Source organism: Paenibacillus selenitireducens, from assembly GCF_002021565.1.
In the GTDB taxonomy this organism is placed as follows: Bacteria; Bacillota; Bacilli; order Paenibacillales; family Paenibacillaceae; genus Paenibacillus_K; species Paenibacillus_K selenitireducens.
Genome location: NZ_MSZX01000021.1, coordinates 1 through 57,671, shown reverse-complemented (window position 1 = coordinate 57,671; position 57,671 = coordinate 1). Strand labels below are relative to the sequence as shown.

56 protein-coding genes, 1 rRNA gene and 1 riboswitch (1 of these 58 running past the window's edge) are annotated in these 57,671 nt (G+C 46.5%); all 57 genes read left to right on the top strand.

Going from position 1 to position 57,671, the window contains the following annotated elements; all coding sequences use genetic code 11:
• Positions 1–704 carry the 3' portion of a TatD family hydrolase gene (locus BVG16_RS30110; RefSeq protein ID WP_078502900.1) on the top strand. The gene continues 64 nt to the left of window position 1, outside the view, so only the last 704 of its 768 coding nucleotides appear in the window; its start codon lies off the left edge, out of view; it ends in the stop codon at positions 702–704.
• Between the two features lie 182 nt (positions 705–886).
• Positions 887–1,070: riboswitch (cyclic di-AMP (ydaO/yuaA leader) on the top strand.
• A gap of 263 nt (positions 1,071–1,333) precedes the next feature.
• Entirely contained in the window at positions 1,334–2,461 is a 1,128-nt protein-coding gene (locus BVG16_RS30105) for a 3D domain-containing protein (RefSeq protein WP_078502899.1), read from the top strand.
• Positions 2,462–2,603: 142 nt separating this feature from the next.
• Positions 2,604–3,149 (top strand): ribonuclease M5, encoded by a 546-nt coding sequence (rnmV, locus tag BVG16_RS30100; protein ID WP_078502920.1) that lies wholly within the window; start codon positions 2,604–2,606, stop codon positions 3,147–3,149.
• 7 nt (positions 3,150–3,156) lie between these two features.
• Positions 3,157–4,059, top strand: coding sequence for a 16S rRNA (adenine(1518)-N(6)/adenine(1519)-N(6))-dimethyltransferase RsmA (gene rsmA / locus BVG16_RS30095; RefSeq protein ID WP_078502898.1), 903 nt, complete (start codon positions 3,157–3,159; stop codon positions 4,057–4,059).
• A 100-nt stretch (positions 4,060–4,159) separates the two neighbouring features.
• Complete coding sequence (gene yabG / locus BVG16_RS30090; protein ID WP_078502897.1) at positions 4,160–5,053, top strand: sporulation peptidase YabG; 894 nt, start codon at positions 4,160–4,162, stop codon at positions 5,051–5,053.
• Positions 5,054–5,182: 129 nt separating this feature from the next.
• Positions 5,183–5,458 (top strand): biofilm formation stimulator Veg, encoded by a 276-nt coding sequence (veg, locus tag BVG16_RS30085; RefSeq protein ID WP_078502896.1) that lies wholly within the window; start codon positions 5,183–5,185, stop codon positions 5,456–5,458.
• Between the two features lie 169 nt (positions 5,459–5,627).
• Positions 5,628–5,801, top strand: coding sequence for a small, acid-soluble spore protein, alpha/beta type (locus tag BVG16_RS30080; RefSeq protein WP_078502895.1), 174 nt, complete (start codon positions 5,628–5,630; stop codon positions 5,799–5,801).
• Positions 5,802–5,962: 161 nt separating this feature from the next.
• Positions 5,963–6,817 (top strand): 4-(cytidine 5'-diphospho)-2-C-methyl-D-erythritol kinase, encoded by an 855-nt coding sequence (gene ispE, locus BVG16_RS30075; protein ID WP_078502894.1) that lies wholly within the window; start codon positions 5,963–5,965, stop codon positions 6,815–6,817.
• A gap of 81 nt (positions 6,818–6,898) precedes the next feature.
• Positions 6,899–7,741, top strand: coding sequence for a pur operon repressor (gene purR / locus BVG16_RS30070; RefSeq protein ID WP_078502893.1), 843 nt, complete (start codon positions 6,899–6,901; stop codon positions 7,739–7,741).
• A 1-nt stretch (position 7,742) separates the two neighbouring features.
• Positions 7,743–8,120 carry a RidA family protein gene (locus BVG16_RS30065; protein WP_078502892.1) on the top strand — a complete coding sequence of 126 codons (378 nt, stop codon included), beginning with the start codon at positions 7,743–7,745 and terminating at the stop codon, positions 8,118–8,120.
• Between the two features lie 140 nt (positions 8,121–8,260).
• On the top strand, positions 8,261–8,545 hold the full coding sequence (spoVG, locus tag BVG16_RS30060) for a septation regulator SpoVG (protein WP_018759486.1): 285 nt from the start codon (positions 8,261–8,263) through the stop codon (positions 8,543–8,545).
• A 170-nt stretch (positions 8,546–8,715) separates the two neighbouring features.
• Positions 8,716–10,110: a bifunctional UDP-N-acetylglucosamine diphosphorylase/glucosamine-1-phosphate N-acetyltransferase GlmU gene (gene glmU / locus BVG16_RS30055; RefSeq protein ID WP_078502891.1), complete on the top strand. Its 1,395-nt coding sequence runs from the start codon at positions 8,716–8,718 to the stop codon at positions 10,108–10,110.
• Positions 10,111–10,196: 86 nt separating this feature from the next.
• Positions 10,197–11,150, top strand: coding sequence for a ribose-phosphate diphosphokinase (locus tag BVG16_RS30050; protein WP_078502919.1), 954 nt, complete (start codon positions 10,197–10,199; stop codon positions 11,148–11,150).
• A 117-nt stretch (positions 11,151–11,267) separates the two neighbouring features.
• Positions 11,268–11,828 (top strand): aminoacyl-tRNA hydrolase, encoded by a 561-nt coding sequence (gene pth / locus BVG16_RS30045; protein WP_078502890.1) that lies wholly within the window; start codon positions 11,268–11,270, stop codon positions 11,826–11,828.
• 80 nt (positions 11,829–11,908) lie between these two features.
• Complete coding sequence (locus BVG16_RS30040; protein WP_078502889.1) at positions 11,909–12,139, top strand: anti-sigma-F factor Fin family protein; 231 nt, start codon at positions 11,909–11,911, stop codon at positions 12,137–12,139.
• 155 nt (positions 12,140–12,294) lie between these two features.
• The gene (gene mfd, locus BVG16_RS30035; protein ID WP_078502888.1) at positions 12,295–15,822 is read left to right on the top strand and encodes a transcription-repair coupling factor; all 3,528 of its coding nucleotides are present in this window, start codon (positions 12,295–12,297) and stop codon (positions 15,820–15,822) included.
• A complete protein-coding gene (locus BVG16_RS30030) occupies positions 15,809–16,855 on the top strand; it encodes a peptidylprolyl isomerase (RefSeq protein WP_078502887.1) in 1,047 nt (348 codons plus the stop codon). The genes mfd and BVG16_RS30030 overlap by 14 nt, the downstream gene beginning before the upstream one ends.
• Positions 16,856–17,126: 271 nt before the next feature.
• Positions 17,127–17,669 carry a stage V sporulation protein T gene (spoVT, locus tag BVG16_RS30025; protein WP_078502886.1) on the top strand — a complete coding sequence of 181 codons (543 nt, stop codon included), beginning with the start codon at positions 17,127–17,129 and terminating at the stop codon, positions 17,667–17,669.
• Positions 17,670–17,834: 165 nt separating this feature from the next.
• Positions 17,835–19,505, top strand: a complete 1,671-nt coding sequence (locus tag BVG16_RS30020; protein WP_158081841.1) for a putative polysaccharide biosynthesis protein — start codon at positions 17,835–17,837, stop codon at positions 19,503–19,505.
• A 16-nt stretch (positions 19,506–19,521) separates the two neighbouring features.
• Positions 19,522–21,000, top strand: a complete 1,479-nt coding sequence (gene yabN, locus BVG16_RS30015; RefSeq protein ID WP_078502884.1) for a bifunctional methyltransferase/pyrophosphohydrolase YabN — start codon at positions 19,522–19,524, stop codon at positions 20,998–21,000.
• A 260-nt stretch (positions 21,001–21,260) separates the two neighbouring features.
• Entirely contained in the window at positions 21,261–21,533 is a 273-nt protein-coding gene (locus tag BVG16_RS30010; RefSeq protein ID WP_078502883.1) for an HU family DNA-binding protein, read from the top strand.
• Position 21,534: 1 nt separating this feature from the next.
• Positions 21,535–21,810, top strand: a complete 276-nt coding sequence (locus BVG16_RS30005) for an RNA-binding S4 domain-containing protein (protein WP_078502882.1) — start codon at positions 21,535–21,537, stop codon at positions 21,808–21,810.
• Between the two features lie 139 nt (positions 21,811–21,949).
• Entirely contained in the window at positions 21,950–22,231 is a 282-nt protein-coding gene (yabP, locus tag BVG16_RS30000) for a sporulation protein YabP (RefSeq protein ID WP_078502881.1), read from the top strand.
• On the top strand, positions 22,228–22,809 hold the full coding sequence (gene yabQ, locus BVG16_RS29995) for a spore cortex biosynthesis protein YabQ (RefSeq protein WP_078502880.1): 582 nt from the start codon (positions 22,228–22,230) through the stop codon (positions 22,807–22,809). Before yabP ends, yabQ begins: the two co-directional genes overlap by 4 nt.
• A gap of 40 nt (positions 22,810–22,849) precedes the next feature.
• A complete protein-coding gene (locus BVG16_RS29990) occupies positions 22,850–23,161 on the top strand; it encodes an FtsB family cell division protein (RefSeq protein WP_078502879.1) in 312 nt (103 codons plus the stop codon).
• 147 nt (positions 23,162–23,308) lie between these two features.
• Positions 23,309–23,794 (top strand): S1 domain-containing RNA-binding protein, encoded by a 486-nt coding sequence (locus BVG16_RS29985; RefSeq protein ID WP_078502878.1) that lies wholly within the window; start codon positions 23,309–23,311, stop codon positions 23,792–23,794.
• A 461-nt stretch (positions 23,795–24,255) separates the two neighbouring features.
• Positions 24,256–26,685: a stage II sporulation protein E gene (spoIIE, locus tag BVG16_RS29975; protein WP_078502876.1), complete on the top strand. Its 2,430-nt coding sequence runs from the start codon at positions 24,256–24,258 to the stop codon at positions 26,683–26,685.
• Between the two features lie 158 nt (positions 26,686–26,843).
• Positions 26,844–26,984: a hypothetical protein gene (locus tag BVG16_RS33000; protein ID WP_158081840.1), complete on the top strand. Its 141-nt coding sequence runs from the start codon at positions 26,844–26,846 to the stop codon at positions 26,982–26,984.
• 112 nt (positions 26,985–27,096) lie between these two features.
• Entirely contained in the window at positions 27,097–27,765 is a 669-nt protein-coding gene (locus tag BVG16_RS29970) for a tetratricopeptide repeat protein (RefSeq protein ID WP_078502875.1), read from the top strand.
• 78 nt (positions 27,766–27,843) lie between these two features.
• Positions 27,844–28,587 carry a vWA domain-containing protein gene (locus BVG16_RS29965; protein ID WP_078502874.1) on the top strand — a complete coding sequence of 248 codons (744 nt, stop codon included), beginning with the start codon at positions 27,844–27,846 and terminating at the stop codon, positions 28,585–28,587.
• Positions 28,571–29,536 carry a serine/threonine protein kinase gene (locus tag BVG16_RS29960; protein ID WP_078502873.1) on the top strand — a complete coding sequence of 322 codons (966 nt, stop codon included), beginning with the start codon at positions 28,571–28,573 and terminating at the stop codon, positions 29,534–29,536. The genes BVG16_RS29965 and BVG16_RS29960 overlap by 17 nt, the downstream gene beginning before the upstream one ends.
• Before the next feature lie 40 nt (positions 29,537–29,576).
• Positions 29,577–31,052 (top strand): tRNA lysidine(34) synthetase TilS, encoded by a 1,476-nt coding sequence (gene tilS / locus BVG16_RS29955; protein ID WP_233147212.1) that lies wholly within the window; start codon positions 29,577–29,579, stop codon positions 31,050–31,052.
• A 52-nt stretch (positions 31,053–31,104) separates the two neighbouring features.
• Positions 31,105–31,644 carry a hypoxanthine phosphoribosyltransferase gene (hpt, locus tag BVG16_RS29950; protein WP_078502872.1) on the top strand — a complete coding sequence of 180 codons (540 nt, stop codon included), beginning with the start codon at positions 31,105–31,107 and terminating at the stop codon, positions 31,642–31,644.
• A gap of 89 nt (positions 31,645–31,733) precedes the next feature.
• On the top strand, positions 31,734–33,788 hold the full coding sequence (gene ftsH / locus BVG16_RS29945) for an ATP-dependent zinc metalloprotease FtsH (protein ID WP_078502871.1): 2,055 nt from the start codon (positions 31,734–31,736) through the stop codon (positions 33,786–33,788).
• A gap of 163 nt (positions 33,789–33,951) precedes the next feature.
• Entirely contained in the window at positions 33,952–34,890 is a 939-nt protein-coding gene (gene nadA, locus BVG16_RS29940) for a quinolinate synthase NadA (protein WP_078502870.1), read from the top strand.
• 212 nt (positions 34,891–35,102) lie between these two features.
• The gene (locus BVG16_RS29935; protein ID WP_078502869.1) at positions 35,103–36,470 is read left to right on the top strand and encodes an extracellular solute-binding protein; all 1,368 of its coding nucleotides are present in this window, start codon (positions 35,103–35,105) and stop codon (positions 36,468–36,470) included.
• An 87-nt stretch (positions 36,471–36,557) separates the two neighbouring features.
• The gene (locus tag BVG16_RS29930; protein ID WP_078502868.1) at positions 36,558–37,451 is read left to right on the top strand and encodes a carbohydrate ABC transporter permease; all 894 of its coding nucleotides are present in this window, start codon (positions 36,558–36,560) and stop codon (positions 37,449–37,451) included.
• A gap of 16 nt (positions 37,452–37,467) precedes the next feature.
• A complete protein-coding gene (locus tag BVG16_RS29925) occupies positions 37,468–38,349 on the top strand; it encodes a carbohydrate ABC transporter permease (protein WP_198957558.1) in 882 nt (293 codons plus the stop codon).
• Between the two features lie 9 nt (positions 38,350–38,358).
• Positions 38,359–40,155 carry a sensor histidine kinase gene (locus BVG16_RS29920; RefSeq protein ID WP_078502867.1) on the top strand — a complete coding sequence of 599 codons (1,797 nt, stop codon included), beginning with the start codon at positions 38,359–38,361 and terminating at the stop codon, positions 40,153–40,155.
• Positions 40,152–41,342, top strand: a complete 1,191-nt coding sequence (locus BVG16_RS29915) for a response regulator (protein ID WP_078502866.1) — start codon at positions 40,152–40,154, stop codon at positions 41,340–41,342. The genes BVG16_RS29920 and BVG16_RS29915 overlap by 4 nt, the downstream gene beginning before the upstream one ends.
• Positions 41,343–41,662: 320 nt before the next feature.
• The gene (nadB, locus tag BVG16_RS29910; protein ID WP_078502916.1) at positions 41,663–43,279 is read left to right on the top strand and encodes an L-aspartate oxidase; all 1,617 of its coding nucleotides are present in this window, start codon (positions 41,663–41,665) and stop codon (positions 43,277–43,279) included.
• Positions 43,272–44,138 (top strand): carboxylating nicotinate-nucleotide diphosphorylase, encoded by an 867-nt coding sequence (gene nadC / locus BVG16_RS29905; protein ID WP_078502865.1) that lies wholly within the window; start codon positions 43,272–43,274, stop codon positions 44,136–44,138. Before nadB ends, nadC begins: the two co-directional genes overlap by 8 nt.
• 5 nt (positions 44,139–44,143) lie before the next feature.
• The gene (locus BVG16_RS29900) at positions 44,144–44,911 is read left to right on the top strand and encodes a type III pantothenate kinase (protein WP_078502864.1); all 768 of its coding nucleotides are present in this window, start codon (positions 44,144–44,146) and stop codon (positions 44,909–44,911) included.
• A 30-nt stretch (positions 44,912–44,941) separates the two neighbouring features.
• A complete protein-coding gene (hslO, locus tag BVG16_RS29895) occupies positions 44,942–45,838 on the top strand; it encodes an Hsp33 family molecular chaperone HslO (protein ID WP_078502863.1) in 897 nt (298 codons plus the stop codon).
• A gap of 58 nt (positions 45,839–45,896) precedes the next feature.
• Complete coding sequence (locus tag BVG16_RS29890) at positions 45,897–46,877, top strand: peptidylprolyl isomerase (protein WP_158081839.1); 981 nt, start codon at positions 45,897–45,899, stop codon at positions 46,875–46,877.
• Between the two features lie 253 nt (positions 46,878–47,130).
• On the top strand, positions 47,131–48,069 hold the full coding sequence (gene cysK / locus BVG16_RS29885; RefSeq protein WP_078502861.1) for a cysteine synthase A: 939 nt from the start codon (positions 47,131–47,133) through the stop codon (positions 48,067–48,069).
• 130 nt (positions 48,070–48,199) lie between these two features.
• Positions 48,200–49,768 carry an anthranilate synthase component I family protein gene (locus BVG16_RS29880; RefSeq protein ID WP_078502860.1) on the top strand — a complete coding sequence of 523 codons (1,569 nt, stop codon included), beginning with the start codon at positions 48,200–48,202 and terminating at the stop codon, positions 49,766–49,768.
• 39 nt (positions 49,769–49,807) lie between these two features.
• The gene (gene pabA, locus BVG16_RS29875; protein ID WP_078502859.1) at positions 49,808–50,398 is read left to right on the top strand and encodes an aminodeoxychorismate/anthranilate synthase component II; all 591 of its coding nucleotides are present in this window, start codon (positions 49,808–49,810) and stop codon (positions 50,396–50,398) included.
• A 3-nt stretch (positions 50,399–50,401) separates the two neighbouring features.
• The gene (locus BVG16_RS29870; RefSeq protein ID WP_078502858.1) at positions 50,402–51,325 is read left to right on the top strand and encodes an aminotransferase class IV; all 924 of its coding nucleotides are present in this window, start codon (positions 50,402–50,404) and stop codon (positions 51,323–51,325) included.
• 2 nt (positions 51,326–51,327) lie between these two features.
• Positions 51,328–52,182, top strand: coding sequence for a dihydropteroate synthase (gene folP / locus BVG16_RS29865; RefSeq protein WP_078502857.1), 855 nt, complete (start codon positions 51,328–51,330; stop codon positions 52,180–52,182).
• A 37-nt stretch (positions 52,183–52,219) separates the two neighbouring features.
• Positions 52,220–52,582 carry a dihydroneopterin aldolase gene (gene folB, locus BVG16_RS29860; protein WP_078502856.1) on the top strand — a complete coding sequence of 121 codons (363 nt, stop codon included), beginning with the start codon at positions 52,220–52,222 and terminating at the stop codon, positions 52,580–52,582.
• A gap of 23 nt (positions 52,583–52,605) precedes the next feature.
• Positions 52,606–53,151 carry a 2-amino-4-hydroxy-6-hydroxymethyldihydropteridine diphosphokinase gene (gene folK, locus BVG16_RS29855; protein WP_078502855.1) on the top strand — a complete coding sequence of 182 codons (546 nt, stop codon included), beginning with the start codon at positions 52,606–52,608 and terminating at the stop codon, positions 53,149–53,151.
• A complete protein-coding gene (locus BVG16_RS29850) occupies positions 53,103–53,312 on the top strand; it encodes a helix-turn-helix domain-containing protein (RefSeq protein ID WP_078502854.1) in 210 nt (69 codons plus the stop codon). The genes folK and BVG16_RS29850 overlap by 49 nt, the downstream gene beginning before the upstream one ends.
• Positions 53,313–53,358: 46 nt before the next feature.
• Positions 53,359–54,354 (top strand): tRNA dihydrouridine synthase DusB, encoded by a 996-nt coding sequence (gene dusB, locus BVG16_RS29845; RefSeq protein WP_078502915.1) that lies wholly within the window; start codon positions 53,359–53,361, stop codon positions 54,352–54,354.
• A 237-nt stretch (positions 54,355–54,591) separates the two neighbouring features.
• Positions 54,592–55,068: a transcription elongation factor GreA gene (gene greA, locus BVG16_RS29840; protein ID WP_078502914.1), complete on the top strand. Its 477-nt coding sequence runs from the start codon at positions 54,592–54,594 to the stop codon at positions 55,066–55,068.
• Between the two features lie 99 nt (positions 55,069–55,167).
• Positions 55,168–56,676, top strand: a complete 1,509-nt coding sequence (gene lysS / locus BVG16_RS29835) for a lysine--tRNA ligase (RefSeq protein WP_078502853.1) — start codon at positions 55,168–55,170, stop codon at positions 56,674–56,676.
• A gap of 710 nt (positions 56,677–57,386) precedes the next feature.
• Positions 57,387–57,671 (top strand): 16S ribosomal RNA (locus tag BVG16_RS33225); the annotation flags it as partial.

The window sequence follows — 57,671 nt, the reverse complement described above, 5'->3', positions numbered from 1 at the left end:
TTGCCCGTGCTTTGGAGCAAGGGGTTAGCAAGATGATTAACATCGGATTTAACCGGGAGACCATTCCGAGTACGATGAAGTTAGCTGAGACCTATGATTTTATTTACGCAGCGGTAGGCTGGCATCCACAGGATGCGATTACGATGCAGCCAGGCGACTTGGAATGGATTGAGCAGCTATGCGCTCATGAGAAGGTGGTTGCGATTGGGGAGATCGGATTAGATTATTATTGGGATACCTCACCTAAGGAGGTACAGCATCGCGTATTCCGTGAGCAAATTCAATTGGCCAAGCATCTCAATATGCCGATCTCCATCCATAACCGAGATGCACATGAGGATGTTGTACGAATTTTGCGGGAAGAACATGCAGAACAAATCGGCGGGGTCATGCATTGCTTCTCGGGAAGTTGGGAAATTGCGAAAGAATGTCTTGATTTAGGGTTCTACATCTCATTCGGAGGTCCTATTACGTTCAAGAATGCAAGAGTTCCAAAAGAGGTGTTGGCGAAAGTCCCAAATGACCGTTTTTTGATCGAGACAGACTCCCCATATTTGACACCCCACCCATATCGTGGGAAGCGAAACGAGAGCGGATACGTACGCTTGGTCGCAGAGGCTGCAGCGGAAATAAAAGGCATGGAATTGGAACAAATTGCAAAAATAACGATGGAAAATGCGCATGAATGTTTTCGTCTAGGATGAAAAACAGAGCAAACGAGATTAAAAAGTAGTAAAACAGATAAAATAAGTGGATTAGTTACGAAAAATTAACGAATATTACAAAATTTTAACCAATAATGTTCAAAAATGAGTTTGATGTCTTCTTTACAAGCATGGAGCATTCAGAGTATGATTCAAATCAGAAGTTTGAATATTGTTCCATCCATTTTGTATCGCTGAGTCTCCAAATTGGAGAGCGGGGGAACCGATATGGACCTCATGAAGGTTCATAATTGATTTCTTAATGGGGTGAATAGGATGCTTCTCGCCATGAGCGAGAGTGAATCCTTAGGGCGACTCTCACGTCCGAATCCGACAGCTAACCTCGTAAGCGTGCAGGGAGAGGTACCCTCGTGCGGCCATCAACTTATTGTTTCCAACAGGAAGCCACGAAAGAGACCCTCTTACGATAGGCTTCTTTTCTTTTGAATAAAGTTGAGCAGGTCGTCATACTGTTACAAACAGGAGGTGGGGGACGTACCTTACAAAGGATGGTGTAGAATTCCCAAGAGCAAGACAAAGAGGGGTTCTGCAAAAATACAGTATATAGTCACGTCAATTTTTATCATGCGTAACACCTGACGGCGGGACTATGAAGGAGGTCTGAAGACGTGGGCGCTTTCCAGAACGAGGAATCCCCTAGTACACGATCATCCAGCATGTCTTTCGCATTGCGATGGATGCATGACAACTTGCGTCTGATATCACTCGTGGCACTTGTGTCACTCGCGATGACTTTCATGTTAATGGTGGTGCTGAACGTTTATGCCAAGAAGGAAATTTCCTTGGTTGTGGACGGACAACATATCCAGGTCGAAACGACGAACTCATTATTACAGCACCTACTGGATGAACAAGCTATACAAGTCGGAGCATACGACAAGCTGTCGATGCCGCTTCAATCGAAGCTAAAGGATGGTGACAGCGTAGAAATCTGGCGAGCAATACCTGTGCTTGTAACTGCAGATGGTCAGACAAAAACGATGTTCACGACCGAAAAGACAGTCGACAAAGTAATCGCAGCTGCTAACATAAAACTTTCTGATCAAGATAAAGTAACTCCAGCGCTCGATGCAACGATCTCGAACAATATGGATATTAAGATTACCCGTGTCGAGACCAAAACAGAAAGCCGCGAAGTAACTGTACCGTTTAACCTCGTGAAGAAGCCGGATGCAACGTTACTCGTCGGTAAACAGAAGCTCGTGCAAGAAGGGAAATCAGGCGTCGTTGTACAGAAGATCCAAAAGGTCTTCGAAGACGGACAATTGGTTTCAAGTCAAATGGTCGATAAGTCCTATAGTGTGACGACCAAACACAAAATTGTTGCCTATGGCACCAAGAAACCTGAGGCTAAAGTCCGTACTTTATCGCTTTCAGACGGACCGGGCGTTAAGACCTTTAAAGGTCTAGGTAAGAATATCAAATATTCCAAAAAATTAAGTAATGTGACACTAACTGCTTATTCTTCTGAAGAGGAAGGCATTGGAACGCGGACGGCTTCAGGAACGACCGTATCCGAAGGGCGCACCATTGCTGTCGATAAGAATGTTATTCCCATAGGTTGGTGGGTATACATCGAAGGAGTAGGCTTCCGCCGTGCGGAGGATACAGGCAGCGCCATTAAGGGCAATAAGATTGACGTGTACATTGATTCTCTTCGCGATGCGAATAAGTTCGGTCGTAAGAGAGGGCATACGGTATATGTTATTGGACCGGTCAAACCGTCGGCGAGCTAATGAGATGCACAAGCTAAGTGCGTGCATCATTTGCCAATCGTGTATTAATCATATAGTATTAACAACATAATTATGCCATGATAAGAAGAGGGAAACCTCTTCTTTTTGCGTGGAAAAAGGTTTGAAAGGAAGCGGAAGTGGGATGATTAAAGAAGTCATTGTCGTAGAAGGCAAAGACGATACTGCCGCCATTCACAGGGCCGTAGAGGCCGATACGATTGAGACAGGCGGTTCGGCCATTAATAATGCGATTCTGAAGCGAATTGCGCTGGCACAGGAGCGCAGGGGAGTTATCATCCTGACGGATCCAGATCATGCAGGAGAACGTATACGTAAAATTATTGCGGCACGTGTTCCAGGATGTAAGCATGCCTTCCTGAAAGAAGCCGATGCTACATATAAAGGCGATATCGGGGTAGAGAATGCATCGCCAGATATCATTCGCCAAGCGCTTGCTAATTTGCGTACAGATTACCAGAGAGCAGAGCAGCTGATTGATTGGGAAGATCTTATCAATGCAGGACTAATTACCCATCCACAGGCTGCCAAACGCCGAAGGGCGATTGGGAACATTCTAGGTATAGGTTACTGTAATGGGAAGCAGTTCTATAAGCGCTGTGGGATGTTTCAAATCAGCCGTGAGGAGTTTCTAGCGGCATTAGAGCAAATTGAAAATGAAGGGCTGTAGAGAACCAATGAACGACATGCACAAATCGCAAAGTCGAGTAGATATTGCAACACCAAAGCGGACCAAAGATATTATTGGGAAGCATGGGTTTTCATTTAAGAAAAGTTTGGGACAGAATTTCCTCATTGATATGAATATATTGAGCAAAATCGTAGATGCAGCCGATCTGGATGAAACGATGGGTGCCTTAGAGATCGGACCGGGCATCGGAGCTCTTACGGAACGCTTGGCACAGACTGCGAAACAGGTGACTGCCGTGGAAATTGATCCGCGTCTGATTCCGATCCTACAAGACGTGCTGGCACCGTATCCAAATGTGCAAGTGGTTCACGGCGATGTGTTGAAGGTGGATTTACAGGAGATATTCAAGCAGAATTTCACGGACGTGCGTAAGGTTAGCGTTGTCGCTAATCTCCCTTATTATGTAACAACACCTATCCTGATGAAACTGCTTGAAGAACGGCTGCCGCTTCAGAATATCGTCGTCATGATTCAGAAGGAAGTCGCTGATCGAATGGCTGCGCGTCCAGGCGGCAAAGAGTATGGCAGCTTAAGCGTTGCCGTGCAATACTATTGTGAACCGGAATTAGTCTGTACCGTAACGCATACCGTGTTCATCCCGCAGCCGAATGTGGAATCCGCCGTGATTAAACTAAAGGTTCGTGAAGTGCCTCCGGTTAAGGTAGCGGACGAGGCCCACTTTTTCCAAGTGGTACAAGCTTCATTTGCGCAACGTCGGAAGACGATCGCGAATAACCTGAAGGCGCGTTACTTCAACGAAGGTGGCCGAGAAGCATTGGAAGCCGTCTTGAGTGAAGCGGGTATCGAACCATCACGTCGTGGCGAGACGCTAAGCATCGAAGAATTTGCACGTCTTAGCGATGTGCTATTAGCAGCGAACCGGACCTAGAAGGGGATAACGGTTAGCCACGATCTTTAAATCCAATAAAAGACGCTGGCACCATTCCGTGCGTTCGCCCATACGATAGACAGAAGAGGTGATTTGGCCCATGAAGCAAGGAGACCTTGTCGTTCGAAAATCGTATGGTGGAGACGTAACCTTCCGCGTTGAAACGATAATTAAGGATTTCGCCGTAATTAAGGGCACAGACTTCCGCTTGTTAGCGGATGCCCCTGCAAATGATCTAATTAGCGTAGTTGACGGGGAGCCTGTGCGGAATAAAGAGAAGCAAGCATTTATTCGTGCGAAGGAATCAACGCGACTCTTAGAGCAGCATCGCCGTGTACAGACGGAAAGAAACCAAGCGGATTTAAATCAGAAGATGATGAACCATCAGCCTTTTTTTGAGGTGCCGGGAAAGGTGCTTCATCTTGATGGTGACCCGAACTATTTGAAGAAAAGTCTTGACCTGTATAATCAACTGCGTGTTCCAGCTGAAGGTCATTATGTGACGGAAGCTAACATGGCGGATGTACTTTATCGGTTACTTCCTCGGTCGAAGCCTGATATTGTCGTGATAACAGGGCATGACGGTGTCTACAAGAACTTGAAGAGCCGTGATCTGTATAGCTTGTCGAGTTACAAAAACTCGCAGCACTTCGTTAATGCTGTGAAAACTGCCAGACAATATGAGAAAAATTTCGATACGCTGAATATTGTTGCCGGTGCATGTCAGTCCCACTTTGAGGCGTTATTGCAAGCAGGCGCCAACTTCGCTAGTTCGCCAGGGCGAATACTCATCCATGCATTGGATCCGGTCTATGTTGCCGCAAAAGCATCATTTACGCCAATTCGAGAAACCATAAACGTGCTGGAAGTTTTGCATCATACGATTACAGGCACGGATGGCGTAGGCGGCATCGAAACACGTGGAAGTTATCGCATTGGTCTGCCAAAACTTAGGGATTTATCCACATTACAGGTAACTCCTTCGGTACTTTAGCATAAAAAATTTAAAAATTCGCAAAAATGCCGTTGACAAATTTTAATGTTGCTTGATATAATAATTCGTTTGTTTGACATCACCTCCTAAATTGGTTATAATGGACAAGGAAAGAGGTGGTAGTTGACAATGGCTAAAAATGCGCTGTTGGAAATTAAACGTAGCTTAGAAGCCCACGTCGGGCAGAAGATTTTGCTGCGAGCAAACGGTGGTCGCCGAAAGACCATTGAACGTACCGGTGTTCTTGAAGAAATCTACCCATCTGTTTTCATTGTTAAACTTGATCAAGAACAGAACGCCTTTAAGCGGGTTTCATACAGTTACGCCGATATATTGACGGAATCTGTGGAAGTGACCGTGTGCGATGACGATGGTCAGGTACGCATCACGTATATCCAGAATTAAAGTTTGTTTTTACAAGCATCACGGCAGTCCTTCGGGGCTGCCTTTTTTCTTGCCAATACACGTGTTACACAAGGTATGATTTGAACCGAGAACAGCCATACTAACTGTAGGCAACAAATCAACTCCAGCACAGATTATTTTATTACATTCCCGTTAAGGAGGACTTGAGATGGGCCGCAGAAGAAGTGTCATGTCAGAAGAATTAAAAACGGAGTTAGCCAAAGATCTAGGATTTTACGAAACGGTCGAAAAAGAAGGCTGGAGCTCCATTCGAGCAAAAGACGCAGGCAACATGGTAAAACGCGCCATTCAGCTAGCTGAGCAAGCTGCTTCCAAAAAATAAACATCATGAGCGAAGAATCCGTTACAGGCGTTCTTCGCTTTTCTATATCTAAGCGAAAGGCTTCATATGACTTCAATATATGATTCTGATATAATATGTTAAGTTGTTCCTTGATTCATGCAAAGATGGGAACTTTCGAAACGATAAAGTAGGTGAAGGCCGTGAAAGTATATGAGAAAGCGCCTGCAAAAATAAACTTGATGCTGGACGTGTTACATAAAAGGCAAGACGGATATCATGAAGTGGAAATGGTCATGACGATGGTGGATTTGGCCGATCGACTAGAGATGGAGGAATTGCCACGGGATACGATCATTATATCGAGCCAAGCAGGGTATATTCCGTTAGATGAGAAGAATCTGGCATTCCAAGCCGCAAAGCTCATTAAAGACCGTTATGACGTGAAGCAGGGCGTCTATATCCACTTAGATAAGAAAATACCGGTTGCTGCTGGCCTTGCCGGAGGAAGTAGTGATGCCGCTGCAACGCTGCGCGGATTAAACCGACTCTGGAAGTTAAATATCCCGGAGACCGAATTGCAGGAGCTTGGAGCCGAGTTAGGATCGGATGTGCCTTTCTGTGTAACAGGGGGAACGGCGATTGCACGAGGGCGTGGAGAGAAGCTTGAGGCGATTGCAAACCCACCGCAATGTTGGGTCGTGCTAGCGAAGCCGCCCATTAACGTATCCACCGCAGACGTGTACGGTCGGTTCAGAGCAGACAAGTTGCAGAGCCACCCTTCCATGACTCAGATGGTGCAAGCCATTGAGCAGCAGAACTTCCACGAGGTATGCGGTCAGCTAGGGAACGTCTTGGAGGATGTCACCCTGTCGTTATATCCGGAGGTCTATCAGTTAAAAGATGCCATGATCAAACTTGGTGCGGACGGTGTATTAATGTCAGGCAGCGGTCCTACCGTTTTTGGATTGGTATCGAAAGAATCCAAAGTGTCTAGAATCTATAATGGACTCCGCGGCTTCTGTAAGGAAGTATACGCGGTACGCATGCTCACATAATTTCACGGAATTCTTGATAGAATCCGTACAAAAGTGTTATATTCTGAATATAATATTCGGATTTAGCGGAGGGGGAGTAGAATGAAAAAATTAAAGAGAAGCGCCCGTCTGGTGGAAATGACACAATTTCTGTTACACCGACCCCACACATTGATTCCGTTAACCACGTTCGCTGAACGTTATTCTGCGGCCAAATCCTCGATTAGCGAGGATCTCGTTATCATTAAAGAGGTCTTCGAAGAGGAAGGTATGGGCGATCTATTAACACTTGCAGGGGCTGCCGGAGGCGTGAAATATATTCCACGTATGCCAAAGTCCATTTCATTACCTATCATTGAGCAATTATCGCGTAAATTGGAAGAACCCGATCGCATCTTACCTGGTGGTTATTTGTATATGACCGACCTATTGGGGCAGCCCGCACTGATGAATGAAGTAGGGAAGATGATTGCTGCTGCGTTTGCGGATGCGCATATTGACGTGGTCATGACAGTAGAGACCAAGGGGATTCCGTTAGCTTATGCCACAGCAGCACAGTTGAATTTGCCTGTCGTACTCGTACGCCGTGATCATCAGGTGACTGAAGGCTCTGCTGTAAGCATTAACTATGTTTCAGGATCGAATAAGAGCATACATACGATGACATTAGCGCGTCGGGCGCTGAAAGAGAAGTCTCGGGTACTCATTGTCGATGACTTCATGAAGGCAGGCGGAACAATTCAAGGCATGATCGACTTGCTCCATGAATTCGAAGCAGTTGTCGCAGGTGTCGGCGTACTTGTAGAAGCCGGTGACATTGAGAGTGATGAACGGTTACTAAGTGACAATGATTACATTTCATTAGCGAAATTAACGCATATCGATTTCAAAACAAAACAAATTTCGGTTGAACCGGGGAACTATTTTGAAGGGATGAAGAAATAATATGAAACTAGAAGCTGTAGCGACTACACAAGCACCTGCTGCGATCGGACCCTACTCACAAGCTATGAAATTTGGCAACTTATTATTTACCTCCGGCCAAATCCCTCTCAATTTAGAAGGACAAGTCGTCGAAGGCGGAATTGCAGAGCAAACACACCAAGTATTTCGTAATTTGCAGGCTGTATTAGCTGAAGCGGGTGCGACGTTCAATGACGTCATTAAAGCAACTGTATTTATTAAAGATATGAATCAATTCGCAGAATTGAACGGTATTTATGCCACGTACTTCGGCGATCATAAACCAGCCCGTTCAACTGTTGAAGTGGCGCGGTTACCAAAGGATGTACTTGTCGAAATTGAATTGATCGCGTCGATCTAAATCGACAAATGTCGAATCTCCTAAATTTTAAAATTAAATTCGAAATTTATTCATAACATTGGCAAATAAAAGAAGGAATTAGCATGAAGATGTGGAATTATACACCAAGTCTCTGATGGAAAAAGGTGGTGAACACACACATGCAAATTACTGATGTAAGGCTCCGCCGCGTCAACTCCGAAGGGAGAATGAAGGCGATTGCTTCCATCACTATTGACAATGAATTCGTTGTACACGATATTCGTGTCATCGACGGAAACAACGGAATGTTCGTCGCAATGCCGAGTAAGCGGACGCCAGACGGCGAATTCCGCGATATAGCTCACCCGATCTCTTCCACAACTCGCGAGAAGATTCAAGCAGCAGTTCTCGCTGAATATGAGCGCGCAGCTACGGAAGAAGAAGTCATCGAAGAGGGAGCTTAAATTTTTGCGAAAGCGCTTAGAGGAAGAGAGCCGGAAGTCGGCTCTCTTTTCTTTTTGGCGAGAATACGATATATTCAGTAGTGAACTGATTAACATGTGCTTCATATGCAACTTTAGTCTTACTAGATCCTATAGCATATAGTTGAGAAGCGTGTGGGAGGTAGGAACCTTTGAAAAGAATGGCAGTAGTGCTTGCCGCAGGTCAAGGTAAACGCATGAAGTCTAAATTGTACAAAGTATTGCATCCAGTGTGCGGGAAGCCGATGGTAGGACATGCCGTAGATACGGTTCAACGCGCATCCTGCGAACGGACAGTTGTTATTGTCGGTCATGGTGCGGATGCTGTAAAATCTTATTTAGGCGATCGTGCGGAATACGTGCTGCAAGAAGAGCAACTAGGAACAGGACATGCGGTCAAGCAAGCCAAGGCGTTGCTCGGTCACGAAGAAGGACTAACGTTAATTGTTTGCGGAGATACTCCGCTTGTTACAGAAGCAACATTAGAGCGTTTAATTGCGTTGCATGAAGAGAAAGGTGCAGCGGCTACCATTCTATCAGCGAACATGGCGGATCCTACGGGATACGGTAGAGTTATTCGTGGTGTCGATGGCTCTGTTCAGAAGATTGTGGAGCAGAAAGATTGCACGGCAGAAGAGCAAGCTGTACAAGAGATTAATACAGGTACCTATTGCTTCGATAATGCGAAGCTTTTTGCTGCGCTTGAGCAAGTTACCAATACCAATGCCCAACAAGAATATTATTTGACAGATGTTATCGGTATTTTACGCGCAGCAGGAGATGTCGTTGATGCGTATTGCACGGCCGATGAAGCGGAAGCTATTGGCGTGAACGATCGTGTAGCGCTTGCTGAAGCAGAAGCGTTCATGCGCGCACGAATTAATCGTAATCATATGATTAACGGTGTGACGATTATTGATCCAGCTTCAACTTATATTGGGGCTGATGTGACGATCGGCCAAGACAGCGTTATTTATCCGGGAACAATGCTTCGCGGCAAGACGGTGATTGGCAGTGATTGCGTGATTGGTCCGCAAACAGATATCGAAGATTCTGAGATCGGAGACGGGGTTATCATTAAACATTCCGTTCTTTCCGAGGCTGTCGTGGGCAATGAATCCGGCGTGGGTCCTTTCGCATATTTGCGTCCAGGCGCACGTGTAGGTCAACACGTCAAAATCGGCGATTTCGTAGAAATAAAAAATGCAACGCTAGATGATGGTGCCAAAGTAAGTCATTTAAGTTATATTGGTGATGCGACCGTTGGCAAAAACGTAAATATTGGCTGTGGTGCGATTACGGTCAACTATGACGGGTATAATAAATCTATTACTGAGATTGAAGACGATGCGTTTGTCGGCAGTAATGTCAATTTGATCGCACCCGTTAAGGTAGGCAAAGGCGCATATGTTGTGGCAGGCTCCACGATAACGCATAATGTAGCAGAGAACGAGCTGGCGATTGCCAGAGAACGTCAAGTGAATAAACCGGGATATGCAGAGAAATTGCGTGCCCGTGCGAAAGCAAAGAAAGAGCGAAATTCATAAGTATGAATATTCATGAGAACAAGACTAACATAGGTTACGATCACATCAATGACTATACAACGACCGGCACGGAGGGTTTTTATTCTATGGCTTATTGCGATTCAAAGTTAAAGATTTTTACATGTAACTCGAATACAACCTTGGCACATCGAATTGCTGAGCATATTGGTGTTCCAATGGGGGATTCGGAGACGCTCGCTTTTAGTGATGGCGAAATTCATATTAAGCTGACTGAAAGTGTCCGCGGATGTGACGTATATGTCGTACAATCGACTTGTGCGCCTGTTAACGATAACTTGATGCAACTTCTCGTAATGGTAGATGCATTGAAACGTGCTTCCGCAAAAAGCATCAACGTCGTCATCCCTTATTACGGGTATGCGCGTCAGGACCGTAAAGCTCGCTCACGTGATCCAATCACAGCGAAGCTGGTTGCGAACCTCATTGAAACAGCTGGGGCGCATCGTGTAATCACGATGGATCTGCATGCAACGCAAATTCAAGGTTTCTTCGATATCCCAGTGGATCATATGCTAGGTGTGCCGATCTTGGCGCAATATTTCCGCTCGAAACAATTCGAAGATGTCGTTGTCGTATCACCTGACCATGGTGGGGTAGTACGTGCTCGTAAACTTGCTGATTTCCTAAAGGCGCCGCTTGCGATTATCGACAAACGTCGTCCAGAGCCGAATGTGAGTGAAGTTATGAACATTATCGGTGAAGTAAAAGGCAAAACAGCGATTATCATTGACGATATTATTGATACAGCGGGTACAATCGTACTAGGAGCTAATGCGCTTCGCGATGCGGGTGCAAAAGACATCTATGTATGTTGTACTCACCCTGTACTATCCGGTCCTGCTATGGAGCGTCTTGAGAATGCTCCGATCAAAGAAGTTATCGTAACCGATACGATTCCGATTACACATCCGAATCCAACAAGCAAGTTGAAAGTATTGTCTGTTGCACCGTTAATGGGTGAAGCAATCATCCGTGTGCATGAAGAATTGTCGATTAGTAAATTGTTCGAAATTGAATAATACAAGATGTAGGGTATAGATGATGAAGGGTTACAGCTCCCCCGGGGGAGAAGTAACCCTTGTCGTTCAACCGCAGCAGGTTTAAGCGCAGATTGCATAGAGAGGAAATTATTAGCTATGAAATGGATTGTCGGACTTGGAAATCCGGGCACATCTTATCACAAGACGCGTCATAATGTAGGTTTTATGGCAGTGGATGAATTGGCACGACGCTGGAATATTGCGGTCACGCAGAATAAATGCAAAGCACTCGTTGGGGAAGGACAAGTCAACGGTGTGAAGGTAGCACTGATCAAGCCCATGACGTATATGAACCTATCAGGGGAATCGGTTCGCGCATTTATGGATTACTATAAAGTTAGTCTAGAAGACTTAATTGTCGTATACGATGATCTGGATACAGAGGTCGGTAGAATCCGATTGCGGTATCAAGGCAGCGCAGGCGGTCATAATGGGATCAAATCCATTATTCAGCATACAGGGACACAAATCTTTAACCGAGTTCGAATGGGCATATCCCGTCCGCAGCAAGGCTTCAATATTGCCGATTATGTACTGAATAACTTCCCGAAGGCTGAAGCTGAACCTTTACAGCAAATGATTGACCGCACTTGCGATGCGCTAGAATTTGCCGTGAAGAATCCGTTTGAGCAGACGATGGCGAAGTTTAATGTCTAATGAATTTGGAATTGGAAAAGACGGCTAATTTTGTGATCATTGGGCATACTGGGGGTATATCCTACTCTCAGGAGGCATATATGTCAGTAAACTATATTTGCAGACATTGCGGGACTTCGCTTGGCCGCATTGATCATGCGCATGTGAATGAAATGCAGCTGGGTTTCCATTCCTTGACCCCCGAAGAACGCAGCGATATAATATCGTATAACTCAAACGGGGATGTCACCGTTCGTGTCACTTGCGATTATTGCAAGGAGGCATTAGACACCCATCCAGAATTAACGCTACTGTCGAACCCATTGCAGTAATAGAGGGTAGCTGTCATGATGAAGCCTTGGCTTGTTCGCCGAGGCTTATTTGTAACAAGATATAATACTTATGAATGCTTCCCGTCATGAAGGACGGCGAAGCCGTTTCTACTTGGTTATGAAAGAGTGAGCTATTAAGAGAGAGGTGCCAGCGTTTGTTACACGCACTTATTCAAGCATTATCAGAGGACCGCGACTTTAAATCGATCGTAGCAGGTCTTGAATCCGGCATGAAGGAACAGCTAATTTCCGGATTAGCAGGTTCCTCGCGGCAGGTTGTTATTGCAGCGTTATTCGAGCAATTGCAACGGCCTATTTTGATTGTTACGCATAATATGTTCTCAGCTCAGAAAATAACAGAAGATTTGCAGGAGTGCATATCTCCGGAACACGTGATGCTCTATCCAGCCAACGAGCTTGTCGCAGCGGAATCGGCGGTTTCGAGCCCTGAAACGTTAGCGCAGCGCATCGATGTCTTAATGAAGTGTTCACGCGGATTCCGGGGCATAATCGTCGCGCCTTATTCCGGCGTGCGCAGATTTATTCCTACCAAAGAGATCATGAAGCATGCCCATATGGATATTAAAGTGGGCCAGACCATTGAAATCGACGCTTTTATGAAGCGAATGAATGAGCTCGGATACGAGCGTGTGGAGCAGGTTCAATCCCGAGGTGAGATGAGCGTACGCGGAGGCATCGTGGACTTATATCCGCTGACTGCGCCCCTTGCGTGCCGTGTGGAATGGTTCGGAGATGAGGTCGATTCGATTCGTACCTTCGATCCTACAGACCAGCGCTCCGTAGATAAACTGCAGGAGATTATGATCCCGCCAAGTAAAGAGATTATAGCGGACGAACGTCGTTTCCATAATGCCGCGCAGCATGCTGCAGATTTGCTAGAGAAGCAGCTGGAGAAGATGAGCGATCGTACCGCGAAGGGATTGCTTCGTGACGAGATCGGCCGTGAGATGGAAATGCTGCGCGAGCAGATTTATTTTCCGGATATGTATAAATATATTTCGATGCTGTTCCCAGAGCGGGAAACGTTATTTGATTATATGCCGTCGGATACGATGCTTATCATGGAGGAGCCGACACGCATTCTGGAGACGGGCAAGCAGTTGGAGCGGGATGAGGCCGAGTGGAATCTGCATTTGATGCAGAACGGGAAGTCCATGCCAAGCTTCGTGCTGGGCCATGCTGCGGATCAAATGATTCATCACCGTCCGTTCCAGACATTATTCCTGTCCCTATTCCTACGTCAAATTCCGCATACGCAGCCGCAGAACATTGTCAATTTCATGTGCCGTGCGATGCAGGATTTCCATGGTCAAATGAATTTGCTCAAGGCTGAGATGGAACGGTGGAAAAAGCTCGGCGCCAAAGTCATTATGCTGGCTAGCAATGAGGAACGTACAGAGCGCATGCGCCGCGTACTGCAAGACTATCAGATTGATGAGCCAACCATTCTGAAGGGCAACCTGCAGACAGGTTTTGAGCTGTCTTCCATTCATCTTGTCGTCATCACAGAAGGCGAGATGTTCTCGCAGAAGCAGCGCAAGGTTCGCAGCAAGTTCGATAAGAAAGTGGATAATGCGGAACGCATTAAGAGTTACACCGAGCTGAAGGTTGGCGACTATGTCGTGCACCAGAACCACGGGATCGGGAAGTATATGGGGATTGGAACGCTTGAGATTAACGGCATTCATAAAGATTATCTTCATATCCTGTATGCGGGCGGCGACAAGTTATCCGTACCGATTGAACAGATTGACATGATTCAGAAGTATGTCGGTTCAGAAGAGAAAGAGCCGAAGATCTATAAATTAGGCGGAAATGATTGGGCAAAAGTAAAAAGCAAAGTTCGTTCCTCTGTGCAGGATATTGCAGATGATTTGATCAAGCTCTATGCAGAACGCCAATCCGCACCTGGATTCGCCTTCGAGAAAGACACGGCAGAGCAGCAAGAGTTCGAGGCGATGTTCCCGTATGACGAGACCGTCGACCAACTGCGCGCGATTGAAGAGATCAAGAAGGACATGCAGAAGAATGTACCGATGGATCGCCTATTGTGCGGTGACGTAGGTTACGGTAAGACGGAGGTTGCAGTACGAGCGGCCTTCAAATCCGCGATGGAAGGGAAGCAAGTCGCGGTACTTGTTCCGACCACAATTCTGGCGCAGCAGCACTATGAAACCTTCCGCGAGCGGTTCGCTGGCTATCCGATGAACATTCAAGTGTTAAGTCGCTTCCGTTCGAAGAAAGAGCAGAACGAGACGATCAAAGGGATTAAGAAGGGTACGGTGGATGTGGTTATTGGTACGCATCGTATTTTGTCGCAAGATATGATATTTAAAGATTTAGGACTGCTTATTGTGGACGAGGAGCAGCGGTTTGGTGTCTCGCACAAAGAGAAGCTTAAGCGGCTGAAGACGAATGTGGACGTGCTTACCCTAACGGCAACACCGATTCCGCGGACGCTTCATATGTCCATGCTGGGTGTTCGAGACTTATCGGTCATAGAGACACCGCCGGAGAATCGGTTTCCGGTTCAGACCTATGTGGTCGAACATAGCCATGCGCTCGTACGTGAGTCCATCGAACGTGAATTAGCGCGCGGCGGACAGGTATACTATTTATATAACCGCGTACAAGGCATTTACCAGATGGCAGAACAGATTACAGCACTCGTGCCAGATGCCAGAGTCGCGGTAGGTCACGGTCAAATGTCTGAGCAAGAACTGGAGAAGACCATTCTTGACTTCTTGGACGGCGAATACGATGTACTTGTCAGTACAAGTATCATTGAGACCGGTGTCGATATTCCGAATGTAAATACCCTGATCGTTCATGATGCGGATAAAATGGGTCTGTCTCAGCTGTACCAGCTGCGTGGACGGGTTGGCCGATCCAATCGGATTGCCTATGCGTATTTTACGTATCAACGGGACAAAGTGTTAACAGAGGTTGCAGAGAAACGTCTGCAATCGATCAAGGAATTTACGGAGCTTGGTTCAGGGTTCAAGATTGCCATGAGGGACTTGTCTATACGTGGAGCAGGTAACCTGCTTGGCGCGGAGCAGCATGGGTTTATTGCGTCCGTCGGTTTTGATCTGTATTCGCAGATGTTAGCGGATGAAATTCAGAAGCGGAAATCCGAGCTTGAAGGCGAAGCTGCACCGCCGCCGAAGGAGATTTCGACCGTCATCGACCTTAGCGTCGACGCCTATTTACCATCTGACTACATTTATGATAGTATTCAGAAGATTGAAATCTATAAGAAAGTGGCAGCGCTTCGCACCTTTGAAGAGGCAGATGAGTTGTCTGAAGAGTTGGTCGATCGGTTTGGCGATTTGCCGCTTGCTGTCGAGCATTTGCTCACGGTGGCGCGTCTCAAAATATATGGTCGATTATATGGCATGGAGTCTATCTCCCAGAAGGGTGAAGACGTTAATATCAAGATTGCAGCAAGTCAGACAGATCAGATACATCGTGAGAAATTAGCATTGTTAGGCGGCCAATTCGACAAGCGAATTCGCTTTGAACAGGGCCCAAGTATTATAATGAATGTACGGTGCAAAGGGTTAGATGACTCGCAAACGATGCAGCTATTGGAAGATGTGCTGAAAAATGCTAAAGAAGCATTCAAAACGAAGGGAGAATTGCAGGATGTTGTTAAGTAGTCGTAAGAATTCTTGGAAGGTTTTGATGCTCACCATGGTGGCGGTGCTTCTTGTATCGTTAATCGCGGGATGCGGCAAGAAAAATGAGAGCGGTGCTGCCGCAGATAATAGTACGGTGGTAGCTACTTACAAAGACGGCAAGATTACAGAGAATGAATTCAATAAAGAATTAAGCATGATGACATTCCTCTATCCGCAATACGAACAAATCGTAACGATGGATCAGTTCAAAGAGTATTTGTTGAAGCAACAAATTGCTTACAAAGTTTTAGCTGAAAAAGCAACGGATAAAGCAAAGGAAGACGGCAAGAAAAAAGCGCAAGAGCAATTAGATCAGATGAAGAAGTCAGCAGGAGACCAATATAAAGCCGAGTTGGACAAGTACAAGCTGACGGATGCTGATGTACTTAGCTATATGACGCGTCTGCTTACTGTGGTATCGGATTTCAATGCCAAAGTAACGGATGACCAAATTAAAACGGAATTTGAGAAATCGAAAAATGATTTCACGATTGCTTCCGTACGCCACATTCTTGTAGGTCTGACAACGGCAGATAACAAAACCCGTACGAAAGAAGAAGCCTTGAAACGTGCGAAAGAGGTGCAAGCGAAGCTTAAAGCACCGAATGCGGACTGGACTGCTCTTGCCAAAGAATACTCCGATGATACCGGTTCAAAAGAAAACGGTGGCTTATACAAAGATACGGCCGCAGGAACATGGGTTGAAGCGTTCAAAAAAGCAGCTCTTGAGCTTCCGCTGAACACGATCAGTGATCCGGTTGAGACCGAATATGGTTACCATGTGATGAAAGTGGAATCCAGAACAGAGAAAACCTTCGATCAAATTACGAGCGATCAAAAAGAATCTCTGCGTGGACAAGTATCCGGCGAGAACATGAATAAATTCATGGAAGTGGAGCTTCCTAAATTAGATGTGAAGATCAACTTGCCGAAGACAGAGACCAAACCAGAGACAGGCACTGACAAGAAACCCGAGACAGGAACGGACTCCAAAACAGACACTTCAAAATAACCCCAGTGATATGTAGGATTTTTATGTAAGATCTGTAAAAATAAATGACTAAATTATGAACAAGCAGAAAATTCGTGAAATTATTTCACGATTTTCTGCTTTTTCGTGAAACTTATTTCTTTATTTAAGCGTAAAATCGATATGTATAAGAAACTGGGAGCAGATGAATACTATGGTCAGATTTTAAATCCACCAACTTAAAGTCTCTCCTCTTTTCAACGAAACGCAGTAGTATTAGATTAACTGATAAGAAAGTGAGGCAACAAGAAATATGAAAGCTACTGGTATTGTTCGTCGCATCGATGACCTTGGACGGGTTGTCATCCCTAAAGAAATTCGTCGTACCTTGAGAATTCGTGAAGGAGATCCACTCGAGATTTTTGTAGATCGCGATGGTGAAGTTATCCTTAAGAAATACTCTCCAATTGGTGAACTTGGCGATTTTGCTAAAGAATACGCAGAGTCCTTATTTGAAAGCACAAATCATACAACGATGATTACGGATCGTGATAATATTATCGCTGTTGCCGGTGGTTCCAAGAAAGAATACTTGGAGAAACCGATCGGTTCTTTGGTTGAAGATTGCATGGAGAGCCGCAAAACGGTTATTGAAACAAACTCAGGTACTTACGAGATCGGAAGAGACCACCAAGAATCGGTTAGCTCTTTCTGTATCGCACCTATCGTCTCCGGCGGAGATCCGATTGGAACGGTTATCTTACTTAGTAAAGATGAGAACACGAAGATGGGCTTGCTTGAACAAAAAATGTCGGAAACGGCAGCAGCTTTCCTTGGGAAGCAAATGGAACAATAATCGATTGGGCACCCCCCGATGGATTTCATCAAAACTCCTACACTCGATACATGTGGTTTATCTACATCTTCGAATGCAGGAGTTTTTTTGGTTATACGGCAATTCAGAGTGTTATAATGAACGTGATGAAATTAGGTAAGAATGGATGATAAGAGGGAACATAACATGGGGAAACAACCACGTGGGGGTACGGGGTCTACATATGTTGAAGGCGCATTAGTGCTCGGATTAGCGGCGATGGTGTCGAAGCTCATTGGCACGTTACAGAAGATTCCGCTGCAGAATATCGCCGGCGATGGCGTTTTTGGTATTTATAACGCCGTATACCCTTTTTATATTTTATTTGTATTCTTGGCGACCGCCGGGTTTCCAGTAGCTATTTCGAAGTTCGTCGCAGAACGTATGGCCGTGGGAGATGAGGCAGGAGCTAGGCGGATTTTGCGGTTATCTGTCGTGATGTTGGCAATTGCCGGTCTTTGCGGCTTCCTCTTGCTGTACGGCGGCGCAGAGCATGTCGCAGGCTGGATGGGGAACATGCAGACCGTGGAGGCGATACGCAGCTGTTCTTATGCGCTACTCGTTGTTCCTGTCATGTCTGCGGTCCGCGGATATTTTCAAGGCAAAGCCAATATGGTACCAACCGCAGTATCTCAGGTTGCTGAACAGTTCGTGCGTGTAGCGACGATGCTTGTTCTGCTCTGGTTGCTGACAAGCCGTGGTGCTTCCGAGGGGATGGTTGCTGCCGGAGCTACTTTTGGTTCTGCTGCCGGGGGAATCGCCGGATTGCTTGTTATGCTGTATTATTACCGGAAAGAACGCAGGGGTAGGGGCGCGCTGGTAAGCGACCTTGTTGTGCAAGACACAAAGGGTCCTCCTAGCCTCTCAATTCGCTCACAGAGCTCGTCTCAGATGGCATGGCAATTGGTTCGGTATGCTGTTCTTGTATGTCTTGGGGCCATTGCAGTCCCGATGCTAAGCATCGTAGATACCTTTACGGTACCGAACATCCTTGCTAGTATGTCACGTACCGAACTGGAGGCGATGACGGAATTCGGTATTTACAATCGCGGATTACCTCTGGTACAACTCGTTGGAATGATCGTTAGCTCGATATCGGTGACGATCATTCCTGCGATTACGCAAGCCCAGCATACAGGCTCATTCTCTCAGGTACGTGAGCAAATTGCGGTCATGCTGCGTTGGTTCTGGTTGATAGCGTGCGCGGGTACGCTTGGTTTGGTTCTTCTGGCGGAGCCGATTAACATTGCCTTGTATCAGGATGCAGCAGGAACGGCAACGATGATGTGGGTTTCCTGTATGACCCTTGGCAGTACAATGAACATTGTTACTGGAGCCATGCTGCAGGGGCTTGGCAAGGTGAATGCGCCCGCGTATCATTTGTTCGTTGCCATAGCCGTGAAGATCGCCCTGAATTTATGGCTGGTGCCTTCATTGGGCATGAACGGTGCAGCCATCGCGGGTGTTGCGGCATATAGCTGTGCAGCCATTCTGAATATGGTCGTTCTTTATCGAACGCTGCAATTACGTCTATCTTGGAAGGAGTTCGTTATCCATCCCGGTTTGTTGATGGCTGTCATGGCGGCTGCTGTCGGGATCATCCTATTCGGATTACCCTGGTTGTTCAATGTCCTTGGTATACCGAGTGGAAGAACGAGTGCCTTATTGGTCACCTTGATCGGTGTGATGATTGGTGTCACGACCTTGATGTTCAGTGCGATGAAATTCGGTGTCATTCGGGCTGAAGAACTCCGGAGTATTCCGAAGTTCGCTAAATATATTCCTAAATTACAACAGATAGGTTGGCTTAAGAAATAGATTTGGAGGGATTTTAATGAGTGGTATGATTACGGTTATTGGTCTTGGTTCAGGCGATCCAGATCAACTTACGCTGGGAAGCTGGAAGAAGCTTCAAGCGGCTAAATTTGTCGTTGTTCGGACAGAGCATCATCCCATGATGTCGATGTTACGCGAAGAGGGGATTGCTTTTACATCATTCGACCACATTTACGAGCAGCATGATTCTTTTCCTGAAGTATATCGCGCCATTACGGAGCAATTGCTGCAATTGGCAGCAGAACATGGCGACATTGTCTATGCGGTGCCGGGTCACCCGATGGTGGCAGAATCGGCTGTCCAGCAGCTGCGTGAGCGTTGCGGCGAAGCAGGGATCTCTCTACATATTGCAGGGGGCGAGAGCTTCTTAGATCAAGCGTTTACGCGCTTAGGATTTGATCCGATCGAAGGATTTCAGTTATTGGATAGCAGCGGGATTCAATCTTCCTGGTTGCAGCCTCAACTGCATACGGTTATTGGGCAAGTGTATGATGCGTATACCGCATCCGATGTGAAACTCACGTTGATGGAATTGTATCCTGATGATTATGAAGTGGTTGTTGGGCATGCATTAGGTGTAACAGGGGAAGAGCAGATTGTTCGCGTGCCTTTATACGAGCTTGATCGGGTCGAAGGGTATGGTAACTTATCCCTCATCTGGATTCCGAGAAGCGATGATGATACGTTGCGTAACCGCACATTTGCGCGACTTCACGAAATTGTTGGTATTTTACGGAGTCCGGAAGGCTGCCCTTGGGATCGAGAGCAGACGCACCAGTCGATACGGAAGAATCTCATTGAAGAAACCTATGAAGTAATCGAAACGATCGACGAGGATGACCCGATGCATATGCAGGAAGAACTTGGCGATATGATGCTGCAAATTATGCTTCATTCCCAAATGGAAGAGGAGCTCGCCACCTTTACGGTGTATGATGTTATTCAGACCCTGAATGAGAAGCTATTGTTCCGTCATCCGCATGTTTTTGGCGATCAATCCGCTGGCGATGCGGACGAAGCATTGAAGAATTGGGAGCAGATGAAAGCAGAAGAAAAACGCCTTAAAGGACTCGATGAAAGTGTCGCTTCTGTTCTGGATGGTGTGCCTCGTGATTTGCCCGCATTAATGAAGGCTTATAAAATTCAGAAGAAAGCGGCGAAGGTCGGTTTTGACTGGGAGGACTTAAACGGTGTATACTCAAAAATCGAAGAAGAGTTTATGGAGCTGAAGCAAGCAGTAGCCCAAGGTGAGCCGGTTGAAGACCAGGTTGGAGAGCTGGGTGATTTACTGTTTGCGGTAGTGAATGCCGCGAGGTTTATCCATGCAGATCCTGAAGAAGCGCTTGCGATAACCAATCGTAAATTTGTTTCTCGATTTCACTATATTGAAGAACAGCTCCGTATAAACGGTAAATCTTTTGACCAAACTGATTTACTAGAGATGGAACAATGGTGGCAGGACGCCAAATTGCGATAGATAGGGGCTAAAAGATCGACCTATTTATAGCGGTTGTTCAAAAATCCAGCTTTTCAGAGAAAAACTCTCTTCGTAAGTGTAAGCTTTGGGCTCTCACAACCTTATCAGTACTGAAAATCCGGATTTTTGAACGCGATTGTAAGCAACATTCTTGTTATTTTGTCCTTTTTCCAAAAAAGCTGTCAAAAGAAGAAGGAATTTACTAACAAAACAAGAATACATTAATCGATCTATTTTTCTAATTATGGGAGGAACTAATAATGAACAAGACAGATTTGGTAAATAACATTTCGGAAAAAAGCGGTTTAACAAAAAAAGACGTTGAAGCAGTATTAAATAATTTCTTAGGCGAAATTACAGATGCTCTTGCTGGCGGCGACAAAGTTCAATTGATCGGCTTCGGAACTTTCGAAACTCGTAAACGTGCTGGACGTACAGGCCGTAACCCACAAACAGGTAAAACAATCGAAATTCCAGAATCCAACGTTCCTGCATTCAAAGCGGGCAACAAGCTTAAAGAAGCTGTAAAATAAGATGCGTGTCGACAAATTCCTGAAAGTATCCCGTCTAATCAAGCGGCGTACCGTTGCGAAGGATGTGTCTGATCAAGGACGCGTACTCGTGAATGGAAGAGAAGCCAAGCCAAGCAGCAGTGTCAAAGAAGGCGATGAGATTACCATTCAATTCGGCCAGAAGTTGGTGACTGTGCGTGTTGAGCGTACGGCGGAAACGACCAAAAAGGATGAAGCCGCGCAGCTTTACACGGTGATCAAGGAAGAGCCGATTTCGAAATCGAATGATTTATGGTAACCCTACATAGGTGCACAAGAGAGACTTCGCGATTTTTTCGCTGGAGTCTCTTTTTTTATTTAAAGAGATTGTGCGATAGATTCAGTTCTAAAGCAGGTGCCTCCCCCATAAGCTAGTCTTAGTAAAGGAGGGCCATGCGATGGTGGATCAATTGAAAACGAAACGGCATGAAGTGAAGATGTTAAATCGTAAACAGCTCGAAATTACCGGCGTTAGCAACGTAGAGAGCTTTGACAGCGAGGAATTCCTGCTCGATACCGATGGCGGTTTCTTAGCAATTCGCGGTCAAAATTTACATATCAAGAACTTGAGTCTTGAGCAAGGTCTCATAGCCATCGAAGGATTTGTGAACTCCCTGACTTATCTAGACACAAATTCGCATGGTAAATCCAAAGGGTTTCTAGGGAAGTTGTTCAAATGAGTCTGAATCAACAGTTTATTACGATGTTAGCGATGCTGATCAGTGGGTTAAGCATGGGGATCGTCTTTGACGGTTATCGTGTCGTTGCCCACCAGCTTCATTTTCCAAAATGGACCAAGCCTGTGCTGGATGTATGTTACTGGATGATTGCGGTTTGTTTCATTTTTCGCATGTTGTATATCACAAATCAGGGAGAAATGCGGTTTTATGTCTTTATCGGGCTGTTCATAGGCGTTTGGTTCTATTTTTTGTGGTTCAGCTTTACAACGATACGAGTTGTGGTAATCTTAATGAAGATCATTAAGCAGATTGTTCGCTTTCTCATTCGATCTATTGAGATCCTTATCCTCAAGCCGCTACTCGGCTTGTATAAATTGGTAAGAGTACTCTTGCGCTTTTTACTTTGGTTCGCTATGTTCATAGGCCGAATTGTGTTACAATTATTAAGTCCGTTCTGGAAACTGCTTGTATTCCTGACACGCCCCATATGGAGGCATTTCCGAATGCCAGCATGGGTGGCGCGCAGTATACAGCAGGTGAACGTGATCTGGAATCGGCTATTTAAGCGTGAGAAATAAGAGATATTCACATTTCATCTGATCCAGGAGGAACTGCGTTATGGCGACTACGCTTCGAGAGCAGAAACCTACAGCTAAATATACCGGCGCTCGAAAGCGGATTCGACTGTGGATGATGTTCATGGTTATGTTCTTTGGATGGGGTGTCTATACACTCGTTCATCAAACGCTAGAAGTTGCGGATCAACGGGTTCAACTGCAAGACAAGCAGAAGCAGCACCAAGAAACACAAGATCAAAGAAATTTGCTGCAACAGGAAATCGCAAAGTTGAACGATCCTGAATATATTGGTCAAATCGCACGTAAAAAACAAGATATGTACCTACCCGGAGAAGTACCGATTCGACGGTAATACATGGTTGATGAAGGATAGGCTGCGGGACGTGACGTACGTCTGTTGACCAATGCTCTGGCATTCGGTATAATCACCATAGCCAAAGATTTTTATGTTTTACATCTACGGATTTTGTATATTTTTAAGGGAGGATCATTTTATTCTATGGCAATTGAAGTGGGCACCAAGTTAGAAGGAAAAGTGACAGGGATTACGCATTTTGGAGCATTTGTAGATCTGTCAGGGGGTGTCACGGGTCTCGTTCACATCTCGGAGATCGCCGACAACTACGTTAAAGATGTTAATGATCATTTGAAAATTGACGATGTTGTTACGGTCAAAGTCATTAACGTGGACAAGGATGGCAAGATTGGGCTTTCCATCAAGCAAGCGGTGGATAAACCAGTCGAGGCTCAGACTCGACCGCCAAGAGCGCCAAGACCAGATCGTCAAGGCGGAGGACGTCCAGACGGAGATCGCCCGGGCGGGTTTCAAAGAGATCGTGGTGGACGTTCATTCAAACCACCTGCGAACAAGGCTACATTTGAAGATAAAGTGTCTCGTTTCTTAAAAGATAGCGAAGAGCGTATTTCATCCCTGAAGAAGAATACCGAAGGGAAACGCGGAGGCCGCGGCGCGAAACGCATGTAATAATGATTCAATCATTTTATGATGAACACCGCAACGGCTTCGGCTGTTGCGGTTTTTTATTATCGCACAAGGGCAAACCACAACCTCTATACCGGTACTCAGATATGAGTTGTCGGATAGGGTTTTTTTGTCTGGTCTTTTCAAATTGTTCATAACAAAAATACCGACAGGTTCCTACGGCATTCCTTGAAGTTCTAGAGAATTGCCGTAGACTCGGCTCGAATGCCATTCCATATCGCCTTGAAAATCAGACATCCTTCTCAAAGGAGCCTTGAACTCGGTAGTCTGTAATCCTTGATGGGCAAGTGTTTGCGCAGGTTCGCGCACGTTATTATTTTTGTCGGAAACTTTTTTGGACGCACCTACGTATTGTGACAAACTTTCTCTAGCATCCTTTCTATAATGGGAATCACTCACTCTTTAAGAGATTATGAGATTACGAGAAGAGGTGGTGCTCACTGATGCAAACTCCAAATGTTATAATGCGGGCTTATCAAGGGCTGGCCGTGCGGAAATGGCCGCTTGTCATGATTGGTATGGGATTTTTGTTCGGAAAAGCCATGATACTGAATGAACTTGCACCGTTTGCGGCTGCATTCTTCGCGGCGATCTATATGCTGCGGCGCGATCTAAGCGGCTGGGTTGCTCTATCGCTGCTGGCAGGCAACTTCTTCGCGACACACTCGAGCTTATGGGCAGTGGCTGCACAAATCGTGCTGATCCTTCTCATTCAACGGGGGGTCGAAGCTTATAATCGTCCAGAGTCCTCCTATATGCCGATGATTGTGTTCACCTCTATGATGCTTGTCCAATTGTTCGGACTCGTGATAAACAGTCAATTGTCGTGGTATCCGATCATGCTGGCGGTATTGGATGGCGGATTGAGTTTTATTCTGACGATTGTATTTATGCAGGCATTGCCGATTCTGACACGCGTTCGCAAACAATCGGCTCTCAAGAACGAAGAAATCATTTGTCTAATTATATTGCTTGCCTCGGTCATGACTGGTGCGGTGGGTTGGGTGATTTACGGTATCTCACCAGACCATGTTTTCTCCCGTTATCTAATCCTTCTGTTCGCTTTTGTCGGAGGTGCGCCGTTAGGAGCTTCCGTCGGCGTCGTCACAGGGCTCATCTTAAGTCTTGCAGACTTTCATGCCATCTATCAAATGAGTTTGTTGGCTTTTGCCGGCATGCTTGCGGGGATGCTGCGGGAAGGCAAGCGTTGGTGGGTGGCAGGCGGCATGCTGTTAGGTTCGTCCATTCTTATCATCTATCTGGGCACCACACAAGAGGCATTGCTATCCACCTATGAGACGGTTGCTGCGATCGTACTATTTCTTGTCACCCCGAAGAGCGTCATTCGGATGATTGCGCAGTATGTACCGGGGACACAAGATCATGCGCATACGCAACATGAATATGCAAGACGTATTCGAGATATGACTGCGGATCGGGTCAATCAATTTTCGGAGGTGTTCCGTCAATTAGCGAGAAGTTTTGGGCAAGTAGCAAGCAGCGGTGAAATGGTGCGCAAAGAGGAGGAGTTTGATCATTTTATTAACGAGGTGGCCGGACAGATGTGTACGGGATGCCATCGCAAAGAACAATGTTGGGAGGGAAGATTCCATCAGACGTATACCTACATGACGGATATGATGACCGCGCTAGAAGAGAATCCGAAGATGACCAAAAAGGATTTTCCGAAGTCATGGACGAAGCTGTGCAGCAAGACAGACCAGGTGTTAGAGACGATGAAAGGACAGTATGATCTGTATAAGAACGATCAGCATTGGAAGCGTCAAATCGTAGATAGCCGTCACTTCGTGGCGGAGCAGCTGACAGGGGTTTCGCAGGTCATGGATAGTCTGGTCAAAGAAATTCAACGGGAAGGGCAGGTGCTCTATAAACAAGAGGAGCAGATTCGAATCATGCTGGAGGAGTTGGGACTACCTATCCAAGATATTGATATTATTTGCCTCGATGCGGGGCATGTGGAGATTGAGATTATCCATACATTCCGTCGCGGGCATGATGAGTGCCGCAAAATTATAGCCCCCGTCTTGTCCGATATTCTAGGTGAGAATATTGTGGTCACGAACGAAAGGTACGGTGCGGCCGATGGCGGTCGGGATGGGGCAGTGATCGTCATGTTCGCATCGGCGAAAGCGTTCGAAATTGATACGGGAGTTGCCAGTGCGGCTAAGGGGGGAGACCTGCTGTCCGGAGATAGCTATAGTACGGTGGAGCTTGGCAATGGCAAATTCGCGGTTGCGATAAGTGACGGCATGGGAAATGGGGAACGCGCGAAGCTGGAGAGCAGTACGGCACTATCGATTCTAGAGCGGCTGCTGCAATCCGGCATGGATGAGCAGATGGCGATCAAATCCGTGAATTCTGTGCTGCTGTTGCGATCGGCGGACGAGGTGTTTGCTACGGTAGATATGGCTATTATCGATCAATATTCGGCCAAAACCACTTTTATGAAAATTGGATCCACGCCAAGCTTCATTAAGCGCAAAAACGAGGTGATTCCGATCTCGGCAGCTAATTTGCCCATTGGTATATTGCAAGATATTGAGGTAGAGCTATTAACGGTGCAGCTCCAACCGGGGGATACCTTGATCATGATGACCGATGGGATCTATGACGCACCTGGACATGCGGTGAATAAGGAATTATGGATGAAGCGCGTGATTCAAGAGATTACGGTGGATGATCCTCAAATGATTGCCGATTGCTTACTGGATGCGGCTGTACGTTGGCATCACGGCAGCATTACAGATGACATGACGGTGGTGGTCGCCAAGGTGGAACGGCATATTCCAGAGTGGGCTACGGTGCATTGGCCGGGAACAACACGTCTAGAACGTCCAAGATCGGTTAGTTAATCGGCGTATTTTTATAAGATTCAGCATAAAGGAGGATTGCAAGGGCCACGCAGGATTGCTGCGCTGGCCCTTTATGATGGAACGCGGCATAAATAGACAATTGCCCTCGTTAACCTTTGGCCTATTCGACATAGTCTAGTATAAGGAGGCGAGGCATCATGAACCTAAATACTGCGAGACGGTTCATTCAACGCGTTCGATTCCATCGAAACCACGGAGCGAGTAACGTATGTCCTGTCCATTCAACCTGCAACCAAGAAAACAACGATTATAAGCCGTACAAGAACGGCAACAGATGAACGTTACTCGGTTTGTTCCAAAGCTTCAGCATAAAGAACGAAACAAAGCCTTACACTTATGGTAAAATAATGTGCATTAATGCCGTTGTTTTGAAAAAGGAGGGCTACTCACGTGTTAAGTAAGTTTTTTCTGTTTTCAATCCTGCTATATATTACACGCAGTCCCATCATCGCCATTGTTGTGTTCCTCGTTATTCTCTACGTGCTGGATCGTCGGTATGTCGGGCTTACGCCAAGCCTGTTCAAGCCATTCAAGCGCATGCGCAGCATGTCGCGGTTAAAAGACGAGCTTCGAGCTAATCCGCATGCGTCCTCGACGCGGTTTGAATTAGCCCGCATTTACATTCAGCAGAAAAAGTATCGGGATGCACTTAAGGAGTTAGAGCAGATCGAGACGGTTATGGCAGATTCGGCAGACTATCATTTTGAAGTTGGGAAATCTCATCTGAAGTTGGGCAACACCGCCGAAGGAGAAGTCTTTATGGGTAAAGCGCTCGAGCTGAATCCCCGTGTTGGTTATGGGGACCCTTATTTATATTTGGCAGAAGCATATAGCCCAGGTCAACCGGAGAAGGCCATCGAGATGCTGGAGAAATTCCGGGAGGTCTATTCATCGTCTTGCGAGGCTTATTATCGTCTAGGCACACTTTATCAGCAGTTAGGCCGTACGGACAAGGCGCGAGAAGCATTTCGCGAGACCCTTGAAATCTATCGATCTCTTCCTAAATATAATCGCAGGAAGCAGCGACGTTGGGTGATACTTGCCCGAATGAAAGGCTAAATCACAGGCACAAAGGGTTTAACTCTCTCAAATTTGGATATGCTAGAAGGAGAATCCAGATGCTTGGGAGGGTTAATGATGAAGCAAATTTTATTAATTACCGATGGTTGTTCGAATGTGGGTGTCAGTCCGATTGTTGCTGCGGCAAATGCGCGTGAAGAGGGAATTACCGTAAATGTTGTCGGTGTGGTGGATCAGGGTGCGATTGGGGAGCTTGGTGCAGCCGAAATTGCACAAATTGCGCGGGCTGGCGGCGGGATGGACCGGATCGTCCAGTCTCATCAACTATCGCACACAATTCAGATGATGACGCGCAAGACGGTCGTTCAGACGATTCAGCATGCCGTTAATCGCGAACTGCGTCAAATCTTGCATAGCGATGCAAATAGTATAGAAGATTTACCTCCAGAGCAGCGTTCTCAAGTGGTTCAAGTGATGGACGAGCTGACGGAGACAAGTGAGTTGAAGGTGGCATTATTAATCGATGCAAGCGCAAGTATGAAGCCGAAATTACAGGCTGTCGAAGAAGCGATTCGCGACTTGATGTTAAGCTTGCAGGCACGGGAAGGCAAGAGTGAGATCGCCGTTTTTCATTTTCCGGGACGAGCTTCGGATGAGACGGTCATGGACTTAGATTGGACGCAGGATTTGTCTAACGTACGTTCCATGTTCCAACGGATGCAGATGCGAGGCGCAACGCCGACGGGGCCAGCGATCTTCAAGGTGATTGAATTCTATCAATATGATAAAATGAAGGGAAGCGATCCCGCGCTTCGCAATCGACCAGAAACGGATGGGATGTTAGGTGACTACGTCGTTTAATGCAGGCACATTGCTTGCGCCCGGCACTTGGATAGAAGGTAAGTGGCATCATCGAAGGTACCGCGTGGAGCGTTTGCTTGGTAAAGGAGCGAATGGCGCGGTTTATTTGGTGCGATGGGGACGCAGCATGGAGCAAGCTGCTTTAAAAATAGGATACGATGCGGTGGACCTCCAATCGGAGATCAATGTTCTAACATCGCTCGCTGCACATCAGACAAAACGTGAACGCCGCATGCTGCAATCAGCATCGCGGCCTTTTCTGCTCGATGTAGATGATTGCGTACTGGGACAAATTGAAGTTCAATTCTATGTGATGAAATTTGTGGAAGGCTGTACTTTGCAGCAGTACATGGATCGACAGGGATTGGAATGGCTTGGTCTGATTGGATATCGGCTTCTGCAGAAGCTCACCGAATTGCATCATGCCGATTGGGTATTCGGAGATCTAAAGCCAGAGAATATTCTGGTCTCAGAATTTGGGCATGTGGAGCTTGTAGATTATGGAGGGGTTAGCCGTATTGGCCGCAGCGTCAAGCAGTTCACAGAACGATATGATCGCGGATATTGGAATGCAGGATCTCGGTCAGCGGACCCGGGGTATGATTTTTTTGCATTTGCGGTCTTGTGGCTGCATGTTGTGGATGGTGCCCGTCTTCGCCGGCTTTCCACCGAACAGCTGCCTCAAACACGCCAACCAAGCGATCTGATGGCATTAGTTCGAACGAATGTGAAACTAAAACCGTTCGAATCTTGGTTTAAACAAGCGCTCCATGGGTACTTTACATCATCGGATGATGCCTGTGCGGCATGGCATCAACTTGCCATTCAGAACGGAAGGCGAACGTTATCTCCGCCAGTGAAAGGCACCACGCCTGGTTGGCTAAAGGGCGTTTTTATTGCATCAATTGTGCTATTGGGTTCTACATTGTATTTCATGCTTCAATCGTAGATCGATGATGGCGATATATGAGAGAGAGGGGGCGTACGCGATGCATGACACTTCAGCGATGTATACGCTCATTCAACGGGTGGAGCAGACCGCCGGGATCCATGGATTGTGGACTTACGGGGATACCATCGTGGTTGCAGTTTCGGGCGGTCCTGATTCCATGGCGCTGCTTCATGTGTTACATTATTTAGCGGCACCTGAACGATATCGTTTGAAGCTTATTGTTGCCCATGTCAATCACGGGTTCCGTGAAGAATCACATGAGGAAGCTCGTATGGTCGCAAGGGTAGCAGAAGAGCTAGGGTTGCCATGTGAGATGACTAAGATCAATATGCCTGCCATCATCCAACATACCGGAATGAATGGACAAGCAGCAGCGAGGGAACAACGATATGCGTTTCTTCATCACGTAGCCGAACAATACGGCGCGACACATCTTGCACTGGCGCATCACGCAGATGATCAAGCGGAGACCGTCATGATGCGTTTGATACGGGGATCGGGTGCATCCGGCCTTGCAGGCATGGCTATTCATCGAACTGAAAAAAATTTGGAACTTATTCGTCCTTTTCTACGTATTAACAAAACAGATTTGATGGCCTATTGTGATGCAAGCGGAATTGCCTATGCAATCGATCAGAGTAATGATTCCCGTAAATATGTTCGCAATCAGATTCGGTTGGATGTGTTGCCATTTTTGGGGCAATATAATCAACAGATTACGAAGGCTTTGAATCGTACGGCAGACTTGCTGGGGGCAGATAATGACTATTTGGAACAAGTTGCTGTCGAACGTTTGCAAGCGATCGTGAAGTCGGATAGGGGCGGTTATCGGCTCGAACGCAAGGATTTTCAAGGAGCACATGTTGCTTTACAACGAAGATTTATTAAACTAATATTAAGTTATCTTGCACAAAAGATGGATTCAGACACGGATGCCTTCGATTACGATAAAATTGAAGCGATCCGCCAAGGTATCATACAAACGCAGCCAACGACGTGGAAGTTGGATATTTCCGAGCATATCGAGTGCATTCGGGCCTACGAACACATTGATTTTATACATAAACATGATTCGCAGGATCCTGCTTCTTATTTATATCGCATGGAACAGGCCAGCGGTGAGCAATCATTGCCAGCTGATAATGGACTTTTACGATGGGAAGGGATACAGCAAGACAGTTCATTGAAGAGCCGCCTTAAGCCGCGACATCGGTATGAAGCATATTTCGATGCGAACAGTGTGAAGCTGCCGCTGGTCGTACGGAATCGCCGCCCTGGGGATCGAATGCGGATCCTTGGATTAAATGGAACCAAAAAAGTACAAGATATTTTCATTGATGATAAGATTGCACCAAATCTTCGCGAGCAATGGCCAGTGATTACCGATGCAACGGATACGATTCTGTGGATTCCGGGCATTCGTCGTTCATCGCACGCGATCGTAGAGGAAGACACTACGCAACTTCTGCGGATGGAGCTTTGCAAGCAGGAAGGGTCGCAACATCAGCTTTGAAATGTAATGGAAGGCAATAAGCTTTCATAGTATACAGTAGGAGGGGCCATCATTGTTTAACGACATTCAAGAAGTATTGTACACCGAAGAGCAATTGCAAACGAAAATTAAGGAATTAGGTGAAACACTCAGCCGCGACTATGAAGGAAGAAATCCTTTGGTCATTTGCGTGTTGAAGGGTGCATTTATTTTTATGGCTGACCTAGTAAAGAACATGACGATCCCTCTAGAGTTAGATTTTATGGCCGTATCCAGCTACGGCACAGCAACGAAATCATCTGGCGTTGTAAAAATTCTTAAGGATTTGGATGTTCCTGTAGAAGGACGCGATGTCCTCATCGTCGAAGATATTATTGACAGCGGCTTAACATTGAGCTATCTTATTGATGTTTTAGAGCGACGCAATGCGAATTCAACCCGTGTCGTTGCGCTCTTTGATAAACCGGTTCGCCGCACAGTCGGCTTAGAAGCGGATTATAGAGGTTTTGAACTCCCTGACGCGTTTGTTGTCGGGTATGGCCTAGACTACGCCGAGAAGTACCGGAACCTTCCTTTTATCGGGATTTTGAAACCCGAGGTCTACTCGAACTAATGGCTGCAATTTGTTGCTTACCCCGCTCTATTGTGGTGGTAAGACATGCTATGGTAAAATAATTAAAGTGTCTTGAGAGGAGGTTGGGGATGAACCGGTTCATCCGTAATTCTGGTTTTTATTTGATTCTATTTTTGGTCGTGGTGGGTCTAGTTCAATTCATTGGCAATCGCAACGAATCCGCTGTAGAAATACGGTATGACCAACTGCGCGTTGCTTTGGAACAGAACAATGTAGCCGATTTAACGATCCAATACCAAGGCAAAGCTAACTTGGTGACAGGTAAATATATTAAGAAACCGGACGATGTGAAAACCGAAAGTTTCTATTCTGTCATTCCAGACGACTCCAATGCAATTAAGGAAGTCCGCGATGCAAGCAAGTCAAACGGTTTTACGCTTAAATTTAAACCGATGGAAGGCGAGAGCATTTGGCTCACGTTCCTCACATCGATAATTCCTTTCGTTATTATGTTCGTCCTTTTCTTCTTCTTGTTTAATCAAGCGCAAGGCGGCGGCGGTAAAGTTATGAACTTCGGCAAGAGCCGTGCCCGTCTTTATAATGAAGAGAAGAAGAAGGTTACCTTCGAAGATGTTGCGGGAGCAGACGAAGAGAAGCAAGAGCTCGTGGAAGTTGTGGAGTTCTTGAAAGACCCTCGTAAGTTTGCGGCTGTTGGCGCTCGAATCCCGAAAGGGGTCTTGCTTAACGGTCCTCCGGGGACAGGTAAAACCCTACTTGCTCGTGCAGTTGCGGGTGAAGCAGGCGTACCATTCTTCAGTATTTCCGGTTCTGACTTCGTAGAGATGTTCGTCGGTGTCGGTGCATCACGTGTTCGTGACTTGTTCGAGAATGCGAAGAAGAATGCCCCATGTATCATCTTTATCGATGAGATCGATGCTGTAGGTCGTCAACGTGGCGCCGGACTAGGTGGCGGACATGATGAACGTGAACAAACGCTTAACCAATTGCTCGTTGAAATGGACGGCTTTGGTGCGAATGAAGGTATTATCATTGTGGCGGCAACGAACCGTCCAGACATTCTGGATCCTGCGTTGCTTCGTCCAGGCCGTTTTGACCGTCAAATTACGGTTGACCGTCCTGACGTAAAAGGCCGTGAAGCCGTCTTGAAAGTACATGCGAAAAACAAACCGCTCACCAAAGATGTGAAGCTTAATGTGATCGCGAAACGTACGACGGGCTTTACGGGTGCAGATCTAGAGAACTTATTGAATGAAGCGGCGCTCTTGGCAGCTCGCAGAAATCGTAAAGATATCTCCATGAAAGAATTGGATGAAGCGATTGACCGTGTTATCGTCGGTACAGAGAAACGCAGCCGCGTGATCAGTGACCGCGAGAAGCGTATCGTGGCTTATCACGAAGCAGGTCATACTATCATTGGTTTCTTCTTAGAGCATGCGGATACGGTACACAAAGTAACGATAATCCCACGCGGTAAAGCGGGCGGTTACGTGATTATGATGCCGAAGGAAGATCGTATGCTTGTAACGAAGCAGGAGCTTCTCGACAAGATCACAGGATTACTTGGTGGTCGTGTTGCGGAAGAGGTCTTTATCGGTGAAATTGGTACTGGCGCATACAGTGACTTCAAACAAGCAACAGGTATTGTGCGCAGCATGATCATGGAATACGGGATGAGCGATCGTCTTGGACCTATGCAATTCGGTAACACTCAAGGGCAGGTATTCTTAGGCCGTGACTTCGGTCATGAGCAGAACTACAGTGATGCGATCGCTTATGAAATTGACCAAGAGATGCAAACCATTATCCGTGATTGTTATGAGAAAGCTCAAGCGCTTCTTCGGAAGCATACGCGTGAGGTTCATATCATCGCACAAACCTTGCTGAATAAAGAGACACTCGAGCTTGAGCAAATCAAAGAATTGATCGAGCAGGGTACCATTGACGGTGAGGCTGTTACGATTGATGAGCACATTAATGATAAGGATCGTCAAGTTGTGATTGAATCAACAACGGATGAATCCGAATCGGTGAAAGTGAACATCCAATCACAATCGAATGAAGATCAAGCTAACAAGTTTGATTTTGATAAGAGTGAAGATGTAGAAGAAGAACTTAACGGTGAAGAACCGAAAGATACTAAAGACACAGACAAAAAAGAGTAATTGAATGAAAAAACCGAGCAATAGTACATATTGCCTCGGTTTTTTTCTTTTTTGCGATGATTGACAGTTATGCCTAACGTTGTGTAAATTAAATGATAAACGATAAGACCATGAATGACGCCATTCACGTGGATATAATGAAGATTGAAGGGGTGGGTTTCTAGTGGAAGCTCTGGCATTACAGCATAAGGCGGAACAGAACCGCGAGCTGCGGGAACGGTTGATGCAGCTGAAGAAAGAACGAAACGCAATTATTCTTGCTCATTATTATCAACGTGACGAAATCCAGGAGGTCGCTGACTTTCGCGGGGATTCGTTCCTATTAGCGCAAAAAGCGGCTGAGACAGATGCAGAAGTGATTGTTTTCTGCGGTGTGCATTTTATGGGAGAGAGCGCGAAGATTCTGGCACCGAATAAAACGGTCATCATTCCGGATGAGCGTGCAGGTTGCCCCATGGCAGATATGGTTAATGTCGATGGGCTGCGCAAGCTGAAAGCTCAACATCCGAATGCAACCGTGGTCACGTATATCAATTCATCTGCGGAAATTAAGGCCGAGACAGATATTTGTTGTACCTCTGCGAATGCGGTTAAGGTGATTCAATCGGTCGATTCCGAAGAGATTATTTGGGTTCCAGATAAAAACCTGGGCCACTACGTTCAACAATTCACAGACAAGAAGATGATTATTTGGGAAGGGTACTGCAACACGCATGACATGCTTACGCTGAAAGATGTTGTAGAGATGAAAGCGAAATATCCAAATGCTCAATTCGTCGTACATCCCGAATGCCGTCCAGAAGTTGTAGAGATGGGTGACTTTGTTGGCAGCACGACAGCGATCTTAGAATATTGCCGCAAATCCGACTGCCAAGAGTTTATCGTGGGAACAGAAGACGGTACAGGATACCAGCTTCGCCTAGATAGCCCAGATAAGCAATTCCATTTTGCTTCGAAATTCCTCGTATGTCCGAATATGAAAGTGAACAATTTGAAGAAGCTCGTGAAATGCTTAGAAACGATGCAGCCGCAAATCTATGTTCCCCCTCATGTTGCAGACCAAGCTCGGTTATCTTTAGAGCGTATGTTAGAAGTGAAGTAGTCATTTTCGAGCTTTATCCTACGGAATACACCTAAAACCCTTGTATATCAAGGGTTTTTCTTTTTTATTGTTGGAAATGATCATTCTAATGTTCGCCTCGCTCTTCGGTTTCCCCACCTTAAAAAAACAAACATCACTCCCTAATTAACTACATTGTAAGCGGTTCCTGTTTCTTGCATAATGAGGACATAAACCTGAAGGGGGATAAGTAAATGACACAGAAAAGATCTAGAATGCTGGGTGCAGTCATGGCGGGGGTACTCGCGTTGAGCCTTGCAGCATGTGGTTCCGGCAGCAGCAATAGCAGCAGTGATACATCGACAACACCAACAGATACAACAAAAACGACAACAGATAACGGTAATAGTAACAGCAACGAAAAAATCACGATTACCTTCCAAAATATTTATCCGGATACAACCGATCCTAAGAACCAAATGCTTCAAAAAATTGTGAAACAGTATCAAACAGATCATCCGAACATTACCATCGAGTTGGATTCGCTCAACACAGACCAACAAAAATTGAAACTCAAAACACAAGCCGCTTCGAAAGAAGTTCCGGATATTACAATCGTTAACCCGGCGGCTCAAATGCAGCCGTTTATCGATGCGGATCTGTTCGCTCCGTTGAATGACATGATTGAACAAAACGGATTGAAGGACACATTCCAAAAAGGGATTTTGGATTACTACACGTTTAACGGAAATGTATACGCTTTACCAGATGGCAATAACATTGGCGTGGTGTATTACAACAAATCGCTCTTCGAAAAAGCAGGCGTAAAGGTGCCAACAACGTTCGAAGAAATGGTTGAAGTCGTGAAACAACTCAAAGCCAAAGGTATTACCCCAATGGCCATCGGTGAAAAAGATTCCTGGACGGGTTCCTTCTTGTTCATGAACGTCTTGCTTCGTACGAATGGTGGCCCTGGCTTCCTGAAAGATGTTGTAGACGGCAAGAAAACATTTGAAGATCCTGCATTCAAAGAAGCCGTAGATGCATTCCAATCGCTTGTTCAAGCGGGCGCTTTCCAAGATGGCGTCACATCCTTTGATTACAACGCAGGTGAGAACTTATTCAAAACAGGCAAAACAGCGATGTACTTCATGGGCAGCTGGGCAACGGGCGGCATCGAGACTTCCGAAGCTGGCAAAGACAACAATGTTGGTGTGTTCAAGTTCCCTACGGTGAACGGCAAAGGTAACCCAGATGAGTTCATGTTGGCGCCAGGCAGCGCATTCGCGGTATCCAAGAACAGCAAACACTTGAAAGAAACATTGGATTTCTTGAACTACTTCATGTTGAATTATCCAAAAGAAACATTCGAAGCTAAAGGCGCAGTAGGTATTGCTCAAACGGTAGACGGCGACTTTAAAGCAGCGGGTTATTCCGATATGGCGATGGATGTATTGAACTTGTTCAAAGATGTGAAAGGCGGCGACTTGGCATTCGATAACACAATGAACCCAGGCACAGCGCAAGCTCACTTATCCAGCATTCAGAACCTGTTCGTAGCGAAGAAGGATGCTTCTGAAGTTGCGAAAGAACATCAATCGGCTTACGAAGAGAATAAATAATGTAATCTATGCCGTCGATGCATACGGAGGGGGACGTCTCACGCCCCCTTTCGCCATCGATGAGAGGGCCTGAAGGAGGCGGAAGCCTTGAACGTATTAAAAGTATCTCGATGGACCATTGCCGCATTTGTGCTACCGTGCTTACTCCTGTATGTTTGTCTCGTATTTATTCCTATCCTCGTCTCCATTTACAGCGGTACGCTCGATTGGAACGGGATTGGAGCTTCGAAGTTTGTTGGATTTGCCAACTATACCAAAATGTTTACGAACGATTCTGTATTCTGGCCAGCATTAGGCAGAACGTTCTTATTAGCTGGGTTTTCGATGCTTGTACAAGTACCTATCGCTTTGTTCGTAGCGATCTTAATCAGTCGTTATGTACGCAAACCTAATTTCCTCGTATCCAGTTATTTTCTACCCGTCATTCTGTCGGTCGTTGTTATCGGCCAATTATGGAAAACGATCTATAACCCGGCTTCCATGGGGGGAATGATTAATCAAATTCTTATTCAACTGGGTTTAGATTCGTGGACTCATTCTTGGCTAACTGAACCTAAGGTTGCGATATTCGCTGTCATCTTGGTAAGTCTGTGGCAGTACTTGGGTTATCACATCTTGATTCAGTTTACTGGCATTCAGAACATTCCGGCTGATATTTATGAAGCTGCCAAAATTGATGGCGCCGAAGGCTTCAAGGCCGATCGATATATTACGCTGCCTATGATCGTTCCTATTTTCAAAATTTCCGTTGTGCTATCGTTCATCGGTTCCCTTCAATCCTTCGATTTGATTATGGTGATGACAGGCGGTGGACCTGCACATGCAACCGATGTGATCTCCAGCCATATGTACAATATGTCCTTCTTGTCCATGAAATACGGGTACGGTAGTGCCATTGCTACATTCTTGGTCTTCGTCTGCCTGTTGGCAACTTTGATCATCAACTTCCTGTTCAGCCGGTTAGACAAACGATACTCGTAAGAAGGAGGCGCTCCCTATGAGCCAATCCGTACTCATCCCGGCTACGAAACCCGTTATAGAACAACGGCGCCGTGGCTTATCGGTCAAAAAAACGATCGTATTTATCTTTTTCGGCATTCTGCTCGTTACGCAGCTATACCCGCTGTTATGGTTATTAATTTATTCACTCAAAACCAATGAAGAAATTTTGTCCGGCAGCTTTTTCGCCTTCCCGGCGATATGGCAATGGGAAAATTACGCGAACGCGGTCGGAGGCGGCAAGTATTGGAACTACCTATCGAACAGCTTATTTGTTACATCCATTACGATGGCAGGGGTTATTTTTCTTTCTTCTTTGGCGGCATTCGCTATTACGCGGTTCCGTTGGAAGTATGGACAGGTCGTGATGCTTATCTTCTTGCTAGGGATGATGATTCCGATGCAGGGTACGCTGCTTCCGTTGATGGTTATCTTTAAGAACATGAATATTTTGAATACACATTTATCGTTAATCTTGCCGTATATCGCATTTCAGACGCCGATCTCCGTATTTATTCTAAGCGGCTTTATGAGGACGATCCCGCAAGAAATCGAAGAATCAGCTATTATGGACGGTGCAGGCGTATTCCGGATCTTCCGCAGCATCATCCTGCCGGTATCGGTTCCTCCGATTATGACGGTGTGTATCTTAACGTTCATCAATATTTGGAATGAGTATATTATGGCAGCGACATTTATTTCATCCGAAAAGCTCAAGACACTCCCATTCGGCGTATACAGCTTCGTCAGCCAATATTCGGTGAATTATGGAGCCATCGGTGCGTTCCTTGTACTCGGTGCTTTACCGGTCATTATCATCTACTTCTTGCTTGCGGAGAAGATCACCAAAGGTATGGTAGCTGGCGCTGTAAAAGGGTAAGATGAACCTATGAAAAGTTTCAATTCTATCCACGTCCGTTTATTCATGATCTTTTTGTTCAGCATGCTGGGTCTGCTCCTTATCGTCAGTCTGGTCTATTACCAGCGGGCGACGGAGCAGATCAGGGATAAGGTAAGTGTTGTTGCAGAAAAGAATATTTCACAGACAGCAGGTCTGTTCGATCTTATGCTCAAAGGGTATGACGGCGTCACGAAATCCCTCAATAGCAACAATGAGTTAATGAGACTGCTTCGGATTCAGCCGACTGCAAACACGGTTTATGCGGTGAACATAGAACGGCGTATAACCGATATTCTGGGGGCCGTGTTCTATTCACGCAACGATATTGTAGGGATTCATGTCATAACAAATCAGGGGACCGTGTTCAGCTTTGACCGTTCGATACGAACGGGCACCCTGGATTTTTCGGAACAACCTTGGTTTTCAGAACTTAAGCAATCTACTGGTGAAATGAAATGGTTGGGCGTATACCCGGAGTCTTTGATGACTGGTGATATCGACCGGCCTGTTTTTGCCTTTGGTCGGCAGCTGTTCGAATTGAGCAGCCTGAAGCCGATCGGGCATGTCTTGATTGAGGCAGATGCGGGTGCAATCGTATCGGCCCTCTCCAATGCAAGCCTCGCGCCTGGAAGCAGCGTTATTATTCGGGGTGCTGAGGGCAAAGAAATCATCCGTACAAAATCCGCTGAGGAGGATATCGGTTTCATCCCACGGGATTGGCCGGGGGATATCAAGCCGAACAAAGTCGCCGTGCGCGAATGGAATCATGCTCTGGTCACTGCAGCGCGGATTAATATGGCGAACTGGACGGTCATTGGCGTGACGCCAGATCGCGAGCTTAAATTAGAAGTCAAGCAAACGCAGCAATTTTTACTTACCGTCATTATCGTACTTGTCCTGGCAGCTACGATTGTGGCGACATTCGTGTCCCGTTCGTTTTCCTCTCCGTTTAAACGGCTTATCCAACAGATGAAGCAGGTTGAATTGGGGAAATTTAATGGCGAAGTACATGTCCACTCGTACGATGAGCTCAATGTCCTTGTCGGTTCTTTTAACCGCATGGTACATCAAATGGATGATTTAATCGAGCGGGTCAAGCTTGCTTCGATCAGTGAGAAGAATGCTCAGCTTCAAGCATTGCAGTCCCAGGTGAATCCACACTTTTTGTTCAATACGCTCGATATGATCTATTGGATGTTGGATGAGCGGGAAAATGATCGGCTTGGGAAAGTCATTCTGGCATTATCGCAAATTTTCCGTTACAGCAGTGATTGGGAAGAGGCTTCGCGTGTAAAGCTTCGGACCGAGCTGGATCAATTGCAGCATTATTTGACAATCATCGAGACGAGGGTTGGAGGACGAGTGCAGACGGTGATCGAAGTTGAGGAGCGCTGGCTGGATGCCGAAGTACCGAAGATGATCTTGCAGCCCATTGTCGAGAACGCCGTGAAATATGGATTAGAGCCGTTAAGCCGTCAAGGCGTACTGAGAGTATACTCCCGCCAAACCGAAGACCGACTGCAAATCGTGGTGCAAGATAACGGTTTGGGCATGGATGACGATTCGTTATCCCAGCTGTCGCGTTCGCTCGCAGGCACGCCGATGCTTGGGCTGGAACAAGAAGAGCCGAATGGACGACGCGGCATCGGTCTTCTGAATGTACATCGCCGCATTCGTTTGATGTACGGGGATCCCTATGGAATCCGGATAGAGAGCGTGAGAAATGTAGGGACGACGGTGATTGTTTCGTTCCCAATTCCTGATAAGGAGGGACTGGAAGGATGAATATCCTGGTGGTGGACGACGAGAGCGTCATTCGAGAAGGTATTGAACGTACGATTCATAAAAATTTTCCGGAGCATCACGTCTTTCAGGCAGCCAGTCCGGAAGAGGCTGTTGACTTGTTGACGAATTATTCGATCTCGCTAGTACTTACCGATGTTCTGATGCCCGGCATGACGGGCTTGGAATTGATGGAGGTTTCCCGCAAACGCCATGCTCACATTAAATGGGTGGTGATCTCTGCCTATTCTGAATTTGCTTATGCCAAAGAGGCCATTCGACTAGGGGCAAAAGATTATTTATTAAAGCCGATTGGCAAAGATATATTGATTAGTAAAATCGAAGAATTAACCGAGGAAATATCGCAGGAGAACGAAAGAACGCAGGAAACCCAGTTATTGAAGCGGAACTTGCGATTTCTGCGTGAAGGATTATTGGCGCGCTGGGCTTCGGGTCTAGACTTGAGCGGCATCGACTTGGCACCGATTACGAGTAATTATCCGCATTTTCATTTAATCATGGTTCGGCTTGAGAGTGACTCGAATAGGAAGCTGGAGCATTTCATCGTCGAGAATGTCCTCTCGGAATTGATTGATACGGTGGGTAAAGGGTTTGTCGCGAACATGGATACGAAAAGTTTGTTGGGGCTGGTAACGCTCCATCATGAAGAAGGATTGAATCCGTTAATTGAGCAGCTGCGAAGACATCTAAAGCGGTATTTGAAGATTCCTTTTCAGGTTCTTTATTCAGACCGAATCTCTGATGTCGACGGCGTTCCCCTGCAGGTTCAGCAAATGTATAAGAACTCTGCATCGCAAGTCTATGATCATTATGCGACGGGGGGCGAGCATGCGGTGAATGTCTCGCTTCAATATATTCATACGCATTATGCCGCGGAGTTATCGCTAGAGAAGGTCGCTTCGGTGATCTATTTAAATCCGGTGTATTTTAGCCAACTCTTTAAACAAAAGACGGGGAAAGGCTTCAAAACCTATATCACAGATGTTCGATTAGAGCGTGCGATGGGGATGCTGCGGGATTCGGAACTGAAAGTGAGCGAGGTTGCCGAACGGGTAGGATATCCAGATGTACGGCATTTCTCTCAAATCTTTCGGAAAAAAACAGGACTTACGCCTTCCGAGTATCGTACGCATGAATCGGGATCTATGGAATTGAACCCTCAACCCTAAGAGATATCATGAAGAGAGCGCCTTATAGGTGCTCTCTTGTTGTATTTTCTGCACGAAAGAAGCGATCAGCTCCTGATTCGCACGCTAAAAATAATAAGACTTTGTACATAAGTATTTTTGTTAGGGGGTTTATTTATGCTCCCAACAGCATTAAAATAGATACAGTTTCATGCGGGGATGCACGGATTGAATCAATTCGGGCTTCGAAAGTACAATGGGATCTTGATTGAACAAGAGATGAAGAAAAATAAATAAAATCCTACAGGATGCACCAAATGCAACATCGCTGCACTCTAGTATGAGGATAGGTGAGAATGAAGATGATTCCACAGTATTTGGTTGACTTTTCTCTACAAGATTTACCAAGGGTCGAGACGGATGTCATTGTTATTGGCGTCGGAATTGCGGGGCTTTTCACTGCGATTAAGGCCAGTAAACAGAATCGAGTCATCATGATTACGAAGAAGTCGCTGATGGACAGCAACACACGATATGCCCAGGGGGGGATTGCAGCGGTCATCGCTGAGGATGATTCTCCTGCATATCACCGTGATGATACGTTAACGGCTGGAGCGGGTCTCTGTTCAGAGGATGCGGTTAATGTACTGGTCCATGAAGGTCCGGAAGGTGTTCAACAACTGATCAAGATGGGAACGGAATTCGATCTAGAGAACGGCGAATTTGCGCTTACTAAAGAGGGTGCGCACAGCCATCGCCGTATTCTGCACGCTCATGGCGATGCAACAGGCTATGAGATTGTTCGTGCATTGTCCGAGAAGGCGAAAGCGAATTCGAAGATTGATATTTGGGATGATCATTTCGTGATCGATTTAATTACACATAACAACGAGTGTATCGGTGTTCTAGCGCAAAGACCTGATGGACAACGGGTGTTCGTTCAAGGGAAAGCGACGATTCTCTCATCTGGTGGAGCAGGGCAATTGTATCGCTATACGACCAACCCTGATGTGGCAACAGGGGACGGAATTGCCATGGCATACCGTGCAGGCGCTTATATTCAGGATATGGAGTTTATTCAATTCCATCCTACATCGCTTTGTTATCCGGGGGCTCCGCGGTTTTTGATTTCGGAGGCGGTTCGTGGCGAGGGTGCCTACTTACGGAATATTAAAGGCGAACGGTTCATGGATAAATATCATCATCAATTGGAGCTAGCTCCGCGTGATGTGGTCGCCCGTGCAATAATCAATGAAATGGAAGAGACGAAGTCTACGTTCGTCTATTTAGATATTACCCATGAGTCGGAAGCGTTAATTAAGCATCGATTCCCGACGATCTATGAATACTGCCTGCAGTTTGGGTTAGATATGACGACAGATTGGATTCCGGTTGCGCCTGCTGCCCATTATACGATGGGAGGCGTCAAAACCGATCTAAATGGTGAGACTAATATTACGAGACTTTTTGCTTGTGGGGAAGTGTCCTCGACGGGCGTCCATGGCGCCAATCGGCTAGCAAGTAATTCCTTGTCTGAAGCCATTGTGTTTGGCCGCCGTATTATTGAACGTATTAACACATTGATGCCTCAGTCGCTGAGCTATGATGATTTGTCCTATACAGAGGATCGTCATGATGCACCGATTCAAGCGATTGTAGAGCGTCGTCTGAAGCTACAGAAAGTCATGGTTCGTTATGTAGGACTTCGGCGAGATGCCACAGGGCTCAAAAAGGGTCTTGAGGAATTTAAAAGACAATTGCCGATATATCATGCCCGCTTAACCAAACGTGAGGAATATGAATATGCCAACATGCTCACTTGCGCCACATTAGTAACGGAATCTGCGTTATGGCGCGAAGAAAGTCGCGGTGCACATTACCGTGAGGACTACCCTGAGCGTGATGATTCACAGTGGCACAAGCACACCCTGTGTCGCCGCAATCATGGCATGACAGAGGAGCGAATTGTACATGTTTAATGGGAATAATCAAGCGATGCGTGATCAGATACGCGCTTGGCTGCAAGAAGATATTGGGACGGGCGACGTGACGACGTTGTTTACGATTCCTGCGGGAACGATGTCCAAAGGAATTATTCATGCGAAGGAAGCGGGAATCATCGCAGGAATTCCGGTTGCACAGCTGGTGTTCGAAGTCGTAGACCCGACGCTCCGCTTCCAAGCCTGTGTTCAAGATGGACAGTTCGTCGAGAAAGGGACTACACTGATTGAAGTGGAGGGCAGCACGCATAGCATTCTTACCGGTGAGCGGTTAGCGTTGAACTTGATGCAGCGTTTATCCGGCATTGCGACGAAAACCCACGCTTTCGTGACTGCTTTACAAGGATTGCCGACTCGTCTCGTGGATACACGTAAGACAACTCCAGGGCATCGCTTCCTAGAGAAGTATGCGGTACGTGTTGGAGGCGGGGCGAATCATCGATTCGGCCTATATGATGCCGTGATGATTAAAGATAATCATATCAAGGGAGCTGGCGGAATCATTCCTGCCGTGACTCGTGCGCGCGAGAACATTCCGCATACGATGAAAATTGAGGTCGAAGTAGAAGACTTCAATCAGCTGGAAGAGGCTCTGCAATCTCAAGCCGATATTATTATGCTGGATAATATGACGCCGGCACACATGGCAGAGGCGGTAAAAACCGTGAAGGAACGCGCTCCGCACGTCATCGTGGAAGCTTCAGGCGGCGTCACCTTGAACACAGTTCGTGAAATTGCTGAAAGTGGCGTGGATGTAATTTCCGTTGGGGGATTGACGTATTCCGTTGCGGCTTTAGATATTAGTCTAGATTTAAATGCAAAGAAGACGGGGGCTTAGAAACGGTGATACTAGTCATTGATGTTGGAAATACAAATATCGTATTGGGAATCTATCAGGATCGAGAGCTGCTGCATCACTGGCGGTTAAGCACGAATCGATCGGCAACGGTGGATGAATACGGGATTATGATTCATAATCTATTCCATATGGGCCACATTGATACGCATGCGATAGACGGTATTATTATTTCTTCCGTTGTGCCACCGATTGTGGCAACCCTAGAACATTTGTGCGAGACCTATCTCGGCAAGACACCGCTTATCGTAGGCCCGGGCATTAAGACGGGATTAAATATTCGGTATGAGAATCCACGTGAGGTCGGTGCGGATCGGATCGTCAATTCGGTATCAGCGATCGAGCAATACGGGGGACCACTGATCGTCGTTGACTTCGGTACAGCGACAACCTTTGATTATATCGACCATAAAGGCAATTACCTCGGTGGCGCGATTGTTCCCGGGTTAGGCATCTCTACGGAAGCTTTGTATCAACGTGCAGCGAAGCTGCCTCGGATTGAGCTTTCGAAACCGAAATCCGTCATTGGACGCAACACCGTACATTCCATGCAAGCCGGTATTATCTATGGTTATGCGGGACAAGTTGACGGCATCGTGGAACGGATGAAGGCAGAGATGAAGGAGAATCCTAAAGTTATTGCCACTGGCGGACTCGCGGAATTAATTGCCAAGGAATCGCGTACAATTGAAGAGATTAATCCGTTGTTAACACTAGAAGGTTTGCGCCTTATTTATAAACGAAATCAAGCGTAATTAGATGCAAGATGCAGGAGGGTTCGATCGATGACGCAAGAACAACAACAAAAAGATTACTTAATTCGCGGTACTGCCTTTGGCGGTAAAGTGCGTGCCTTTGCTGTACGGACAACACAACTGGTCGACGAGCTCAGACGCCGTCATAATACGTATCCTACCGCAACAGCGGCTTTGGGACGTACGGTCACAGCGGCTGCGATGATGGGCGCCATGTTGAAAGGCGAAGAAAAGCTTACGGTACAAGTGAAGGGGGATGGACCGCTCGGTCAAATCGTCGTGGATGCGAATGCACACGGGGAAGTTCGTGGTTATGTCACGAATCCGGATGTTCATTTGCCAAGCAATGCCCAAGGGAAGCTGGATGTAGCCGGAGCAGTAGGAACAGACGGCTTCATTCATATCACCAAGGACCTTGGCTTGAAAGAGCCATACCGCGGTAGTATTCCGATTATTTCGGGCGAGCTGGCAGAAGATTTCACGTACTATTTCGCGAAATCCGAGCAGACACCCTCTGCTGTAGGATTAGGCGTGCTCGTGAATACAGACAATTCGGTTATTGAAGCGGGCGGATTTATTATTCAATTGTTGCCGGGATTATCCGATGAAGAGATTACCAAGATTGAAAATGCGGTGGGTATGCTGCCTCCAGTAACGGCACTTCTCGATCAAGGTCTGGAACTGGATGAATTATTGCGTTGGATCGTAGACGATGTTCAAGTAATGGATCAAATGGATATTGTGTTCCGTTGTAAATGTTCGCGTGAACGCGTTGAACAGACCCTTGTAAGTCTTGGAAAAGATGAGCTGGAGCAGTTGATTGCTGAGGATGGTCAAGCGGAAGTGATCTGCCATTTCTGTAACGAGCCTTATCAATTTGGTCGCGAAGAGCTTGTTACATTGTTAGAGCGCGCAATACAGCCGTAAAGGGCACATAATGTAAGTGAAGTCTGATCGAATGACATGTAAAGGATATTGGGGAAGAATGACAAGGATTGAGAAAAGCCTTTGGGTTTCTGTTGTGTTGTTGGTAGGTTGTGTGGTGGTTTTGGCATGTATTATTTTGTTTCGACTGACCGGTACGTCTGAAGTGGGATCGAAACAACAGGAAGGTATTGATGAATCGACCCAAGGTGAAGAATCCGCGTCAGGTTCCTCCAGAGTCATTGCAAAGCTCGGGAACGAGACGATTACGGAGGGGCAATTACAAGAAGCGCTTGCGAGTAAATACGGCATTCTGATGCTGCAAGATTTGCTGAAGAGTAAAGCTGTGGCCAAAGAAGCTGAAGCGCTGGGCATTGAAGTGACAGATGGAGAAGTGGATCAAGAGCAGCAACGTTTGATGGCTGGTTATGAGGATGAAACATCCTATTACCAAATGATGATGAATGAAATGGGTTATACCCGCGAAGAGTTGCGTCAGGATACGTATCAGACACTGCTGCTTGAGAAATTGATGGCCTTCTATGCCAATATCAGTGATGCAGATGTGAAGGATTACATGAGGCAGCATCCTGAACTGTTCGAATCGATCGAGAAATTGGACATATCGCAAATTGTTGTAGATACGAAGGAGGATGCCCAGGATATTCTCGCGAAGCTGGCGGATAAAGAAGATTTCGGAACGTTAGCAGAGGAGTATTCCATTGATTCCTACTCGGCTGATCAAGGGGGAGCTTTAGGGTATATTGATCGAAATGACCCGTTTATTGACAAGAATATACTGACATCTGCGAGCAAGTTGGACGTTGGCCGGATTGATGGTCCTATCCGCATTCAGCAGGGCTATGCCATTATTCTGTTGAATGGAAGGCAAGAGGCCAAATCCATGAGCAAAAGCGAGTCCCAATTCATTGCACGCAAACAAATTGCGCTGGCGAAAGGTCAATCCATGCAAGACGTAGAACAGGACCTCCTCCACAAATATGGGGCGGAAGTCGTAGATACTCAATATCAAATGCACTAAATGACAAATACTTTGTAGATATGTAACGATGTCTACAGAGTATTTTTTTTTCACAAAAGAAAGTAAAACCTACATCTAATCGCGGTCGCTCATCTTCGAAAGGCCATGATCGAGGTTTTCTCATCACCCAACTTGGTACTTTTTTCATATTAATGTGTTGACAACCGGTTCGAAGGTTGATACTATGATAATAATAAAACCTACTGATTTAGTCGGAAATAATAATCAAATTATTGAACTGGGAGGCATTATTATGGCTAGAATAGTACAAAATGTTACGGATCTTATCGGGGATACACCACTTGTTCGCTTAAATCGCATCGTGCCTGAAGACAGTGCAGAAGTTTACGTTAAATTGGAATACCAGAACCCAGGTTCCAGCGTAAAAGACCGCATTGCTATCAATATGATTGAAGCAGCAGAAAAAGAAGGAAAGATTAAGCCGGGCGACACCATTATCGAACCTACGAGCGGAAATACAGGTATTGGACTTGCACTTGTAGCTGCGGCTAAAGGATATAAAGCGATTCTTGTTATGCCGGAAACGATGAGCATCGAGCGTCGTAACTTGCTGCGTGCTTATGGCGCTGAATTAGTTCTAACGCCGGGAGCAGAAGGCATGAACGGTGCAGTTCGCCGTGCGGAAGAACTTGCTGCAGAGAACCCGACTTATTATATCCCACAGCAATTTAAGAACCAAGCGAACGTGGAAATTCACCGTTTGACGACAGGTCCTGAGATTGTAGAGGCGATTAATTCCCTGGATGGCCAATTGGACGCATTTGTTGCAGGGATCGGCACAGGCGGTACCATTACTGGTGCAGGTGAAGTATTGAAACAACACTTCCCGCATATTCGTATTGTCGCGGTTGAGCCTGCGGCATCACCTATTTTGTCCGGCGGCAAACCAGGTCCTCACAAGATTCAAGGAATCGGCGCGAACTTCGTACCCGAAATCTTGAACCGTGAAGTCTACGATCAAGTGCTTACAGTAGAGAACGAAGAGGCGTTCGAGACGGCTCGTCGTGTAGCTAAAGAAGAAGGTATCCTGGTTGGTATTTCTTCCGGTGCAGCTATTCTTTCCGCATTGAAAGTAGCCAAAGAGCTTGGTAAAGGCAAACGGGTTATTGCGATCGTTCCAAGTAATGGCGAACGCTACCTTAGCACACCGTTGTTTAACTTCGAGAACTAATCATTTCACACCACATAGATATGGCCGAATAACCCTCTCGCAGAAGCATGCGCAGAGGGTTATTTGTCTTTCACGAAACATGGTATACTAGCATGCATATAGAGCAATATTGTTCAATGGGGGATACGAAGTGAGCGTAACAATAACATCGTTGGCACAATGGAAGGATTGGGCAAGACAATATTCGAGACTTCCTTTTGTACGTAAATATAAATTAGAGGGCGACGTTCAGATTTCTTCTTGGCGTAAGGCTTGGGAGAAGGCATCGGACTATGCTTTTGTCTTAGAGAGCGGCAAAGTGGGCAGGTACAGCTTCCTAGGATTACATCCGGAGGCTGTACTTCGAGGGAAAGGCAATGGGGCTCATACGCTGGATGGACAGCAGTTGGAAGGAGCACCGTTAGCCGTCCTCAAAGAATGGATGTCTCCTTATCATGGCCCCGTGGTAGAAGACGCGCCTAAATTCATCGGGGGTTGTGTCGGTTATCTGAGTTATGACATCGTTCGTTCTTTGGAAAAGATACCGACGCAAGCCGATGACGATCTGAACCTTCCGGATTATGTATTCATGCGGATGGATGAGATTTGGATTCTCGATCATCAAATGAATGAGCTTTGGTGCGCCGTGAATACGCCTTGGACGGGGATGGATGCTCCAATATCAGCTTCATTGGAGCAAGAGGTAGAGGCTTTATATGATACTGCTGCGCAGCGCGTTGAGCATATGAAGCGTTTATGGGATGAACTCATATCGGAGCAGGATTCGACAGATCGCGCCAAGGCGGAATGGCGGCGTTCCTTAGTAGAAGGAGAACAACGACAAAGGCTGGATTCCGTTGGTATCTTACCGGGGATGGAGACACCGTTCGATCGAGAGGATTTCGAACAAGCCGTACGGCAAATTCAGCAATATATTGGACAAGGCGACGTATTTCAAGTCAACCTGTCGCTGCGTCAGAGCTATGAACTGACTTCTTCGGCAGAACAGCTCTACGAATGGCTGCGTCTTGTGAACCCTTCCCCGTATATGGGAATGCTTCGTTTTCCTGATTTTCAGGTGGTCTCGGCTTCACCTGAACTGCTCGTGAAGTTAGAACAAGGGCGTGTGAGCACGCGCCCGATTGCAGGAACGAGACGTCGCGGACGGACGCCTGAAGAAGACGCGGCCATGGAACAAGAGCTGCGTTCGAATGAGAAGGAGTGCGCAGAACACATTATGCTCGTCGATTTGGAACGTAATGATCTGGGGCGGATCTCACGATATGGTTCGGTCCATGTCAGTGAGCTGATGGTTGTGGAGCGTTATTCACATGTGATGCATTTGGTTTCGGAAGTCGAGGGAGAGCTTGCAGCGGGGAAAGATGCTTATGATGTCCTTGCAGCTGCATTCCCAGGCGGGACGATCACGGGGGCTCCGAAGGTACGCACGATGGAGATCATTGAAGAGCTGGAACCTGTCCGCCGCGGGCCGTATACGGGTTCCTTTGGGTGGATTGACTATAATGGGAATATGGAATTTAATATAATTATACGGACCCTCACCATGATGGGTTCGAAGGGTCATATTCAGACCGGAGCAGGGATCGTCATCGATTCGGTACCGGAACGTGAGTATGCAGAATGCCTGAACAAAGCCAAAGCCATGTGTATGGCGATACAGCTGAGCGAGCAGGAAGCAGCAGCTTCTATAAGAGAATAGCTAGAAGATGAAGATGAGACGAGAGGAGAAGAGATTAGCATGATTTTAGTGATTGATAACTATGATTCTTTTACCTACAACTTGGTGCAGTATTTAGGCGAATTGGGTGAAGAGGTGGTCGTATATCGGAATGATGAGATTGATCTTGCGGGGATTGAAGCCTTGAAGCCGGATCATATTCTGATTTCTCCGGGGCCTTGTACACCGAATGAAGCGGGAATTAGTATGGACACCATTGCATATTTTAAAGGCAAAATACCGATCCTTGGCGTGTGTCTGGGACACCAATCGATTGGACAAGTGTTTGGCGGCAACGTCATTCGCGCTGAGAAGCTGATGCACGGCAAGACATCGCAGATGCTTCATGACGGCAAAGGGTTATTCGAAGGGCTGCCAAGTCCGTTCACAGCAACGCGTTATCACTCGTTAATTGTGGAGCGGGAGTCGCTTCCGGATTGCCTGGAGATTACAGCGGAAACATCGGATGGTGAAATTATGGGCTTGCGACACAAAGAGTACCTAATTGAGGGTCTGCAATTCCATCCTGAATCCATCATTACGGATCATGGGCATCAGATGCTCCGCAACTTCTTACGGCTGCGTACAAGCGCAGCATCGAGCGGGGCTTAAGCGATGTCATATATCGGATTCAACGGAGCCATCGTTGAACAGAAGGAGGCCGTGATCTCGGTACTAGATCACGGCTTTTTGTACGGGCTCAGCCTATTCGAGACGTTCCGTACGTACGACGGACGTCCGTTCCTGCTGAGCCAGCACCTCGAGCGCCTCGCGGCCGGCTGCCGCGCGCTCGGCATTGAACTGCCGCGCGACTGCGAGCACGCGCGGGTCGAGCGCCTCGTAGCCGAGCTGCTGCAAGCCAGTGGCTTGCGCGACGGCTACGTGCGCTACACCGTCACGGCCGGCGACGCTGCGCTCGGCCTGCCGGACGACCCGTACACGACACCGAACGTGGTCGTGTACGTCAAGGCCTTGCCCGCGGCGCCGAGCGGTGCGCCGCAGGGCAAAGCCCTACAGCTATTGCGCACGCGCCGCAATAGCCCAGAAGGCGATGTGCGCTTGAAGTCCGCACATTACATGAACAACATTCTCGCCAAACGTGAACTTGGCGAGTCGCCTGTGGCACGGGCCGAACATCCCGTGCCTGCGGAAGGGCTCATGCTCACTGCCGCAGGCCATGTGGCCGAAGGCATCGTGAGCAACGTCTTCTTCGCCAGCAAGGGCGTGCTCTGCACACCGGCAATCGATACAGGGATTCTCCCTGGCGTGACGAGAGCCCTAGTGCTGGAGCTGGCGAAGCAAGAAGGGATACGTACCGAAGAAGGTTACTATACGTGGGAGGATCTTGTGGAATCGAATGAAGTGTTCATCACCAACTCCATTCAGGAGATCGTACCGATACACACGTTATACAACGTAGATGGGACGTGTGTTGCCAAACATCGATCAGATGCCGTTAGTACAACGCCGTCCATCGTAGAGCCCTTACAACAAGCCTATCGGCGTTTCATCGCACAGCAGGGAAAGGCAGGACAATAACGATGCAATCAAAGATCTATCAACGACAATATATATGCGGTCCGACGACATTAACCCTCGGATCCCGTACCCTGATTATGGGCATTTTGAATGTAACACCGGACTCCTTCTCAGATGGAGGACGTTACAATAACCTGGACGCTGCCGTTGCGCATGCGAAGCAGTTGATGGCGGACGGGGCCGATTTAATCGATATTGGCGGCGAGTCCACGCGGCCTGGCTTTGCACAGGTTCCGGAGGAGGAGGAATTGCGCCGCGTTATTCCCGTCATCGAAGCGATTCATACGCAAGCGCCGGAGATTCCGATTTCCGTGGACACCTACAAAGCTGGAGTGGCTCGCCAAGCCTTGCAAGCGGGTGCCCACATTATTAATGATGTTTGGGGTTTCAAGCAGGATCCGAAGATGGCTGCAGTTGCGGCCCAAGCGGGCTGTCCCGTCATCCTGATGCACAACCGGCAGGAGCGCGACTACAAGAACTATATGAAGGATATTTTAGCGGATTTGCGTGATAGCATTCGAACCGCGAAGGAGGCCGGTGTAGCGGATGAACAAATTATGGTTGACCCGGGCATCGGCTTTGCTAAGAATGCGCACGAGAATCTCTATTTCATGCAGCATTTAGATGCTCTACATGAGCTGGGTTATCCGATCTTGCTCGCAACCTCCCGCAAACGATTTATTCGAGATACACTGCAGCTGCCCGTCGATGACTTGGTCGAGGGTACGGCAGCTACCGTTGCTTTTGGCATCGCGCAGGGCTGCCAGATCGTGCGGGTGCATGATGTAGCACAGATCCACCGCACGGTGAAGATGTGTGATGCCATGTACTATGCTAAGCAGCCAACGTATGAATAGAACAATCTTTTCATCAGACGTAAAGGAATGATCACATATGGATAAAATGACATTAACGCGCATGGAGTTTTACGGATATCACGGAGTGTTTGAGGAAGAACGCAAATTGGGACAACGCTTTTATGTCGATTTGGACATGCTGATTGACCTGTATCCTGCCGGTTCTACAGATGATTTGACCCAGTCGGTGAACTATGCCGAAGTCTTCTATACGGTCAAAGAGGTCGTCGAGAAACGCTCTTTCCAACTAATAGAAACTTTGGCTGAAAATATTGCATCTGCAGTACTGGACAATTATACTAAGATCAATGAAGTGACGGTACGCGTAATTAAGCCGCATCCGCCGTTTGACATTCATTTTCAAGGCGTTACGGTGGAGATTCGCCGTCCAAGACGCTGACAGACGAAGAAAGCGAGCACAAGATGATGAATATACCCTCCTCGGAACCTTCTGAGGTTTATATTGCTTTAGGGGCTAATTTAGGAGACCGTGAGCAGACGTTGATGGCAGCGATATCGATGCTGGACCGTCATCCGAAGATCACGGTCTTGCGCACTTCCTCGATCTATGAGACCGACCCTGTCGGCTACGAGGATCAGCCTGCTTTTCTGAATATGATGATTGCAGCCCAAACTTCACTTGCACCGGAAGCCCTTTTGGCCGTCTTGATGGAGACAGAACAGGAACTTGGGCGTGTACGGGATATCCGATGGGGCCCGCGTATGATTGATTTGGACATGATTGTGATTCACGATCATGCGTTTACTTGGGACTCTGAGACACTCACACTCCCTCATCCGCGTATGAGCGAACGGCTTTTCGTGTTAATCCCTCTCGCGGAAATTACCCCGGAAGGAACCCTTCTTGCATTCGTAAGGGAGTTCATGGGAAAACTGGAGGGAAAGGAAGGGGTACGGCGGTGGAAAACAGTCAATTGGCACAGCGTATCCGAGCATTCCGCAAATTAAAGGGCTTGACGCAGCAAGAGCTTGCAGACCGGATGAAGATATCCGTTGCAATCCTTGGCGCGATTGAGCGCGGTAACCGTATACCTGAAGAAGCTGTATTAGACCAAATATCACAATTGCTAGGCATCACGAAGGAAGAACTCATGGGTGCCTCCACATAAAGAACGTGAAGACAACTTGTTAATGAAGAAAGTAGAGGTTATGAATATGCTTAAAATCGGCAACATTGAGATGAAGAATCAAGTGGTGCTCGCACCCATGGCGGGAGTATGTAACCCTGCATTTCGTCTCATCGCCAAAGAGTTTGGCACGGGCTTAGTCTGTGCGGAGATGGTAAGCGACAAAGCGATATTGCACGGAAATAAAAGAACGATTGAAATGCTGTATGTTGATGACCGCGAGAAGCCGCTAAGCTTGCAAATTTTCGGCGGTGACCGTGAGTCCTTGGTCGAGGCGGCGAAAGTCGTCGATCAACAGACAAATGCGGATATTATCGACATTAATATGGGCTGCCCGGTACCGAAAGTGACAAAATGTGACGCAGGTGCTCGTTGGCTCCTAGACCCTAACAAAATTTATGAGATGGTATCTGCTGTTGTAGATGCCGTGAAGAAACCTGTTACCGTCAAAATGCGTATAGGTTGGGATTCCGAGCATATCTATGTTGTAGAGAATGCCAAAGCGGTTGAACGTGCAGGTGGTCAAGCGATTAGCGTACACGGGCGTACACGCGAGCAATTGTATACGGGTACGGCAGATTGGGCATATATTAAAGATGCTAAACAAGCGGTATCGATTCCCGTCATTGGCAATGGGGATGTATCATCACCGGAAGATGCCAAACGTATGCTGGAAGAGACAGGCTGTGACGGTGTCATGATCGGTCGCGGCGCGCTCGGTAACCCTTGGATGTTATACCGTACGGTAGAATATTTATCCAAAGGCGTATTGTTGCCGGAACCGGATGCAGTGGAGAAAATCCGCATTGCCATCTTGCACATGGATCGGTTGGTTGCATTGAAGGGTGAGCATGTTGCGGTGAAGGAAATGCGCAAGCATTTAGCTTGGTACCTCAAAGGACTAACAGGTGCAGCACGGATTAAAGATGTGATCATGGAAGAAACCAAACGTGATGAAATGGTGCGTATTTTGGAGAATTTTGTCGACTCATTAGATCGAACAGATACGAGTGCAGTTCATTAAATTTTCAAATCTCATCCTCCCAAAAAAGCGGTTTCAAGCTTTGGGGGATGTGTCATTGACATTTCGGTTTGGTTCACCTATAATTCTGCAATAGAAATTTGACTCGGTTTTAGAGATCCTGTGAAGATGATTCAAGTCATCATGATTTCCGAGCGAAATATATTTGTAAAAAGCAGTGAATTCGCCGCTCAGCTAAGATCGGGTGCGAAAATTTTTCACATGATAGGAGAATCGGTAATGAGTGATAAAGCAGTTATCCTGACCCAGGATGGTCTGAAACGGTTGGAGGAAGAATTAGAAAACCTCAAATCCGTGAAACGTCGCGAAGTTGCAGAACGGATCAAAATTGCAATTGGCTATGGCGACATCAGTGAGAACTCAGAGTATGAAGATGCGAAGAATGAACAAGCATTTATCGAAGGGCGTATTATTACGCTTGAGAAAATGCTGCGCAACGCACGTATCATCAACAATGACGATATTGATGTAGATACGGTAAGTATCGGTTCGATCGTTGTCGTTGAAGACTTGGAATTTGGAGATACGATGGAATATACGATTGTAGGTACAGCTGAATCGGATCCATTACAAAATAAAATTTCGAATGAAAGCCCAGTGGGTCGAGCAATTCTTGGTAAGAAAAAGGGAACTGTCGTTGATGTGAACGTTCCTGCGGGCATTATTCAATATAAAATTGTCGATATCAAAAAGTAAGTAACCGTCTCGATGATGGAAAGCTTCCCTTGTGGGAGCTTTTTTCGCTATGATAGGACTATACTGTTTTTAGAGTGTAATGAAGGAGATGACATTGGAATGTCGGAAGAAAACGTAACACAAGAAGTCGAACTTAGCGAACTACTCCAAATCCGTCACAACAAATTGGACGAGCTTCGTGATCTAGGAATCGATCCATTCGGTAAAAAATACGAAAGAACGCATACCGCAAAGGATATCCTAGATGCTTACCAAGAGTTGAGCAAAGAGGAGATCGAAGAAAAAGCCGTTGAAGTGAAAATCGCTGGGCGTATTATGGCCAAACGTGTCATGGGTAAAGCAAGCTTTGCGCATATTCAAGATTTAACGGGCAAAATTCAAATCTACGTGCGTCAAGATTCCGTACCTGAAGCTAAATACGCAGGGTTCAATATTCTCGATTTAGGGGATATCGTAGGTGTAACCGGTGTTGTCTTCAAGACCAAGACGGGCGAGACTTCGGTTAAAGCTCAAGACCTTGAAGTATTATCGAAATCATTGTATCCATTGCCTGACAAATATAACGGACTCAAAGACGTGGATCTTCGCTATCGTCAACGTTATGTGGATTTGATTATGAACCAGGATGTACAACAAACCTTCATTTTGCGTTCCAAAATCATTCAGTCTATGCGTCGTTACCTAGATGGCTTAGGCTTCTTAGAGGTTGAGACACCAACTTTGCACACGATCGCAGGGGGAGCGGCAGCACGTCCGTTCATCACGCATCATAATGCACTCGACATGGAGCTATACATGCGTATTGCGATTGAGCTTCACTTGAAACGCTTGATCGTCGGCGGTATGGAGAAAGTCTATGAAATCGGACGCGTATACCGTAACGAAGGAATTTCGACACGTCATAACCCTGAGTTCACGATGATTGAATTGTATGAAGCATACGCGGATTATCAAGATATCATGAACTTAACTGAAAATACGGTTGCTCACATTGCACAAGAAGTATTAGGAACAACAACGATTGATTATCAAGGACAAGAAGTAAATCTAGCTACAGGCTGGCGTCGTGTAACGATGGTCGATGCGGTTAAAGAAGCAGTCGGCGTAGACTTCAAGCAAGAGATCAGCAACGAAGAAGCGCATCGTTTGGCAAAAGAACATAAAGTACCGGTTGAGCCGCATATGACAACAGGCCATATTTTGAATGCATTCTTTGAACACTTTGTCGAAGAGACATTGATTCAACCGACATTCATTACAGGTCATCCGCTTGAAATCTCTCCATTAGCTAAAAAGAACGAGCAAGATCCACGCTTCACGGATCGCTTCGAATTATTCATCGTGGGCCGTGAGCACGCGAATGCATTCACAGAGTTGAACGATCCAATCGATCAACGCGAACGTTTCGAAGCGCAGATGCGTGAGAAAGAGCAAGGCAATGATGAAGCACATGAAATGGATAACGACTTTATCCGTGCATTAGAGTATGGTATGCCGCCAACAGGCGGTTTAGGAATTGGTATCGACCGTCTCGTGATGCTATTAACGAATGCACCGTCGATCCGTGACGTATTGTTATTCCCGACAATGCGCCATGCTGAATTGTAGGATGAACATGAACAACCTTGGTATATCGCCAAGGTTGTTTTCTGTTTTATCACATTATTTTTAGTTGCATCGCTAAAAGTATAGCAAGCCGTATACACCAATCTAATGTTTTACATGATTGCGTCGTTATACTCTGCACTAAACCTACTCACTATATTGAATAATTTCATTAACTTAAGAGTTATGGGCTCGTTTTCAAGAGCTATATTGGATGAATCCAATATAAATCAGCATAAATCTTCTATAGCGCCTAGTTAGAAGGTACTATACTGTAAAGATCCAATATAGGTGAATAAAAGAGTTCCAACGCGTGTGGTATATTGCACAAAATCCAACATAGCAAGATGAGCCCACTACATTGCCTCAATATTCAAACGCGCGTCGTCCTTGAGTCTATTGAATTGATGTCATTTTTTACCTCTTGATATACCTATTGAATCTATGGTAAATTAATATTCCGCCCAACAAGAGGCGAACAAAATTTCATAACAAAGCTTTTTGATTCCAAATGAGAGTTAAAAAGAATTTGAAAAAAAGCTTGCAATATGAAATTAAACATGATAAGATATAAAAGTTGTCACCGAGAAACACTGGTGAGAACGAAACGAAAGAAATTGATCTTTGAAAACTGAACAACGAGTGAATTAAAGCATTAAATAAAGAACTTTCGAGTTCTTGTCAGTTAGTTTTTAATGAGCAAGTCAAACACTTTAATGGAGAGTTTGATCCTGGCTCAGGACGAACGCTGGCGGCGTGCCTAATACATGCAAGTCGAGCGGAGTTATTCCTTCGGGGATAACTTAGCGGCGGACGGGTGAGTAACACGTAGGCAACCTGCCTGTAAGACTGGGATAACTACCGGAAACGGTAGCTAAGACCGGATACACGATTTGATCGCATGATCGAATTGGGAAAAGCGGAGCAATCTGCTACTTACAGATGGGCCTGCGGCGCATTAGCTAGTTGGTGHGCTNDGRYANAGTATHNATSSGYAS

What these genes read in the sequence shown, in the direction of transcription:
- rnmV (WP_078502920.1), top strand. Translation starts at nt 2,604, where the DNA reads ATGATTAAAGAAGTCATTGTCGTAGAAGGCAAAGACGATACTGCCGCC.
- rsmA (WP_078502898.1), top strand. Translation starts at nt 3,157, where the DNA reads ATGAACGACATGCACAAATCGCAAAGTCGAGTAGATATTGCAACACCA.
- yabG (WP_078502897.1), top strand. Translation starts at nt 4,160, where the DNA reads ATGAAGCAAGGAGACCTTGTCGTTCGAAAATCGTATGGTGGAGACGTA.
- veg (WP_078502896.1), top strand. Translation starts at nt 5,183, where the DNA reads ATGGCTAAAAATGCGCTGTTGGAAATTAAACGTAGCTTAGAAGCCCAC.
- BVG16_RS30080 (WP_078502895.1), top strand. Translation starts at nt 5,628, where the DNA reads ATGGGCCGCAGAAGAAGTGTCATGTCAGAAGAATTAAAAACGGAGTTA.
- purR (WP_078502893.1), top strand. Translation starts at nt 6,899, where the DNA reads ATGAAAAAATTAAAGAGAAGCGCCCGTCTGGTGGAAATGACACAATTT.
- BVG16_RS30065 (WP_078502892.1), top strand. Translation starts at nt 7,743, where the DNA reads ATGAAACTAGAAGCTGTAGCGACTACACAAGCACCTGCTGCGATCGGA.
- spoVG (WP_018759486.1), top strand. Translation starts at nt 8,261, where the DNA reads ATGCAAATTACTGATGTAAGGCTCCGCCGCGTCAACTCCGAAGGGAGA.
- BVG16_RS30050 (WP_078502919.1), top strand. Translation starts at nt 10,197, where the DNA reads ATGGCTTATTGCGATTCAAAGTTAAAGATTTTTACATGTAACTCGAAT.
- pth (WP_078502890.1), top strand. Translation starts at nt 11,268, where the DNA reads ATGAAATGGATTGTCGGACTTGGAAATCCGGGCACATCTTATCACAAG.
- BVG16_RS30040 (WP_078502889.1), top strand. Translation starts at nt 11,909, where the DNA reads ATGTCAGTAAACTATATTTGCAGACATTGCGGGACTTCGCTTGGCCGC.
- BVG16_RS30030 (WP_078502887.1), top strand. Translation starts at nt 15,809, where the DNA reads ATGTTGTTAAGTAGTCGTAAGAATTCTTGGAAGGTTTTGATGCTCACC.
- spoVT (WP_078502886.1), top strand. Translation starts at nt 17,127, where the DNA reads ATGAAAGCTACTGGTATTGTTCGTCGCATCGATGACCTTGGACGGGTT.
- BVG16_RS30020 (WP_158081841.1), top strand. Translation starts at nt 17,835, where the DNA reads ATGGGGAAACAACCACGTGGGGGTACGGGGTCTACATATGTTGAAGGC.
- yabN (WP_078502884.1), top strand. Translation starts at nt 19,522, where the DNA reads ATGAGTGGTATGATTACGGTTATTGGTCTTGGTTCAGGCGATCCAGAT.
- BVG16_RS30010 (WP_078502883.1), top strand. Translation starts at nt 21,261, where the DNA reads ATGAACAAGACAGATTTGGTAAATAACATTTCGGAAAAAAGCGGTTTA.
- BVG16_RS30005 (WP_078502882.1), top strand. Translation starts at nt 21,535, where the DNA reads ATGCGTGTCGACAAATTCCTGAAAGTATCCCGTCTAATCAAGCGGCGT.
- yabP (WP_078502881.1), top strand. Translation starts at nt 21,950, where the DNA reads ATGGTGGATCAATTGAAAACGAAACGGCATGAAGTGAAGATGTTAAAT.
- yabQ (WP_078502880.1), top strand. Translation starts at nt 22,228, where the DNA reads ATGAGTCTGAATCAACAGTTTATTACGATGTTAGCGATGCTGATCAGT.
- BVG16_RS29990 (WP_078502879.1), top strand. Translation starts at nt 22,850, where the DNA reads ATGGCGACTACGCTTCGAGAGCAGAAACCTACAGCTAAATATACCGGC.
- BVG16_RS29985 (WP_078502878.1), top strand. Translation starts at nt 23,309, where the DNA reads ATGGCAATTGAAGTGGGCACCAAGTTAGAAGGAAAAGTGACAGGGATT.
- spoIIE (WP_078502876.1), top strand. Translation starts at nt 24,256, where the DNA reads ATGCAAACTCCAAATGTTATAATGCGGGCTTATCAAGGGCTGGCCGTG.
- BVG16_RS33000 (WP_158081840.1), top strand. Translation starts at nt 26,844, where the DNA reads ATGAACCTAAATACTGCGAGACGGTTCATTCAACGCGTTCGATTCCAT.
- BVG16_RS29965 (WP_078502874.1), top strand. Translation starts at nt 27,844, where the DNA reads ATGAAGCAAATTTTATTAATTACCGATGGTTGTTCGAATGTGGGTGTC.
- tilS (WP_233147212.1), top strand. Translation starts at nt 29,577, where the DNA reads ATGCATGACACTTCAGCGATGTATACGCTCATTCAACGGGTGGAGCAG.
- ftsH (WP_078502871.1), top strand. Translation starts at nt 31,734, where the DNA reads ATGAACCGGTTCATCCGTAATTCTGGTTTTTATTTGATTCTATTTTTG.
- BVG16_RS29935 (WP_078502869.1), top strand. Translation starts at nt 35,103, where the DNA reads ATGACACAGAAAAGATCTAGAATGCTGGGTGCAGTCATGGCGGGGGTA.
- BVG16_RS29925 (WP_198957558.1), top strand. Translation starts at nt 37,468, where the DNA reads ATGAGCCAATCCGTACTCATCCCGGCTACGAAACCCGTTATAGAACAA.
- BVG16_RS29920 (WP_078502867.1), top strand. Translation starts at nt 38,359, where the DNA reads ATGAAAAGTTTCAATTCTATCCACGTCCGTTTATTCATGATCTTTTTG.
- BVG16_RS29915 (WP_078502866.1), top strand. Translation starts at nt 40,152, where the DNA reads ATGAATATCCTGGTGGTGGACGACGAGAGCGTCATTCGAGAAGGTATT.
- nadB (WP_078502916.1), top strand. Translation starts at nt 41,663, where the DNA reads ATGATTCCACAGTATTTGGTTGACTTTTCTCTACAAGATTTACCAAGG.
- nadC (WP_078502865.1), top strand. Translation starts at nt 43,272, where the DNA reads ATGTTTAATGGGAATAATCAAGCGATGCGTGATCAGATACGCGCTTGG.
- hslO (WP_078502863.1), top strand. Translation starts at nt 44,942, where the DNA reads ATGACGCAAGAACAACAACAAAAAGATTACTTAATTCGCGGTACTGCC.
- BVG16_RS29890 (WP_158081839.1), top strand. Translation starts at nt 45,897, where the DNA reads ATGACAAGGATTGAGAAAAGCCTTTGGGTTTCTGTTGTGTTGTTGGTA.
- cysK (WP_078502861.1), top strand. Translation starts at nt 47,131, where the DNA reads ATGGCTAGAATAGTACAAAATGTTACGGATCTTATCGGGGATACACCA.
- pabA (WP_078502859.1), top strand. Translation starts at nt 49,808, where the DNA reads ATGATTTTAGTGATTGATAACTATGATTCTTTTACCTACAACTTGGTG.
- BVG16_RS29870 (WP_078502858.1), top strand. Translation starts at nt 50,402, where the DNA reads ATGTCATATATCGGATTCAACGGAGCCATCGTTGAACAGAAGGAGGCC.
- folP (WP_078502857.1), top strand. Translation starts at nt 51,328, where the DNA reads ATGCAATCAAAGATCTATCAACGACAATATATATGCGGTCCGACGACA.
- folB (WP_078502856.1), top strand. Translation starts at nt 52,220, where the DNA reads ATGGATAAAATGACATTAACGCGCATGGAGTTTTACGGATATCACGGA.
- folK (WP_078502855.1), top strand. Translation starts at nt 52,606, where the DNA reads ATGATGAATATACCCTCCTCGGAACCTTCTGAGGTTTATATTGCTTTA.
- dusB (WP_078502915.1), top strand. Translation starts at nt 53,359, where the DNA reads ATGCTTAAAATCGGCAACATTGAGATGAAGAATCAAGTGGTGCTCGCA.
- greA (WP_078502914.1), top strand. Translation starts at nt 54,592, where the DNA reads ATGAGTGATAAAGCAGTTATCCTGACCCAGGATGGTCTGAAACGGTTG.
- lysS (WP_078502853.1), top strand. Translation starts at nt 55,168, where the DNA reads ATGTCGGAAGAAAACGTAACACAAGAAGTCGAACTTAGCGAACTACTC.